This window comes from Brachybacterium horti (genome assembly GCF_054777615.1).
This window is the reverse complement of sequence record NZ_BAAHAM010000001.1, coordinates 957,480-1,011,201: the sequence shown is the minus strand read 5'-3', so window position 1 is coordinate 1,011,201 and position 53,722 is coordinate 957,480. Positions and strand designations below refer to the sequence as shown.

At 73.6% G+C, this 53,722-nt stretch carries 55 protein-coding genes (1 of these 55 running past the window's edge); 27 read left to right on the top strand and 28 right to left on the bottom strand.

Annotated elements, in window-relative coordinates; genetic code table 11:
- Window positions 1-61, bottom strand: partial view of a transcriptional regulator gene (locus tag ACYVAP_RS04635; RefSeq protein WP_498859753.1) — the 5' portion only. 611 nt of this gene lie to the left of the window's left edge; 61 of the gene's 672 nt are visible here — the first part of the coding sequence; its start codon is at window positions 59-61; its stop codon lies off the left edge, out of view.
- Window positions 58-1,320, bottom strand: a complete 1,263-nt coding sequence (locus ACYVAP_RS04630) for a sensor histidine kinase (RefSeq protein ID WP_498859752.1) — start codon at window positions 1,318-1,320, stop codon at window positions 58-60. Before ACYVAP_RS04630 ends, ACYVAP_RS04635 begins: the two co-directional genes overlap by 4 nt.
- An 82-nt stretch (window positions 1,321-1,402) precedes the next feature.
- Here ACYVAP_RS04630 and ACYVAP_RS04625 point away from each other — a divergent pair, with 82 nt between their 5' ends.
- The gene (locus ACYVAP_RS04625) at window positions 1,403-1,777 is read left to right on the top strand and encodes a TraR/DksA family transcriptional regulator (protein ID WP_498859751.1); all 375 of its coding nucleotides are present in this window, start codon (window positions 1,403-1,405) and stop codon (window positions 1,775-1,777) included.
- A gap of 9 nt (window positions 1,778-1,786) precedes the next feature.
- Here ACYVAP_RS04625 and ACYVAP_RS04620 read toward each other — a convergent pair whose 3' ends face one another.
- Window positions 1,787-2,398, bottom strand: coding sequence for a helix-turn-helix domain-containing protein (locus ACYVAP_RS04620; protein ID WP_498859750.1), 612 nt, complete (start codon window positions 2,396-2,398; stop codon window positions 1,787-1,789).
- Between the two features lie 84 nt (window positions 2,399-2,482).
- On the opposite strand from ACYVAP_RS04620, the gene ACYVAP_RS04615 reads away from it, so the two are divergent.
- Complete coding sequence (locus tag ACYVAP_RS04615) at window positions 2,483-3,733, top strand: MFS transporter (RefSeq protein ID WP_498859749.1); 1,251 nt, start codon at window positions 2,483-2,485, stop codon at window positions 3,731-3,733.
- Between the two features lie 7 nt (window positions 3,734-3,740).
- Here the strand turns inward: ACYVAP_RS04615 and ACYVAP_RS04610 are convergent, their stop codons facing one another.
- Window positions 3,741-4,316 (bottom strand): dihydrofolate reductase family protein, encoded by a 576-nt coding sequence (locus tag ACYVAP_RS04610; RefSeq protein ID WP_498859748.1) that lies wholly within the window; start codon window positions 4,314-4,316, stop codon window positions 3,741-3,743.
- A gap of 167 nt (window positions 4,317-4,483) precedes the next feature.
- Between ACYVAP_RS04610 and ACYVAP_RS04605 the strand changes: the two genes are divergently transcribed.
- Genes ACYVAP_RS04605 through larB form a run of 3 tightly spaced genes read left to right on the top strand, consistent with a single transcriptional unit; the run spans window position 4,484 to window position 7,435 of the window.
- Window positions 4,484-5,818, top strand: coding sequence for a lactate racemase domain-containing protein (locus tag ACYVAP_RS04605; protein ID WP_264450345.1), 1,335 nt, complete (start codon window positions 4,484-4,486; stop codon window positions 5,816-5,818).
- The gene (larE, locus tag ACYVAP_RS04600; protein WP_498859747.1) at window positions 5,815-6,696 is read left to right on the top strand and encodes an ATP-dependent sacrificial sulfur transferase LarE; all 882 of its coding nucleotides are present in this window, start codon (window positions 5,815-5,817) and stop codon (window positions 6,694-6,696) included. The genes ACYVAP_RS04605 and larE overlap by 4 nt, the downstream gene beginning before the upstream one ends.
- Window positions 6,689-7,435, top strand: coding sequence for an AIR carboxylase family protein (larB, locus tag ACYVAP_RS04595; RefSeq protein ID WP_498859746.1), 747 nt, complete (start codon window positions 6,689-6,691; stop codon window positions 7,433-7,435). The genes larE and larB overlap by 8 nt, the downstream gene beginning before the upstream one ends.
- Window positions 7,436-7,633: 198 nt before the next feature.
- On the opposite strand, the gene ACYVAP_RS04590 is transcribed toward larB, so the two are convergent.
- From ACYVAP_RS04590 to ACYVAP_RS04580, 3 genes are read right to left on the bottom strand one after another with little or no spacing between them, the layout of a single operon-like run.
- Window positions 7,634-9,016, bottom strand: coding sequence for an ATP-binding protein (locus ACYVAP_RS04590; RefSeq protein ID WP_498859745.1), 1,383 nt, complete (start codon window positions 9,014-9,016; stop codon window positions 7,634-7,636).
- Between the two features lie 10 nt (window positions 9,017-9,026).
- Window positions 9,027-9,257, bottom strand: coding sequence for a helix-turn-helix domain-containing protein (locus ACYVAP_RS04585; protein ID WP_498859744.1), 231 nt, complete (start codon window positions 9,255-9,257; stop codon window positions 9,027-9,029).
- On the bottom strand, window positions 9,257-9,751 hold the full coding sequence (locus tag ACYVAP_RS04580; RefSeq protein ID WP_498859743.1) for a DUF2975 domain-containing protein: 495 nt from the start codon (window positions 9,749-9,751) through the stop codon (window positions 9,257-9,259). Before ACYVAP_RS04580 ends, ACYVAP_RS04585 begins: the two co-directional genes overlap by 1 nt.
- 124 nt (window positions 9,752-9,875) lie before the next feature.
- Between ACYVAP_RS04580 and ACYVAP_RS04575 the strand changes: the two genes are divergently transcribed.
- From ACYVAP_RS04575 to ACYVAP_RS04555, 5 genes are all read left to right on the top strand, one after another.
- Window positions 9,876-10,328: a DMT family transporter gene (locus tag ACYVAP_RS04575; protein ID WP_498859742.1), complete on the top strand. Its 453-nt coding sequence runs from the start codon at window positions 9,876-9,878 to the stop codon at window positions 10,326-10,328.
- Window positions 10,325-10,645, top strand: coding sequence for a DMT family transporter (locus tag ACYVAP_RS04570; protein ID WP_498859741.1), 321 nt, complete (start codon window positions 10,325-10,327; stop codon window positions 10,643-10,645). Before ACYVAP_RS04575 ends, ACYVAP_RS04570 begins: the two co-directional genes overlap by 4 nt.
- A gap of 73 nt (window positions 10,646-10,718) precedes the next feature.
- Entirely contained in the window at window positions 10,719-11,717 is a 999-nt protein-coding gene (locus tag ACYVAP_RS04565) for a LacI family DNA-binding transcriptional regulator (RefSeq protein WP_498859740.1), read from the top strand.
- Window positions 11,718-11,795: 78 nt separating this feature from the next.
- The gene (gene uxaC, locus ACYVAP_RS04560) at window positions 11,796-13,223 is read left to right on the top strand and encodes a glucuronate isomerase (RefSeq protein ID WP_498859739.1); all 1,428 of its coding nucleotides are present in this window, start codon (window positions 11,796-11,798) and stop codon (window positions 13,221-13,223) included.
- Window positions 13,224-13,244: 21 nt separating this feature from the next.
- On the top strand, window positions 13,245-14,516 hold the full coding sequence (locus ACYVAP_RS04555; protein WP_498859738.1) for a mannitol dehydrogenase family protein: 1,272 nt from the start codon (window positions 13,245-13,247) through the stop codon (window positions 14,514-14,516).
- 311 nt (window positions 14,517-14,827) lie between these two features.
- On the opposite strand, the gene ACYVAP_RS04550 is transcribed toward ACYVAP_RS04555, so the two are convergent.
- The 4 genes from ACYVAP_RS04550 to ACYVAP_RS04535 form a co-directional block, all read right to left on the bottom strand.
- On the bottom strand, window positions 14,828-15,769 hold the full coding sequence (locus ACYVAP_RS04550; RefSeq protein WP_498859737.1) for a methyltransferase family protein: 942 nt from the start codon (window positions 15,767-15,769) through the stop codon (window positions 14,828-14,830).
- A gap of 108 nt (window positions 15,770-15,877) precedes the next feature.
- Window positions 15,878-16,807, bottom strand: coding sequence for a putative endonuclease domain-containing protein (locus ACYVAP_RS04545; protein ID WP_498859736.1), 930 nt, complete (start codon window positions 16,805-16,807; stop codon window positions 15,878-15,880).
- Window positions 16,808-17,116: 309 nt separating this feature from the next.
- A complete protein-coding gene (locus ACYVAP_RS04540; RefSeq protein ID WP_498859735.1) occupies window positions 17,117-17,563 on the bottom strand; it encodes a GNAT family N-acetyltransferase in 447 nt (148 codons plus the stop codon).
- Between the two features lie 5 nt (window positions 17,564-17,568).
- The gene (locus tag ACYVAP_RS04535; protein WP_498859734.1) at window positions 17,569-19,056 is read right to left on the bottom strand and encodes a gluconokinase; all 1,488 of its coding nucleotides are present in this window, start codon (window positions 19,054-19,056) and stop codon (window positions 17,569-17,571) included.
- A 171-nt stretch (window positions 19,057-19,227) separates the two neighbouring features.
- Here ACYVAP_RS04535 and ACYVAP_RS04530 point away from each other — a divergent pair, with 171 nt between their 5' ends.
- The 5 genes from ACYVAP_RS04530 to ACYVAP_RS04510 all read left to right on the top strand — a co-directional run bounded on the left by ACYVAP_RS04530 (window position 19,228) and on the right by ACYVAP_RS04510 (window position 23,438).
- Complete coding sequence (locus ACYVAP_RS04530) at window positions 19,228-19,518, top strand: DUF1905 domain-containing protein (RefSeq protein ID WP_498859733.1); 291 nt, start codon at window positions 19,228-19,230, stop codon at window positions 19,516-19,518.
- Window positions 19,519-19,543: 25 nt separating this feature from the next.
- The gene (locus ACYVAP_RS04525; protein ID WP_498859732.1) at window positions 19,544-20,629 is read left to right on the top strand and encodes a LacI family DNA-binding transcriptional regulator; all 1,086 of its coding nucleotides are present in this window, start codon (window positions 19,544-19,546) and stop codon (window positions 20,627-20,629) included.
- Window positions 20,630-20,815: 186 nt separating this feature from the next.
- Complete coding sequence (locus tag ACYVAP_RS04520) at window positions 20,816-21,928, top strand: Gfo/Idh/MocA family protein (RefSeq protein WP_498859731.1); 1,113 nt, start codon at window positions 20,816-20,818, stop codon at window positions 21,926-21,928.
- On the top strand, window positions 21,925-22,416 hold the full coding sequence (locus ACYVAP_RS04515) for a heme-degrading domain-containing protein (RefSeq protein WP_498859730.1): 492 nt from the start codon (window positions 21,925-21,927) through the stop codon (window positions 22,414-22,416). Before ACYVAP_RS04520 ends, ACYVAP_RS04515 begins: the two co-directional genes overlap by 4 nt.
- Window positions 22,413-23,438 carry a TolB-like translocation protein gene (locus tag ACYVAP_RS04510; protein ID WP_498859729.1) on the top strand — a complete coding sequence of 342 codons (1,026 nt, stop codon included), beginning with the start codon at window positions 22,413-22,415 and terminating at the stop codon, window positions 23,436-23,438. Before ACYVAP_RS04515 ends, ACYVAP_RS04510 begins: the two co-directional genes overlap by 4 nt.
- 86 nt (window positions 23,439-23,524) lie before the next feature.
- Here ACYVAP_RS04510 and ACYVAP_RS04505 read toward each other — a convergent pair whose 3' ends face one another.
- Both ACYVAP_RS04505 and ACYVAP_RS04500 read right to left on the bottom strand, forming a co-directional pair.
- On the bottom strand, window positions 23,525-24,070 hold the full coding sequence (locus tag ACYVAP_RS04505) for an SRPBCC family protein (protein WP_264451355.1): 546 nt from the start codon (window positions 24,068-24,070) through the stop codon (window positions 23,525-23,527).
- A 90-nt stretch (window positions 24,071-24,160) separates the two neighbouring features.
- Window positions 24,161-25,240, bottom strand: a complete 1,080-nt coding sequence (locus ACYVAP_RS04500) for a LysR family transcriptional regulator (protein ID WP_498859728.1) — start codon at window positions 25,238-25,240, stop codon at window positions 24,161-24,163.
- Between the two features lie 89 nt (window positions 25,241-25,329).
- Between ACYVAP_RS04500 and ACYVAP_RS04495 the strand changes: the two genes are divergently transcribed.
- A complete protein-coding gene (locus ACYVAP_RS04495) occupies window positions 25,330-25,755 on the top strand; it encodes a hypothetical protein (protein ID WP_498859727.1) in 426 nt (141 codons plus the stop codon).
- Here the strand turns inward: ACYVAP_RS04495 and ACYVAP_RS04490 are convergent.
- The 4 genes from ACYVAP_RS04490 to ACYVAP_RS04475 form a co-directional block, all read right to left on the bottom strand.
- Entirely contained in the window at window positions 25,667-29,206 is a 3,540-nt protein-coding gene (locus tag ACYVAP_RS04490; RefSeq protein ID WP_498859726.1) for a S41 family peptidase, read from the bottom strand. The two genes, ACYVAP_RS04495 and ACYVAP_RS04490, sit on opposite strands and share 89 nt — an antisense overlap.
- A gap of 121 nt (window positions 29,207-29,327) precedes the next feature.
- Window positions 29,328-29,789: a hypothetical protein gene (locus ACYVAP_RS04485; protein WP_498859725.1), complete on the bottom strand. Its 462-nt coding sequence runs from the start codon at window positions 29,787-29,789 to the stop codon at window positions 29,328-29,330.
- Entirely contained in the window at window positions 29,761-31,425 is a 1,665-nt protein-coding gene (locus ACYVAP_RS04480; protein ID WP_498859724.1) for a DUF4240 domain-containing protein, read from the bottom strand. Before ACYVAP_RS04480 ends, ACYVAP_RS04485 begins: the two co-directional genes overlap by 29 nt.
- Window positions 31,426-31,515: 90 nt before the next feature.
- Window positions 31,516-31,689: a hypothetical protein gene (locus ACYVAP_RS04475; RefSeq protein WP_498859723.1), complete on the bottom strand. Its 174-nt coding sequence runs from the start codon at window positions 31,687-31,689 to the stop codon at window positions 31,516-31,518.
- Window positions 31,690-32,302: 613 nt separating this feature from the next.
- On the opposite strand from ACYVAP_RS04475, the gene ACYVAP_RS04470 reads away from it, so the two are divergent.
- Window positions 32,303-32,680, top strand: a complete 378-nt coding sequence (locus tag ACYVAP_RS04470) for a hypothetical protein (protein ID WP_498859722.1) — start codon at window positions 32,303-32,305, stop codon at window positions 32,678-32,680.
- 111 nt (window positions 32,681-32,791) lie between these two features.
- The gene (locus ACYVAP_RS04465) at window positions 32,792-33,400 is read left to right on the top strand and encodes a pyridoxamine 5'-phosphate oxidase family protein (protein ID WP_498859721.1); all 609 of its coding nucleotides are present in this window, start codon (window positions 32,792-32,794) and stop codon (window positions 33,398-33,400) included.
- Between the two features lie 62 nt (window positions 33,401-33,462).
- Here ACYVAP_RS04465 and ACYVAP_RS04460 read toward each other — a convergent pair whose 3' ends face one another.
- Complete coding sequence (locus ACYVAP_RS04460; protein WP_498859720.1) at window positions 33,463-34,551, bottom strand: hypothetical protein; 1,089 nt, start codon at window positions 34,549-34,551, stop codon at window positions 33,463-33,465.
- 236 nt (window positions 34,552-34,787) lie between these two features.
- Here ACYVAP_RS04460 and sbnA point away from each other — a divergent pair, with 236 nt between their 5' ends.
- The 3 genes from sbnA to ACYVAP_RS04445 are packed head-to-tail and all read left to right on the top strand — an operon-like array spanning window position 34,788 to window position 38,815.
- Complete coding sequence (sbnA, locus tag ACYVAP_RS04455) at window positions 34,788-35,813, top strand: PALP domain-containing protein (protein WP_498859719.1); 1,026 nt, start codon at window positions 34,788-34,790, stop codon at window positions 35,811-35,813.
- Entirely contained in the window at window positions 35,806-37,449 is a 1,644-nt protein-coding gene (locus tag ACYVAP_RS04450; protein ID WP_498859718.1) for an FAD/NAD(P)-binding protein, read from the top strand. The genes sbnA and ACYVAP_RS04450 overlap by 8 nt, the downstream gene beginning before the upstream one ends.
- Window positions 37,427-38,815 carry a type III PLP-dependent enzyme domain-containing protein gene (locus ACYVAP_RS04445; protein WP_498859717.1) on the top strand — a complete coding sequence of 463 codons (1,389 nt, stop codon included), beginning with the start codon at window positions 37,427-37,429 and terminating at the stop codon, window positions 38,813-38,815. The genes ACYVAP_RS04450 and ACYVAP_RS04445 overlap by 23 nt, the downstream gene beginning before the upstream one ends.
- Before the next feature lie 19 nt (window positions 38,816-38,834).
- On the opposite strand, the gene ACYVAP_RS04440 is transcribed toward ACYVAP_RS04445, so the two are convergent.
- The 5 genes from ACYVAP_RS04440 to ACYVAP_RS04420 form a co-directional block, all read right to left on the bottom strand.
- Window positions 38,835-39,494, bottom strand: a complete 660-nt coding sequence (locus ACYVAP_RS04440; RefSeq protein WP_498859716.1) for a hypothetical protein — start codon at window positions 39,492-39,494, stop codon at window positions 38,835-38,837.
- 149 nt (window positions 39,495-39,643) lie between these two features.
- Complete coding sequence (locus tag ACYVAP_RS04435) at window positions 39,644-40,597, bottom strand: hypothetical protein (RefSeq protein WP_498859715.1); 954 nt, start codon at window positions 40,595-40,597, stop codon at window positions 39,644-39,646.
- Between the two features lie 179 nt (window positions 40,598-40,776).
- Complete coding sequence (locus ACYVAP_RS04430; RefSeq protein ID WP_498859714.1) at window positions 40,777-41,694, bottom strand: exodeoxyribonuclease III; 918 nt, start codon at window positions 41,692-41,694, stop codon at window positions 40,777-40,779.
- 29 nt (window positions 41,695-41,723) lie between these two features.
- On the bottom strand, window positions 41,724-42,791 hold the full coding sequence (locus tag ACYVAP_RS04425; protein WP_498859713.1) for an LLM class flavin-dependent oxidoreductase: 1,068 nt from the start codon (window positions 42,789-42,791) through the stop codon (window positions 41,724-41,726).
- A gap of 36 nt (window positions 42,792-42,827) precedes the next feature.
- Window positions 42,828-43,430: a TetR/AcrR family transcriptional regulator gene (locus ACYVAP_RS04420; protein ID WP_498859712.1), complete on the bottom strand. Its 603-nt coding sequence runs from the start codon at window positions 43,428-43,430 to the stop codon at window positions 42,828-42,830.
- 21 nt (window positions 43,431-43,451) lie between these two features.
- Here ACYVAP_RS04420 and ACYVAP_RS04415 point away from each other — a divergent pair, with 21 nt between their 5' ends.
- Window positions 43,452-44,519 carry a DMT family transporter gene (locus tag ACYVAP_RS04415; RefSeq protein ID WP_498859711.1) on the top strand — a complete coding sequence of 356 codons (1,068 nt, stop codon included), beginning with the start codon at window positions 43,452-43,454 and terminating at the stop codon, window positions 44,517-44,519.
- Here ACYVAP_RS04415 and ACYVAP_RS04410 read toward each other — a convergent pair.
- Entirely contained in the window at window positions 44,458-44,895 is a 438-nt protein-coding gene (locus ACYVAP_RS04410) for a VOC family protein (RefSeq protein WP_498859710.1), read from the bottom strand. The two genes, ACYVAP_RS04415 and ACYVAP_RS04410, sit on opposite strands and share 62 nt — an antisense overlap.
- A gap of 164 nt (window positions 44,896-45,059) precedes the next feature.
- On the opposite strand from ACYVAP_RS04410, the gene ACYVAP_RS04405 reads away from it, so the two are divergent.
- Window positions 45,060-45,659 (top strand): YdeI/OmpD-associated family protein, encoded by a 600-nt coding sequence (locus ACYVAP_RS04405; protein WP_498859709.1) that lies wholly within the window; start codon window positions 45,060-45,062, stop codon window positions 45,657-45,659.
- 9 nt (window positions 45,660-45,668) lie between these two features.
- On the opposite strand, the gene ACYVAP_RS04400 is transcribed toward ACYVAP_RS04405, so the two are convergent.
- The 4 genes from ACYVAP_RS04400 to ACYVAP_RS04385 form a co-directional block, all read right to left on the bottom strand.
- The gene (locus ACYVAP_RS04400) at window positions 45,669-46,115 is read right to left on the bottom strand and encodes a VOC family protein (protein ID WP_498859708.1); all 447 of its coding nucleotides are present in this window, start codon (window positions 46,113-46,115) and stop codon (window positions 45,669-45,671) included.
- A 438-nt stretch (window positions 46,116-46,553) separates the two neighbouring features.
- A complete protein-coding gene (locus ACYVAP_RS04395) occupies window positions 46,554-47,075 on the bottom strand; it encodes a ferritin (protein ID WP_498859707.1) in 522 nt (173 codons plus the stop codon).
- A gap of 175 nt (window positions 47,076-47,250) precedes the next feature.
- The gene (locus ACYVAP_RS04390) at window positions 47,251-47,649 is read right to left on the bottom strand and encodes a DUF1801 domain-containing protein (protein WP_264450932.1); all 399 of its coding nucleotides are present in this window, start codon (window positions 47,647-47,649) and stop codon (window positions 47,251-47,253) included.
- Between the two features lie 93 nt (window positions 47,650-47,742).
- The gene (locus ACYVAP_RS04385) at window positions 47,743-48,807 is read right to left on the bottom strand and encodes a LacI family DNA-binding transcriptional regulator (RefSeq protein WP_498859706.1); all 1,065 of its coding nucleotides are present in this window, start codon (window positions 48,805-48,807) and stop codon (window positions 47,743-47,745) included.
- A gap of 488 nt (window positions 48,808-49,295) precedes the next feature.
- On the opposite strand from ACYVAP_RS04385, the gene ACYVAP_RS04380 reads away from it, so the two are divergent.
- The 4 genes from ACYVAP_RS04380 to ACYVAP_RS04365 are packed head-to-tail and all read left to right on the top strand — an operon-like array spanning window position 49,296 to window position 53,534.
- A complete protein-coding gene (locus tag ACYVAP_RS04380; protein WP_264450934.1) occupies window positions 49,296-50,363 on the top strand; it encodes a carbohydrate ABC transporter permease in 1,068 nt (355 codons plus the stop codon).
- Entirely contained in the window at window positions 50,360-51,280 is a 921-nt protein-coding gene (locus ACYVAP_RS04375) for a carbohydrate ABC transporter permease (RefSeq protein ID WP_264450935.1), read from the top strand. The genes ACYVAP_RS04380 and ACYVAP_RS04375 overlap by 4 nt, the downstream gene beginning before the upstream one ends.
- Before the next feature lie 35 nt (window positions 51,281-51,315).
- Window positions 51,316-52,731, top strand: coding sequence for a type 2 periplasmic-binding domain-containing protein (locus ACYVAP_RS04370; protein ID WP_498859705.1), 1,416 nt, complete (start codon window positions 51,316-51,318; stop codon window positions 52,729-52,731).
- Window positions 52,728-53,534, top strand: coding sequence for a glycerophosphodiester phosphodiesterase (locus ACYVAP_RS04365; RefSeq protein ID WP_498859704.1), 807 nt, complete (start codon window positions 52,728-52,730; stop codon window positions 53,532-53,534). Before ACYVAP_RS04370 ends, ACYVAP_RS04365 begins: the two co-directional genes overlap by 4 nt.
- Window positions 53,535-53,722 lie beyond the last annotated feature (188 nt).

Genomic DNA, 53,722 nt, shown 5'->3' with positions numbered 1-53,722 from the left:
GGGCCGCGAAGCCCGCCCGCACCATGGCGGCGTCGTCGGCGAGCAGGACGGAGACGGTCATGCGGGCTCCTGCGAGGGTTCGGTGAGCGGGAGGACGGCCAGGACGGTCCAGCCCCCGGCCGGGTCGGGGCCGTGGTGGAGGGTCCCGCCGAGCGGGACGACGCGCTCCCGCATGCCGCGCAGTCCGTTGCCGGAGCCGGCGGTCACGGGGGCCGACGCCTCGGTGGCGATCCCATTGTGCACGCGCAGCGTCACGGCGTCGTGGCCGATGTCCACGCCGATCTCGATCGGTGCGCCCGGCGCGTGCCGCACCGCATTGCTCAGCGCCTCCTGCGCGATCCGGTAGGCGGTGAGGTCCACGGAGGCGGGCAGACCCTCGGTCACCTCGTCCAGGTGCATCGTGACCTGCGCGCCCGCACGGCGGAAGCCCTCGACGAGCTCCGGGATCTCGGCGATGCCCTGCTGCGGGGCGAGCGGCGGCGTGTGGTCCTCGGTGCGCAGCACCCCCAGCAGGCGCCGCATCTCCTGCAGCGAGGCGCGGGCGCTCGCGGCGATGTCGTCGAACTCGGCGGCGGCCTCGGGGGAGAGGTCCGGGATCCGGTAGCGCGCCGTGGACGCCTGCACCTGCGTGAGCGCGGTGCTGTGCGCGACGACGTCGTGCAGCTCGCGGGCGATCCGGGTGCGCTCCTCGACCAGCAGGCGCTGCGCATGTTCCGCGGCGGAGACCTCCCGCTCGCGGCTGAGCTCCTCACCCACCCGCAGCCGGCTCGCGACCAGCACGCCCACGAGGAGCAGCCCCGTGCTCACCGAGGCGGTGACGATGAGATCCGCGCCGGCCCCTTCCGCGCGGCCCAGCAGCGGGGCGATCAGCAGCGGCCCCAGGTTCCCGAGGGCGAGCACGGCCGTGCCCATCCTCCAGCCGTGCGCGAGCGTGAGCACGAGGACGGTCACGACGAACGCGACCATCGCGGGGACCGACCACGGCCACGGCCAGGCGGTGCCGTCCGGCGGCACGGAGACCAGCGGCAGGATCCACGCGGCGAGGCAGGCGAGCGCGGCCGCCGTGCGCGGGCGCGGCAGGGCCAGCACGGGCGCCCCGCCGAGCGCCGCCCCGAGCGGCAGCGCGAGCACCACGGGCGTGCCGTACAGGGAGGCATGGATCGCGGCGAGCACGCTGAACAGCGCGAGCGACACGGTGGCCAGCACGACGACCACCGCGGTGCGCCGGCGGGAGGGACGGCCGACGGGGGCGTCGTCGGTGCCGGCGTCGGCCTCCTGCCGGAGGTCCGGCGTCGAAGGCGCAGGCGTCGAGGGATCCACGGCTCGATGCTAGGACCGCGGCAGGGCGGGCGCATCGCTCTCAGGTACCGCAGCTGTCACCCGCGCGGGGCACCATGGGGCGATGGAGGACTCCCGGCAGGATCCCGCGCCGCCCGGCGACCGAGCCGCGCAGCTCGCCGAGCGGAGGGCCGCGGTGCGCGCACAGCTCGAGGCGATCGAGCAGGAGCTCGTCGCGCTGCGCCGCACCCGAGAGGGCGAGGCGGACGACGACGAGCACGATCCCGACGGGGTGCCGCTCTCGGCGCAGTGGTCGCGCCTCGAAGGGCTGCGTCTCGCCCGACTCGACGCGCTCGCCGGGATCGACGAGGCGCAGGAGCGGCTGCGCCGCGGGGAGGACGGCCGCTGCGCCCGCTGTGGAAAGCCGATCGCCCCGGCCCGCCTCGCGGTGCGCCCCGAGGCGACGACCTGCATCGACTGCGCCGATCTCGTCGACTGAGCCGACCGGTCAGCGACCGGTGCCGTCGGGCGTATCGCCGCCGGGTGGCTCCTCGGGCGCCTCCGCGGCGGCCGCGTAGAAGACGTCGTAGCGGTACACGGGCGCGCCGGCCTCCGCGGCCTCGTCCTCGGACTCCGCGCGGTCGGCGCCGGCGGCCTCGGCCTCGGCGATCACCTCGCTGATCCGCTGGTGGAGGGCCGTGGACTCCTCGCGCGTCATCCGCACGCGGCGGTGGGCGAAGTTCGCGGGCCACGGGCGGGGGTCCCCGTCGGGCGGCGGCGGGGTCGCGAGGGCACGGCCGATGTCGGCCGCGAAGTTCTGCATCATCGTCCCGCCGAGGGCGGCGTCGGGCTGGCCCGTCATGTTCAGCCCGTCGGTGCTGGCCCGCCAGGGCCGCTCGCGGCCGTCGGCCGACGGGGACTGCTCGACGAGGCCCAGCGCGGCGAGGCGTCGCAGGTGGTAGCTCATCGCCGAGGGGGTGAGGCCCACCAGCTGGGCGGCGTCGGTGCTGGTCAGGGTGCGCCCGTCCCAGAGCTCCTGGAGCACGCGCCAGCGGGCCGGGTGGCTGACGGCGCGCATGCGCTCGTGGTCGTCCAGCAGCGGCGGGGGGTCGAGGGCCATGCCCGCCATCGTAGGGCGGCGGGCGCGCTTGCCCCGAGAGGTGTGAAGCATTACCTTCACGACTGTGAAAGAGATGCTTCAGGAATGGACGGTCCGGTGACGGCCGCGCTCCCGCCGCTGCGGCGCAACGCCCGCTTCCAGCTGCTGTGGGCGGGCGCCGCCTGCGCGACTCTCGCCACCGAGATCAACCGCGTCGCCCTCCCGCTCACCCTGCTCGCCCTCACCGGCAGCGCCGCCCGGGCCGGGCTCGTGGGCTCCGTGCTCGTCGCCTCGATGCTGCTGCTGCAGATGCCTGCCGGGATCTGGGTGGACCGCCATGACCGCCGTCGGATCCTCCTCGGCGCCCAGGGGGCACAGGTGCTGAACGCCCTTCTGCTGCTCGCGGGCCTCGCCACCGGCCACGCCGGTCTCGCCGGGTTCCTCGTCTTCGCGGCGGTGGACGGCGCATGCCAGGCCTTCCTCGGCTCCGCCCGCCACGTCGCGATTCGCGCCGTCGTCCCCGTGCCCCAGCTGCGCAGCGCCTTCGCGCAGGAGGAGGCGCGCTCCCATGCGGGCCGCGTCGTCGGCCCCGCGCTCGCCGGCACGCTGACCGCGGTGGGCCTGTTCGCCCCCTACCTCGCCATGACCGCGAGCGTGCTCGCCGCCGCGGTGCTCGCGCTGCTCGCGAAGGTCCCGCGGCGACCGGAGGCCCCGGCCCCCGTCGCCGAGGGGACCGAGGCCCCGCGGCGCAGCATGCTCGGCGAGACCCGCGAGGCGCTGCGCTGGCTGATCGCCCGGCGCGGCGTGCGCGAGCTGATCCTCGTGATCATGGCGATGAACTTCTTCGGCGGCGGCGTCACGCTCGCCCTGATCGTGCACATCCGCTCCCTCGGCGGCTCCGACGCCCTCGCGGGTCTCGTGCTCACGGGCATCGGGATCGGCGGGCTGCTCGGCGCCCTCGCCTCGGGCCGCATCGCCACCGCGGTCCCCGCCGGCCGCCTCGCCATCGCCGTCCCCGTCACACTGGGGCTCTGCCTCGGGCTCGCCGGCCTGCCCCTCGCCCCCTGGTGGCCCTTCGTCCCGATCCTCGCGTTCAGCCTGGCCACGCCCGCGCTCAACGTCGCCATCGACGCCGTCACCGCCGAGCTCGTGCCCCCGGACATGCTCGGCCGCATCGGCTCCCTGCTGACCGTCGCGGCCGCCGCGCTGTCCCCGTTCGGCCCCCTGCTGGGCGGCCTGCTCGCAGGGACCCTCGGTGGCGGAGCCGCGCTCGCCATCGCCGGCGCCGGCTTCGTGCTGACCGGACTCGTCGGAGCCCTCAGCCCCACGCTGCGACGCTTCGGGGCCGGCGGCTGAGCGGCCCTCAGCGCACCACGTCGTGGACGAGCTTCACCACGCCGTTGCCGTACGCGGCGCTGTCCCGCAGGCGCAGGTCCTGCCGGTCGTGCGGGGAGGTGGGGAGGAACCGCTTGCCGGTCCCCAGTGTCACCGGGAACAGCAGCAGGTGGTAGCGGTCGATGAGGTCCGCCTCGGCGAGGCGGCGGGCGAGCTCCGCGCTGCCGTGGATGAAGATCGCTCCACCATCAGCAGTCTTCTCCTGGACGACGTCCTCGGAGCTGCGCAGGATCCGCGTCTCGCCCCAGCCCTCGACCAGATCCGCCTCCTGCAGCGTCGAGGAGACGACGAGCTTCGGGATGTCCTGGTATGCGGCGTGATCGGGGGAGCCGTTCCAGTCCGGGGCGAAGTTCTCGTAGCTGCGCCGCCCGAACATGAGCGTCGAGGTCTCCGCGATCTCCTCGCCCTTGAGGGAGAAGGCCTCCTCGTCGAACGGGGTGGAGAGTACCCAGCCGCCCTGCGGGTGCCCCTCGACCACCTCACCGGGGGAGTCGACGATGCCGTCGAGCGTCATGAAGCCGGTCCAGACCAGTTCGCGAGCCATGGGATCTCCTGGGACGGGATGGCCGGAGGGCGTCGGCGCCCGGGTGCCCCTGCACCGTGGCCATCAGGGGAACCCAGGCACCGATGCTCGCGGAGCGCCAGGGGGCGGGGCATGGCAACACCCGGTCAACCTTGTCCTGATCAGGCGCGTCAGAGCATCATGGGGGGATGAGCGAGCCCAGCGTGACGATCCCGCCGATCCAGCCGATCCCCGAGGGGCTCGCGGAACGCGCGGCGCTCCTGGGCGGCCCCGAGGGCACCCTCTCCCCGGAGGGGATCCGCGGCTTCGTCCTCGAGCAGCTCGCCGGTCAGGACCTCGACGGGAAGAGCGTCTGCCTGATCATCCCGGACGGCACGCGCTCCGTGCCGCTGCCGCTCGTGCTGCCCGCGATCCACGAGGCGCTCGCCGGCCGTGCCGCCTCCGTCACCGTGCTCATCGCGCTCGGCACCCACGCCGCCATGAGCGCGGAGGCGATCGACGTGCTGCTCGGCTCCACGGAGCGCGGCGCCGCGGCGACCTACCCCGGCTGGGAGGTCGTCAACCACGCCTGGCACGACGAGGAGCAGATCGCGGACCTCGGCGAGATCCCCGCGGAGCGCATCGCCGAGCTCACCGGCGGCCTGCTCACCGACGTCCCCATGCGCGTGCAGATCAACCGGCTCGTCGCCGAGTCCGACGTCAACCTCATCGTGGGGCCCGTGTTCCCGCACGAGGTCGTCGGCTTCTCCGGCGGGAACAAGTACTTCTTCCCCGGCTGCTCCGTGCACGACGTCATCGACATCTCCCACTGGGTGGGGGCGCTCATCACCGCGAGCCGCATCATCGGCACCCTCGGCATCACGCCCGTGCGCCAGCTGATCGACGCCGCGAGCGAGCTCATCACGACCACGAAGCTCGCCTTCACGATGGACGTGAAGGAGGGCGGGGCGGACCTCGGCGCGATCGCCTTCGGCGACCCGCAGGCCGCGTGGGCCGCGTGCGCGAAGATCTCCGCGCAGACCCACATCACCTACGTCGAGAAGCCGTACCGGCGGATCGTCGCGATCGTGCCGGAGATGTACGACGACATGTGGACCGGCGCGAAGGGCTTCTACAAGTCCGAGCCCGTGTGCGCCGACGGCGGCGACGTCATCATCTACGCCCCGCACATCACCGAGGTCGCCGCGATGCACCCCGGAATCCGCGAGATCGGGTACCACAACATCGAGTACTTCACGAAGCAGTGGGACCGCTTCGCCGGCCACCCCTGGGGCGAGCTCGCCCACTCCACGCACGTGACGGGCCTGGGCACCTACGACCCGGAGACGGGGGAGGAGAAGCAGCGCGTCAACCGCTACTTCGCGACCTCCATCAGCGCGGAGGAGTGCGCCGCGCACAACGTGCTCTACCAGGACCCGGCGGCCCTGGACCTCGACGCCCTGCGCGCGGATCCGGAGACCCTCGTCATCGACCACGCGGGTGAGGTCCTGTTCCGTCTTGCCTCGGAGAAGGAGGGCGTGTGACCGCCGCCGCGACCATCGCCCCGACCCTCACCCCGGACGCGCTCACGGGCGAGGCGCTCACCCTCGCGGACGACGTCGCCACGCAGCTCAGCGGGGTGCGCCGCCTCGGCGTCGCCTACTCTGGCGGCGTGGACTCCGCGACCCTGCTCGCCCTCGCCGTGCGCGCCCTGGGCAGCGAGAACGTGGTCGCCCTGCTGGGCGTCTCCGCGTCCCTCGCCCGCCGCGAACACCGCCTCGCCCTGCGCACCGCGCAGGAGATCGGGGCGGAGGTCGTCGAGATCGCGACCGCGGAGATGGACAACCCCGAGTACGCGAAGAACGACGCCGCTCGGTGTTTTCATTGCAAGGACGAGCTGTTCACCCGCATCGACGAGGAGATCGTCGCCGCCCACGCGCTGGACGCCGTCGCCTACGGCGAGAACGCGGACGACGCCACCCGCCACGACCGCCCCGGCGCCGGTGCCGCCACCCGCCACCGGGTGCTGCGCCCCCTCGCGACCGCCGGTATGACGAAGGCCCAGGTGAGGGACGTCGCGCGCGGCCTCTCGCTGAGCGTCGCGGACAAGCCCGCCGCCCCCTGCCTCTCCTCCCGGATCCCCTTCGGCCAGGCCGTCACCCCGGAGAAGCTGCGCCAGATCGACGAGCTCGAGGACGCCGTGTTCGGCGCCGGCTTCAGCGACTGCCGCGTGCGCCACCACGGCGACGTGGCCCGCATCGAGCTGCCCACCGACGAGCTGCCCCGCGCCGTCGAACCCGCCATGCGCGGCGCCCTCGTCGCCGCCGGCCGCTCCGCCGGGTTCCGCCACGTCACGATCGACATCGAGGGCATCCGCTCGGGCCTCTTCGCGCTGCAGGTCGTGCGGCGGGACGATGCCTGACCGGGGGAGCGGGACCGACGGTTCCGGTGGGGCCGACGGGGCCGACGGCCGCATCGACGGGCTGCTCGAGCTGGACCTCGATCGCGCCTCCCGCCGCGGCGCCCCCGAGGCGGTGCTGTGCGACGCGAAGAGCGTCGAGCAGGTCGCCGCGATCGCCGGGGAGTACGCACGCCTCGCCGCCGCCGGCCGCGAGGACCTGGGCCCGGTGCTGTTCACCCGGGCCGACGCCGAGCGTGCCGCCGCCGTGCTCGCGGCCCTCCCCGGAGCCCACCACGACCCGGGCGCCCGGTTCCTCGCCTGGCCCGCCGAGCCGCCCGCGCCGAGCGGCGGTCTCGTGATCGTCGCCTGCGCCGGCACGAGCGACCTGCCCGTGGCCCGCGAGGCGGAGCTCACCGCCCGCCACCTGGGTCGCCCCACCCGCCTCATCGCGGACATCGGCATCGCCGGCCTGCACCGGCTGATCGCGCGCCTGCCGGAGCTGCGCGAGGCGGCCTGCGTGGTCGTCGCCGCCGGCATGGACGGGGCGCTGCCCACCGTCGTCGCCGGCCAGATCGCCGCGCCCGTCGTCGCCCTGCCCACCTCCGTCGGCTACGGCGTCGCCGAGGGCGGCCGCGCCGCACTCACCACGATGCTCTCCGCCTGCGCCCCCGGCATCGGCGTGGTCAACATCGACAACGGCTACGGCGCCGGCCACCTCGCCGCGCAGATCGCCCGCTGGGCCCCCGCGCCGCCTGGCTGAAGGCCGAGTGCTCAGCGGGACAGGCGGCTCAGGAGGTCGGCATAGCGGCTGCGCGCCGTTGCTGACAGCTGTCCTACCGTGCGTCCAGAAGCCCACCGCGCAGCGGCAGGACCAGGCGCTGTGCCGTGGAGTCGCGACTCGTCGAGCGGTTCGGAGCGCTCGGCCTCGCCCCGGCTCGGTGTCGCCCTTCTCGTCGCGTCAGTCGTCGTCGCTGAGGTCGTGGTCCTCCGCGTCGATTGCCATGGCGTCCCGGAGCTCGCCGGCTTCGCGGACGAGCGCGTCGACGGCGGCGACGAGGTGGGTGTCGGTGAGGTCCTCGTGGAGGGCGAGTGCGCTCATCACGGCGCGGCGCACCGCTTCCTTCGCGAAGGAGCCCGTGGTGCCTTCAGCGGCGACGGCCGCCTGATCGATCCCCCGCTCGGTGAAGGGGAGGTGGTGCCCGTACCGGGTGAAGAGCTGGCGGCGGAGCTCCAGATCAGGGAGCGGGATCTCCACGGCGAGGTCGATCCGTCCGGGCCGCAGAGCGAGAGCTTCTTCGAGCACCCCCACGCGGTTCGTGGTCAGCACGAACGCGATGTCGGCGTCGTCGGCGAGCCCGTCGAGGATGTCCAGGACGTCGAAGAGGACGGAGCGCTCTCCCTCGCTGAAGTCGCGATCGGCGGCGACGAGGTCGGCGTCCTCGAGGACAATGATGGCGCGGCCCAGATCTCGAGCTGCGTCTGCGGCCTGCCGGATGTGGCTGAGGGAGTCCCCGTTCAGCACGATCGCCGTCGTGTCCGCGGCGCGGGAGAGGAGGTAGCGGACGGTATGGGTCTTGCCGGTCCCGGGAGGGCCGAACAGCAGGACGCCTCGCGAGAGGTGCTGCCCGGCTTCGCGGAGAGCGGCGGCGTTCTCGCTCACCCCGAGCACGGATTCCTCGATGCGATCCAGGCTCCCGGCCGGCAGGACGACATCCCGGCGGGGGACCCGCGGCCGGGGATGGAACCTGATCTCGCCCTGCTCCGAACCGTACTGCCCTGCGACGAAGCTGACCACCTGCCCGCCGAGCGCCGACTGCTCCCGGACATGGGTATCGATGCGGGAGAGCACACGGCGGGAGACGGCAGCGTCGGCCGAGAGCACCTCGACCGCGATGGCGCCCTCCGGGTCCTGACTGGTCGACTCGGTCGCGAACGCGATGACCGGCAGGCCGTCGATCTCCAGCTGTCGGATGGCGTTGGTCGCCACGTGCGTGACCCGGCCCGGCCCGGAGGGCAGGGCCGTGCGCTCGACCGATCCCCAGGCGTAGTTGCCGTACCGGTTCGACAGCACCTCGGAGAGGCCGTCGGGGTCGCCGGCGGGGACGACTCCGCGAAGGGTCTGCGTCGCCGAGAGCGCGTCCAGAGCGGCGTCGACGTCGACCCATCTCCAGTGCGGGAACTCCTGGCGCACCGGGGCGAGCGAGCGAGGGCTGGCTCCCAGATGCGTGCCAAGCTCGGACTCGAAGACGTCCCGATCCGGCTGCTCGGCGAGGTCGCTCATCGTGTCGAGGAACTTCTGGAACTGGATGGCGAAGGCCGAGACGTCGAGTTCAGGGGACATGTCGTCAAGTCTATCGGTGCTGCTCAGGTTCGTCGTCCCGTTTCTCGTGGTGGAGGAGGTCGCCGGGTTGGCACTCGAGGACGCGACAGATCGCGTCGAGGGTCGAGAGGCGGACGGCCTTGGCGCGTCCGTTCTTCAAGACGGCGACGTTCGCCGGGGTGATGCCGATGGCATCGGCGAACTCGCCGACGCTCATCCCCCGCTCCACCAGCATGCGATCGATGGTGATGCGTATTGCCATCACACGACCGCTTCCAGCTCGGCGCGCATGTCGATGGCGCTGCGCAGAAGCGAGCGCAGCACGAGCGTGACCCCCGCGACGGCCATCAAGCCGAGCACGGCCATCACCTCGATGATGAGGAGGAACGGGCTGCCGGCCTCCCCATTGCTGATCACGGCGGACGCCGCGACGATGACCACAGCGGCGGCCGCCAGCGCGCCCGCGAGCAGATCGACCCAGACCAGCGATGAGCTCACCAGCATCGACCCCCGATGGATGCGGTGGACGAGTGAGGCGACCGACCCCAGTGCCAGGAGGCCGAGGGTCAGGAACGCGAATCCGGCCACGAGGAGCGGCACTCGGAGATCGGCGTACTCGGGGAGCTCCTCCGCGACAGCGGTGGAGGCGACGGGCAGCATGGCGGCCGCCCCGAACCCGATGGCGAGCAGGACGCCCACCAGTGCTTCCGTGGCGATCACGAGACTGTGGGGTGGGCGCGGGAGAGTGAGCGTCATGCATCGATAATCGATCGGAATCTATCGTTTGTCAATAGGGGGTGGGGTGCGCCGTGTTCGTGGGGAGCCGTGGGCCGGCGCTCTGCCGCCGCTCCGCCCTGCCCGGGCAGGGGAGAATGGCCCCATGACCTGGCTGCTCCTGGCCGGCGCGATCCTCAGCGAGGTGACCGCGAGCCTCTCCCTCAAGGCCGCCCTCACCCATCCCGCGCTGTACGTGCTGGTCGTGGCGGGCTACCTCGCCTCCTTCAGCCTGCTCGCGGTCGTGCTGCGTCGCGGGATGCCGCTCGGCGTCGCCTACGGGGTGTGGGGCGCGAGTGGGGTGGTGCTCACCGCGCTGCTGTCCACGCTCCTGTTCGCGGAGCCGTTCACCGCCCTCATGGGCATCGGCATCGTGCTCGTCGCCGCCGGGGTGATGGTCGTCGAGCTCGGCTCGCAGCGGGCCCATGCGGCCGAGGACCCGGGAAGTCCGTCGTCCTCGTCGGCCCCGTCGGCCGCCGCCCCCGGCCCTGCCGCCGCGCTCGCGACGGCGACGTCGGAGATCCCCGTCGTCGACCCGCACCAGGAGGACCCCCGATGAGCGCGCTGCTGCTCGCCGGCGCGATCCTCGCCGAGGTCACCGGCACCCTCACCCTGCGGGTCGCCGCGACCGGACGCCGCGCCCTCTACGCGGTCGTCGGCGTCGCCTACCTGCTCGCCTTCGGCCTGCTCTCCGCCGCGCTCGCCCACGGCCTCCCGCTCGGCGTCGCCTACGGCGTGTGGACCGCCGCCGGGATCGTGCTCACCGCCCTCGCCTCGCGGCTGCTGTTCGGGGAGGCGCTGAACCGCGTGATGGCGTTCGGCATGGGCCTGATCGTGCTCGGCGTGCTGCTCATCGAGCTGGGCGCCGCGCACTGAGGAACGCCCTGGGCAGTACCGTAGGGGCGGGCCCACGGCGGCCCGGTCGCCGAGGACCAGGAGGAGATGCAGGGTGGACGACGAGCGCGTGACCATCTACGACGTGGCCCGAGCGGCCGAGGTGGCGCCGTCGACCGTCTCCCGTGCCTTCTCCCGGCCCGGCCGCGTCAGCGCCGCGACCCACGCGAAGGTCATGGCCGCCGCGAAGGAGCTCGGCTACCGCACCTCCGCCCCCGCCGCCCAGGAGCGCGCCCACCGCCATCAGCGCCTCGGCATTGAGATCCCGGACCTCACCAACCCCTACTTCGCGGAGCTCGTCTCCGGCATGCAGGAGGCCGCGCAGGAGCACGGCTACCTGCTGCTGCTCCTGGACAGCGTCGAGGACGAGGAACGGGAGAAGGCGAGCCTCGAGAGCGCCGTCGACGTCGTGGACGGCGTCGTCCTCTCCGGCTCCCGGCTCTCCGACGCGACGTTGAACCACCTCACCAAGCGCCTCCCCTCCGTGGTCCTCAACCGCCGCGTCGCCGGCCTGGACTCCGTCACCCCGGACTACGAGCACGGCATGACCCAGGCGATGGCGCACCTCGTCGAGCAGGGCGTCCGCTCCGTCACCTACGTCGCCGGTCCGGTGAACTCGTGGTCCGACGGCGAGCGCTGGCGCGCCGCCCGCGCCGTCGGCAAGGCGAACGGGCTGAGCGTGCACCGCCACGGCCCCTACCCGCCGACCGCGACCGGCGGCGAGCTCGCCTTCTCGGAGATCAAGGAGCTCACGGACGCGGTGATCTGCTACAACGACCTCATCGCGGTCGGCTTCCTGGTCTCCGCCCTGCGCGCCGGCGTGACCGTGCCCGGCGAGCTCTCCGTCATGGGGCATGACGACATCCCACTCACGAGGTTCATCGGCGGAGGCCTCACCACCCTCGTCACCCCCAAGCGCGCGCAGGGCCGGGCGGCCGTCGAACGGCTGATCCGCCGCATCGAGAACCCCTCCGCGCACCGCACCCCCGTGGAGGGGGCGCTGCCCGTGCGGCTCGTGCCCCGCGCCTCCACCGGGCCCCGCACCCCCGCCTGACCCGCGGCCGGTCAGGGCGTCCGGCAACCTGCGACAACAGATGCGCCCGCGCCGGGACGCCCACCCATCATGGGCCCCATGAGCGACGACGCCTACGTGCCCCACCCCGATCGCCTGCTGCCCGCGGACCCGGCGATCCGCGACATCGCCCGGAGCCTCTACGGGTCCATGCGCGAGCAGCCGATCGTCTCCCCCCACGGGCACGTGGACCCGCGCCTGCTGCTCGACGACGAGCCCTTCTGGGACCCCACCTCCCTGTTCATCACCCCGGACCACTACGTCACCCGGCTGTTGCACGCCCGCGGCGTCGACCTCGCGGACCTCGGTGTGGGCCGCGGCCCGCTCGAGGAGACGGACTCCCGCGCGGCCTGGCGGCTGCTCGCCGAGCATTGGCACGCCTACGCCGGCACCCCCTCGCGGTACTGGATGGAGCACGAGTTCCACGAGGTGTTCGGCCTGGACACCGTGCTCTCCCCGGCCACCGCGGAGCGCATGTACGACGCGATCGCCGAGAAGCTCGCGCAGCCCGCGTTCCGCCCCCGCGCCCTCTTCGACCAGTTCCGCATCCAGGTGCTCGCGACGACCGACGACCCCGTCGACGACCTCGCCCCGCACGACGCGCTCGCCGCGGACCCCTCCTTCACCGGCCGCGTCGCCCCCACGTTCCGCCCGGACAAGTACCTCGAGCCGGCCCGCGCGGACTTCCGCACCCTCACCGACGCCCTCGGCGAGGCCGCCGGGGTCGACGCCGGCACCTACGACGGACACCTCGCCGCCATGCGCGCCCGTCGGCTGTACTTCCGCGAGCACGGCGCCGTCTCCTCGGACCACGCGCACACCGACGTCGGCACCGAGCGGCTCGACGCGGCCGACGCCCGCCGCCTCTACACGGCCGCCCGCGAGGGCACCATCGCCGCCGCCGACGCGGTCGCCCTGCGCCGCCACCTGCTCGCCGACCAGGCCCGCCTCGCCGCCGAGGACGGCCTGGTCATGACCCTGCACCCGGCCGTCTACCGCAACCATTCGCAGGCGACCTTCGAGACGTTCGGCGCCGACGTCGGCGCCGACATCCCGCACGCCGTCGACTTCGTGCACGGCGTCGCCCCGATGCTCAACGACGTGGGCCTGGACCCGAACTTCCGGGTCGTCCTGTTCACGATCGACGAGACCGTCTTCTCCCGCGAGATCGCCCCGCTCGCCGGCTTCTACCCCTCCGTGTACGCGGGCGCCCCCTGGTGGTTCATCGATGCGCCGGACGCGATCCTGCGCTACCGTCGCGCCGTGTCCGAGACCATCGGCTACAGCCGGACCAGCGGGTTCATCGACGACACGCGGGCCTTCTGCTCGATCCCCGCGCGGCACGACATGTCCCGCCGGCTCGACGCGCACCACCTCGCCGGACTCGTCGCCGAGCACCGCCTGCGCGAGGAGGACGCCGCGGCGCTCGCCACGACCCTGCCCACCCGGCAGCCGAGCCAGGTCTTCAAGCTCGACGCCGACGCCTGACCCCTCCGAGGAGCACCACCCATGAGCACCGACCCCCGCGCCCTCGACGGCCGCCTCGTCCACCTCGGCATCGGCAACTTCGCCCGCTCCCACACCCTCCTCGCGACCCAGCGGGCGGGCGGCTGGGGCGTCAGCGTCGTCACCGGACGCACCGCCGCCATGGCGGAGGCGCTGAACGCCCAGGGCGGGAAGTACGGGCTCGTGGTGCGCGGCCCCGAGGAGGACGAGGTCGAGCTGATCGACGTCATCGACGAGGCTTACGCCGCCGATGACGTCGATGCCCTCAAGCGCCTCGTCGCGGACCCGCTCACCGCCGTCGTCACCCTCACCATCACCGAGAAGGGCTACGCCGCCGGCACCGACCCCGCGACCTCCGCCCCCGCCCGTCTCGCACTCGCCCTGCAGGCACGGCGCGAGGCCGGCGTCGAGGAGCCGATCGCGCTGGTCTCCTGCGACAACCTCACCGGCAACGGCGAGGCGCTGCGGAAGGCGGTTCTCGCCTGCCTCGACGCGGACGCACAGGCCTGGTTCGCCGAGCACGTCGACGTCGTCTCCACGATGGTCGACCGCATCACTCCCTCCGCCGACGCGGGCGCCGGCGACCTCGTGCGCGAGCGGACCGGCCTCGACGACCAGGTCCCCGTCGTCACCGAGCCCTTCACCGAATGGGTCATCGAGGACGGCTTCCGCGGCCGACGCCCCGCCTGGGAGCGCGCCGAGGGCGTGCAGATCGTGCCCGACGTGTCCATCCACGAGCTGCGCAAGCTGCGCCTGCTCAACGGCGCCCACACCCTCATGGCCTACGCCGGCCAGGTCGCCGGCGCCGAGCGCGTCGACGAGGCCATCTCCCACCCCGAGGTGCGCGCCCTCGTCGAGGCGCTCTGGGACGAGGCCCGCTCCACCCTGGACCTCCCCGCGGACGAGCTCGACGCCTACACCGCCGCCCTCGAGGAGCGCTTCCGCAACCCGCGCCTCGCCGACAACCTCATCCGCATCGCGGCCGACGGCACCTCGAAGCTGCCCGTGCGCGCCCTGCCCGTGATCGCCGAGCGCGGCGGCCCCGCGCAGGCGCCCGGCGAGGTCTCCGCCGTCGCCGCCTGGACCGCCTGGGTCACCGACCGGGTGCGGGCCGGCCACGAGGTCGCGGACCCGCAGGCCGAGGCCATCGTCGCCGCGGCCGGGCTCGAGGACGACCGCGAGCGGGTCGCCGCCCTGGTGGGCCTGCTCGACGGGGCGACCGACGAGCTCGCCGCCGCCGTCCTCGCCGAGGAGCCCCGCCTGCCCCGCCCCTGAGCCACCGGCCGCGCCCGTTTGCGCTCCGGGATTCCATAAATGGTTCCCCAGCGCGCAATCGGACACCCTGGGCCCGCCTCCCCATGTCCGTTTGCGCGCCGGGGTTCCACAAATGGATCTCCAGCGCGCAATCGGACATGGCCCGGCGGGACAGGACAGACGACCAGGGCGTCCGGTGGAGGTTGGGACGGCGGACACGTCGCGCCTGTTTGCTGCATCCGTAGCCACTAGCCACTAGCCACCAGCCACCAGCCACCAGCCACCAGCCACTAGCCACTAGCCGCTTGGACCGTCGGCCCCGTCGGTCCTGGTCAGTCCCGTGTCTGGACACCCGCCGCGCTCAGGGGGACGGGCCGCAGCCGGGGCAGCCAGGTGCGCACCGCGGCGCGGTAGCGGGAGTAGTCCGCGCCGAAGCGTGCGGCGAGATCCGCCTCCTCCTCGGGGCGCACCACGAGATGCCAGATCACGCCGCCCGCGACCGAGTAGGCCACCACGGCCCAGGAGGAGAGCGCGAGCCCCACGCCCACGCCCTGCGAGATCCCCGCGACGGCCATCGGGTTGCGCACCCAGCGATACGGGCCGGCGACCACGAGGCGGTGCGGCATCGCGGCCGGCAGCGGCGTGCCCTCACCGAGGCGGCTCATCGTCACCGCGGACCAGAGCCCGAGCGCGCTGGCCGGCACGATCGCGACCGCCCCCAGCGCGCAGATCGGCGCTGGCAGCGCCAGGTGCACGCCCCAACGCTGCTCGAGCAGAGCGATCGGCACGGGGATCACCAGCAGGAACAGGGACCAGAACACGACGATCTGCGCGGCCGTCGCGAACAGCAGGGTGCGGGTGCTCGCCGCCGGGGCGAGACGGAATCCGAGCGGTCCTTTGAGCAGCGCCGTCCCCGGCAGGCGTCCGTGCAGCACGAGCCCGGCGGCACCGATCGACGCGGTCGCGGAGGCGATCATGAGCACCGCGCCCCACCCCGCGCGGCCCGTCACGGTCGCGTACACGACCATAAACAGCGTGATCAGCAGGATCCACGGGACGAGCACATGGACCGCGCGTCGTCGACCCGCCGCCACGAGCGCCGAGGTGAGGACGAACAGCGGCACGTCGAGCACCGCCATCGGCAGCGGGGGCACCCCGCCGAGCGTCGCCTCGCGCACCGCCGGGACCGTCGCCACGGCCGCCCACCACACGGCGCCGGCCACCGCCTGGAGGAGGAAGTATGCGCGCCCGAGCGCGGGGCTCAGCACCGTCATGAGCGCAGAGTAGCCCCCATGTCGCCGCGCGCTGCGGGACTCCTGGCCTCCTCCTGCGACCACCGGCCGAAGGGCCCGCGAGCGGAGACACGAGCCGTCGGGACCGGATCATGCGGCCAGCGGGAGCGGACCGGCCCGCGGCGCCCCGAGCTGGTCGAGCCGAGCGACGAGGTCGGCCGGGTCGCGGAGATCCTCCTGCGTCACCCGCACCACCTCCCACCCGGCGCCGCGCAGCAGCGCATCCTTGCGGCGGTCCTTGAGCCACTGCCTCCGATCGGTGCGGTGGCCGTCGCCGTCGTACTCGATCGCGATCCTGGGCTCCCGGTACGAGAGATCGAGCCGGAAGTCGCGCCGCTCGCCGTGGGAGTCGACCACCTGCACGGCCAGATTGATCTCCGGCTCGACGAACCCCCGGGCGAGCAGGAGGAGGCGCAGCTCGGTCTCCTTCGGCGACTCGACCCGTTCGCGGGCAGAGCGCAATGCCGTGCGCACCGCGGCGAGGCCCGGCCTCGGGGTCGACGTCCCCGCGAGTTCGCGGAGCTCGGCGAGGGAGGTGCGGGGCCACGATGCGTCCGGGCCGACCGTCGCATCGCACACCTGCACCAGCTCGAGCGGGCTGAGCTGCAGGGCGAGGTCGCAGAGCATCGGGAGGGTCGCGCTCAGGCGCACCCCCAGGACGTCACGGACCTCCGACGGCCGACGGCGGTGGACGTGCACCTGGCGCCCGATCCTGCGCCGGGCCGCGGGAGGCAACGACACGTGGAGCACGCGGAGTCTCTCGTAGCGCTGGCCCGGCGGGAGCGGCAGGCCGAGGATCTCCGCAGCGGTCACGTGGCTGACGACGGCCTCGGGGCAGAGGTCCTGCTGCAGACGCCGAGCGATCGCGTGCAGTGGGGCGGGCTGTGCGGTGGGTGTCCAGAAGCCCGGGATGACCTGGGTGAACTCGTCGGACGCCAGGCGCCGAGGATGGACCCCGCGTCGTCGTAGTTCGGCTCGCCGCAGCAGACTGTGCGGGGGAGGGGACCAGCGCGGAGTCATGGCCTGACGTTAGGGAAGCGGACCTCCGAGCAGCAGGTTCGATGCCTCCGGTGTGGACGGAGAACGGATGGGGAGGAGCGATCCACGGTGCGTGCCTGTCCGATTGCGCGCTGGGGGTCCGTTCGTGGAACTGGGGCGCGCAAACGGGCATGGGCTCCCTGGCTGCGGCTGTCCGATTGCGCGGCTGGGTTCCATTTTTGGATCGGGGGCGCGCAAACGGACATGCGGGGCGGGGGGCGGGGTGGCGGCGGAACGGGGGAGGGGCAAGGGCCGTCCGGGGCCGTCCGGGGGCTGGCGGGCCGCGCCCCGCTAGCCCTGCTGGGGCGCCGCGGCCATGTAGACGTCCACCGGGTCCTCGCCCTCGAGGACGAAGCCGCTGCGCTCGTAGAGGCGCCGCGCGGGGCTGCCCTGGAGCACGTCGAGGCGGAGCAGCGCCGCGGGGTGCTCGGCGCGGATCGCGGCGAGGACCTGCCCGCCGATTCCGCGACCCTGGACCTGCGGGGAGAGGTAGAAGTGCTCGACCCACAGGGCGTCGCCGTCGGGCCGCAGGGCGACGAGTCCCGCGTCGCGCCCGTCGGCCACGATCACTCGGGTGTGCGCGGGGACGTACGCGGTGAGGAACCGCTCCCGCACCCGGCGCTCGTCGAAGCGTCCCAGCCGCTCGAGGTCCGGGCGCATGACCTCGGCGCGCAGCTCCGCCATCCACGGCGCGTCCTGCGCCGTCGCCGGCCGGAAGCGCCAGTCGAGGGCCGCCACGGCGCTCAGGCGAGGTCCGCGAGGGCCTCGAAGCGCTCGAGGCGCGCACGGTAGTAGTCGGCGTGCTCGGCGACCGGCTCGACCTTGCGCAGCACGGGCGCCTCCGCGACCTGCGCGCCGGGCACCGTCTCCTCGATCGCCATGAGCGCCGCCCCGCGCATCGTGGAGCGGGACACGGCGACGTGCTCGATCGGCGAACCGAGGGCGTCGGCCAGCAGGTGCAGCCAGGAGGGGATCGCCTCGGTCATGCCGCCGGAGAGCACGATCCGCTCCGGCTCCCCGCCGAGCTCCCGCATCTGGTCCGCGATGCGCAGGTAGGACAGGGCCACGCCCTCGAGCGCGCCGCGCAGGAGGTCCTCCGCGGTGGTGGAGGCGGAGACGTTCGCGAACAGGGCCTTCGAGGAGTCGCGCCACTTGGTGCCGCGCTCGCCGGAGAAGAACGGGACGACGATCGGGGTGCCCTCGGAGACGGGGGCGGAGAAGATCCGCTCGGTGTCGATCTCGGCGACGTCCTCGGGCAGGCCCAGCTGGAAGCGGGCCCAGTCGAGCACGCGGCCGCAGTCGCTCATCGCGGAGCCCACGAGGGTGCGGCGCGCGTCGACCCGGTACGCCCACAGGCCGCTGGGCAGGGTCTCGATGTCCGTCTCGACGAGCTGGCGGATCGCGCCGGAGGTCGCCGTGGAGATGCCCCAGGTGCCGGTGCCGAGCGCCCCGATGCCCATGTTCGCGGCGAGGCCGTCGCCGATCACGGGCAGCCAGGTGGCGCCCTCGAGCTGCGGGAACTCCTTCGCCAGCGCGGTGCCGGCGACGCTCTGGCCCTGGTTCGGGTCGCGCGGGGCGGAGAGGGTCGCGGGGTCGGCACCGGCGGCCTCGAGCAGGCTGGTCGCGTACTCGCCGGTCCGACGGTCCAGCAGGCCCGCCCAGGCGGCGGAGGCGGTGCCCAGCACGGGCGTGCCGAGCAGCCGGAACGCGGCGTACTCGCCGAGCCCCATGTACTGCGTGGCCTTCGCGAACACCTCCGGCTGGGTCTCCCGCAGCCAGGCGATCCGCGGCGCCGTGTAGGAGGAGTGCAAGCGCGCGCCGACCTGCTGGTGCAGGGCCTCGGCGTCGACCTTCTCGCGCAGCGCGGCGACCTGGTCGCGGCAGCGGGTGTCGGCGTAGGTGATGCAGGGGGTGAGGGCCTTCCCGGCGGCGTCGACCGCGACGAGGGAGGAGGCGAAGGTGTCCACGCCGATGCCGGCGACCGGACCCGGCAGCGGCTCGGCGAGCACGGCCGCGATCGAGGTGCGCAGCTCGTCGACGACGAGGTCCGCGTCGATCGTGGAGGTGCCGTCGGCCGCGGTGGTGAAGGTGTGCGGCTCCTTGTGGTGACGCTTGCCCACCTCACGGCCCGTCGCGTCGTACACGGCGGCGCGGGTGCCGCCGGAGCCCACGTCGAGGCCGATGACGAAGGGGCTCAGGGCGTCGTCCTCGGACACGTGGAAACGGGGCATACGCGTACTCCTGCAGGTGCGTGGGCGGGGATCGCGCCGCCTCCGGCGCCGCTGCGCAGGGCGCGATCCGATGCGCCCAGCATAGGGGCGGGGCCGACGGGGGCCCGCGAGCGTCCGCCTGTTGCCACCGCGGGCCGGGTGGGGCCCGCGCCCCCGGCGTACGCTCCCGGCATGGACCTCCGCTTCACGGGCACCGCGATCGAGTGGCGCGGCCCCGCCCCCTTCGTGTTCGTGCCCGTCGCCGCCGACGAGGCCGCCGAGATCGCCGCCGTCGCCTCCCGCGTCACCTACGGCTGGGGTGCGATCCCGGTGACCGGCCGGATCGGCGGCACCGAGTTCACCACCTCCCTGTTCCCGCGGGACGGCGGGTACCTCGTGCCCGTCAAGGTCGCGGTGCAGCGCGCGGAGGGGGTCGAGCCCGGCGAGGAGGTCACCGTCGAGCTCACGATCGACGGGGCCTGAGGGGCGCCCTGGCAGAATCCTCGGCATGACCGATCCCGCGACCCGACCTCCCGGCCCGGCGCGGCGCCTGCCCACGATGAAGGACGTCGCCGATCACCTCGGCGTCTCCCGGCAGCTCGTCTCCCTCGTGCTGCGCGGCGCGGACGGCCCCAGCGCCGAGTCCCGCGAGCGGATCCTCGCCGCGGCCCGCGAGCTCGGCTACCGCCCGAACGCCTCCGCGCGGCTGCTGCGGCAGTCGAGCACCCGCACCCTCGGCATCGCGTTCTCCCTGGGCAACGCCTTCCAGGTGAAGGTCGTCGAGCGGCTCATCGCGGCCGCCGGGGAGCGCGGCTACCGGATGGCGCTCGCCCCGATCCACGCCGGTCGTGGGACCGACGAGGCCGTCGGCTCGCTCATGGAGCAGCGGGTGGAGGCGCTCGCCGTGTTCAACCCGGAGCCCGGGTCCGAGGCGCTCGCCGCCGCCCGGGGCGTGGTGCCCGTGCTGCAGCTGGGGGAGTGGTCCGCGGATCCCGCGCAGGACACGGTGCACGTGGACGAGGCGACGGGTCTGCGCCTGGCCGTCGAGCACCTCGTGGGCCTGGGGCACGAGGCGATCGCCTTCGTGGGCGGCCGCGGCGAGGAGCCCGGCCCGGCCCGTGCCCGCGCCTACGAGGACGCGATGCGGCAGGCGGGCCTGGGGGAGCGGATCGACGTGGTCCCCTCCGACCTCGGCGAGGAGGAGGGTGCGGAGGCCGCGCGCACGGTCCTCGCCCGCGCGGTGCGGCCCACGGCGCTCGTGTGCGTGAGCGACCACGCGGCCGCCGGGGTGCTCGCCGTGCTCGCTCGCGCCGGGGTCGCCGTGCCGGGGGAGATCTCGGTGGTGGGCTTCGACGACAGCCGCATCGCCGCGCTGTCGTTCCACGACCTCACCTCGGTGCACCAGGACGTCGACGCGACGGTCGAGGCGGCGCTCGGGGTGCTGCTCGAGCGGCTCGGGGTCGGGGACGACGATGCTGACGGGACCGATGCGGCCGATGTGGGCGAGCGGGCCGGGGGCGCCGCGCGCGTGATCGCGACGCCGGCGCATCTGGTGGTCCGCGGCTCGACGGGGCCGGCGCCCTCCCGCGGCTGACACGCGGCGGCGGCCTCCTTCCCCCGCCGCTCGTTCTGCCTGCCCCTGCCGTTCTTCCCCAGTCCGACCCTCTCCCGCCGCCGGGCGCGCCCCCTCTCGTTGGCACGTGCTAGCCTCGGCTCCACTCGATCTTGTCTCGTGCTAACAGGGTCGTCGTTCCCGTCGGCGCGCCCCCCGGAGGCCTCGATGTCCATCGCCCTGCCCGACCCCACCCTGTACCTGCCGCGCAGCGGCGAGCCCTCGCTGCGATGGGGGATCGTCGGCCCCGGCTGGATCGCCGGCGAGTTCGCGACCTCGCTGAGGGCCCACACCGCGCAGCGCCTCGTCGCCGTCGGCTCCCGCTCCTTCGACAACGCCCGCGCCTTCGCCGCCCGCTTCGGCGCGGAGGAGGCCGTCGGCTCCGTCGAGGCGCTCGTGACCCACCCCGAGGTCGACGTCGTCTACGTCGCCACCCCGCACAGCGGCCACGCCGAGGTCGCCCTCGCCGCGATCGCGGCCGGCAAGCACGTGCTCGTCGAGAAGCCGATCACGGTCACCGCCGCCGAGGCTCGCGAGGTCTTCGCCGCCGCCCGCGCCGCCGGCGTGCTGGTCATGGAGGCCATGTGGTCCCGCTACCTGCCGCAGGCCTCCGTCATCCGCGCCCTCGTCGACGGCGGCGACCTCGGGGACGTGCGCGCCGTCGCCGCTGACCACTCGCAGCAGATCATCCGCCCCGCCGACCACCGCATGTACGCGCCCGAGCTGGGCGGCGGCGCCCTCCTCGACCTCGGCGTGTACCCCGCGCAGTTCATCACCATGGTGCTCGGCGCCCCCACCGCGATCGAGGCCCGCGGCACCGTCACCGCGACCGGCGTCGACGCCTCTGCCGCGGTGGTCTCCACCCACGCCGGCGGCGCCGTCTCCACGCTCTACACCTCCCTGCTCGAGCGCACCCCCACCACCGCGACGATCAGCGGCACCTCGGCGTTCCTGCAGGTCGAGGGCTCGTTCTACAACCCCACGAGCTTCACCGTCACCAGTGCCGCGCACGGCTCGCCCACGCTCCGCTGGACGGATCCGACGATGCTGCGGGGCTTCGCCGCGCTCTCCTACGAGGCCACCGCGCTCGCCCGCTTCGTGGGGGAGGGGCGCACCGAGTCGCCCGTCCACACGCACGACGAGACCCTCGCCGTCATGGAGCTGCTCGAGACCGCCCGGGCGCAGGTCCTCGCCGCAGGGGTCCCCGCCCCGCCGCAGGACCTCTCCGCCGCGACCCCCGCTCACGGCGAGGCCCCGGCGTCGAGCGGGACCGACCGATGAGCGCCGCCCCCGTCGACATCGCGCTGCTCGAGGCGGAGGAGCGCGAGCTCGAGCTGCCCCGCTTCGAGGCCGACGATGCCTGGGCGCTCGGCGTCCTCACCCGGGAGATCGCCGCCGCCGCGGGCCACGGCGTCGTGATCGACGTGCGCCGCCCCCAGCTGGTCCTCTTCCGCGCTGTGCTCCCGGGCGCCACCCCGGACCAGCAGGCCTGGGCCGAGCGGAAGGCCGCGGTCACCCTGCGCATGGAGTCCTCGAGCGCGCTCGTGGACGCCCGGCTCTCCGGCGCGGGCGTGGACCCGCAGGCGATCGGCTGGTTGGATGAGCGCTACGCCGTGACCGGCGGGTCCTTCCCGATCCGGGTGCGCGGCGCGGGCGTCGTCGCCGCGATCACCGTCTCCGGCCTCAGCTCGCAGCAGGACCACGACGTCGCCGTCGCCGGCCTGCGCGCCCACCTCAGCATCCTCGCCGGCGAAGGAGCCGCCCCGTGACCCTCGACCCCGCTCCCGCTGCGCCCGATTCGGACCCCGTCCGCCCCGCCGCCTCGGCGTCCGGCACGGATCCCGCCGACCCCGCCCCCGCCTCGGCCGAGGACCAGCCCGCCGGTCGCCGCCTCCGCCCCGGCCAGACCTGCCGCATCCGGATCTGGGACCGCGCCACCGGCGAGGTGCGCACCGTGCACGAGACCGCCGAGCGGCTCTTCGAGGCCCCCAACTGGACCGCCGACGGCCGCCTCCTCGTCAACGCCGACGGCCTGTTCTGGCTCCTCCCGGCCGACGGCTCCGCCGCCCCGCAGCAGCTCGTCGTACCCGGCCTGCCGCCCGTCAACAACGACCACGTGCTCGCGCCCGACGGCTCCGCGGTCTATGCCTCCGCGAACGACTTCCACGTCTGGGAGGTGCCGCTCACCAGCAGCGACGTCGGCAGTGCGGTGACGGCGGGGACCCCGCGCCGCATCACCCCGGAGGACGGCGGTCTGCACTTCCTCCACGGCGTGAGCCCCGACGGCACGACCCTCGCCTACGTGCACCTCCAGCCCGACGGCGAGAACTGGTGGGCCGCCGCGACCATCCGCATCATCGGCGTGGACGGCACCGGCGACCGTGCCGTCACCACCCACCCCGGCCCCGCCGACGGCTGCGAGTACAGCCCGGACGGCGCCTGGATCCTCTTCAACACCGAGCAGTTCAGCGACGTCCCCGGCCACGCGCAGCTCGCCCGCGTGCGGCCCGACGGCACCGGCCTCGAGCAGCTCACCTCCGACGAGCGCGTGAACTGGTTCCCGCACATCGCGCCCGACGGCGAGGTCGTCGCCTACCTCAGCTTCCCGCCGGGCACCGAGGGGCACCCCGAGGACCGCGAGGTCGAGCTGCGCCTGGTGCGCGTGGGCGAGTGGGACCGGCCCACGACGCTCGTGGCGCTGCAGGGCGGGCAGGGCACGGTCAACGTTTCCAGCTGGGCGCCGGACGGCTCCGCCTTCGCCTTCGTCGACTACCCGCGCGGCGACGCCTGAGCACACGGGACGTCATCGCGCAGGTGGCCGCGTAGAGGGCGGGACCTGCGCGATATGGTCCCGTGCTTCGCCGCGACCCGCCGGGCTCAGGCGTCCTGGCCGGGGGCGGGGCCATCGGGGTGGCCGAACTCGCGGGCGTAGCCGGCCCGCAGCTCCTCCCAGCCGTGGTCCATGGCCTCCATGCCGACGATCCGCGCCTGGTCCTCACCGCTCAGCTGCGCGTCGAGCACGGCGAGGCACACGTGCCAGCCGGCGGCGAAGTACTGGGCCTGCTCGACCTCGGGGAGCGCGACCTGCAGGTCCACCTGCCCCTCGTCGACGACCCAGCCCAGGGTCGCGTCGCCCCAGCGGTGGGTGACGGCGTGGTCGGCGGCGAGGGCGAGGACGTCCGCGGCGACCGGGTCCTCGTCGGGGTTCTCGCGGGACAGCGCGGGGCCGATCGAGGTGAGCGCGCGGTCCGGGACGACGGGGGACCAGCGGGCGAGCTGCTCGGGGTCGGTGATCGCCCGCCACAGCTGCTCGGCGCTGCCGGCGACGTCCACCTCCATGACGAGGCTGCCGTCGGCGATCTCGGCGCGCACGAGCAGGTCACGGATGCGGGTGTCGATGTCCGGGGTGTCCTCGGCGGTCATGGGTCCTCCTCGGTGAGCGGGGTGGTGCGGGGGCGCGCACGGGCGCGGCGGCGGTGCCGGCGGGCGACGCGGGGCCGCCCGTCGATCCTCTCAGAGCGCGGCGGGCTGGTGCTGCGCGGTCGCGCCCTCGGAAGCGGTCGCGTCGGCAGCCGCGCCGACGCCGGTCGCCTGGGCCGGCGCGGTCCCGCCGTCGGCGGCGCCGTCGGCCGGATCGGTCCAGCCGGGGCCGACGCCGCGGGCGTCCGGCGCGTTGAGATGCACCACGCCCACGATGTCGCGGGCGCGCTCCTCGGCCATGTCGTGCACGCGGCGCACGATGTAGCGCGCGGCGGGGTGGTGGATCACGGAGCGGCGCACCTGCACGCTCATGCGGCGGCGCAGCGTCGTGTCCTCCACGGGGATCGCGACGAGGCCCGCGCGGAGGTCCTGCGCGATGATCGAGGGCTGCACGGTGACGTAGTCGCCGGTCGCGACGAAGCCGAGCACCGTCGAGTAGTCGGTGGGGTTGATCTCGACGCGCGGCGTGTACCCGGCGGCCAGGCACGCGGAGGAGATGCGACGGAACCAGGGGGAGGGGATCGGGTCGTCCGTGGTCCAGGGCTCCTCGGCGAGGTCCTTGAGCTGGACGGAGGTGCGGCCGGCGAGGCGGTGGCCGGCGCCGACGATCGCGACGTAGCCCTCCTCGAGGATGTCCTGCGCGATCCAGTCCTCGACGAGCGGGGAGGTGCTGGTCTCGCCGACGGCGACGTCCATGCCGTCCTCGACGAGGTCGTCGATGCTGCAGCTGCGCAGCACGAGCTCGAGGTCGAGCTCGGGGAAGCGGCGGCGCACGTCCTGCGCGAGCTCGGGGATCCAGGTGGAGGCGACGGAGGAGGCGTAGCCGAGGCGCAGCGCGCCCGAGCGGCCCGAGCGGAGGGCCTGCACGGTGCGGTCGAGCGCGGCGAGGGCGTCGAGCGCGGCGCCGGACTGCTCCGCGAGGAGGCGGCCCTGCGGGGTGACGACGATGCCGCGGCCGGAGCGCTCGACCAGGTCGAGGCCGGTCTCTCGGCGCAGGGTCGAGAGGTGCTGGCTGACGGCGGACGGGGTGTAGCCGAGGGCCTGGGCGCTCGCGCGGATGCTGCCCGTCTCGACGACGGAGCGGAGCACGCGGAGCTTCACGGGATCGAGCATGGCCCCACCCTACGACTGTTCAGTCGACGTGAACAGAGCGGTAGAAACGTTCGCTTGTCCTTCACGGCCGACGAGCGAAGGATCGAGGCATGGACGCACTGCTCATCGGAATCCCCGCCCTCCTCCTCATCGCCACCGCCTCCGTCGCCCTCGGCGCGCTGGGCCGCATCGTCCTCGGCGCGCTGTTCCCGGCCCCCGCCCCGGACGACGACCCCCGCTGGGTGGGCACGACGCCCGCCGAGCGCCGTGCACCCCGCACCGCCGCCCAGGCCGCCGAGCGCGGCGGCGCCCTCATGATCCGCACCCTCATGCCCGACGCCGTCGTCCCCATGGCCCGCCTGGCCGACGTCGAGCAGCCCCGCACCGAGCGGGAGCCCGCCGAACCGGAGGCGCCGCGACCGACGGTCGCGGCGGCCTCCGGGCCGCTCAGCCCTCGCGCGGGGCGAAGCGCGGCGCAGGCAGCGGCGGGGGCGTCTTCGCCGGGTGCTGCTCGAGCAGGGCGAGCGCCTCGGTGACGCCGCGGGCGAGCTGCGGATCGTCACCGGCCACCCACGCGTTCGGCGGGAGCGGGACCTCGATGTCGGGGTCCACGCCGTAGTTCTCGATCTCCCAGTCCACGCCCTCGAACCAGCTGGCGTACTTGGGCTGGGTGATGCCGGTGCCGTCCACGAGGTCGTAGCGGCCGTCGATCCCGATCACGCCGCCCCAGGTGCGGGTGCCGATCACGGGGCCGATCTTCATCGCCTTCGCGACCGCGTTCACGATGTCGCCGTCGGACCCGGCCTCCTGGTTCGTCACGAGCACGACCGGGCCGCGCGGCGCGAACTGCGGGTAGGTGCCGGGCCGCTCGTGGCGCGGGAAGTCCCAGGAGCGCACCGTGCGGGCGAGGCGGTCGGTGACGAGCTGAGAGGTGTGGCCGCCGCTGTTGTAGCGGACGTCCACCACGATGCCCTCCTTCGTGGACGCCTCCCGCAGGTCACGGTGCATCTGCGCCCAGCCGGAGGAGACCATGTCGGGGATGTGCAGGTAGCCGAGGCGGCCGCCCGAGGCCTCCGCCACGGCCCGGCGCCGCGAGTCGACCCACGCCTGGTAGCGCAGCGCGGACTCGTCGGCCAGCGGCACGACCGCGACGCGGCGCTCGCCGCCGTCCCGCTCGAGCACGAGCTCCGTGGCACGGCCCGCGGATCCGATGAGCAGCGGGGCCACGCCCGCCTCGCCCACCTCGCGGCCGTCGATCCGCACGATTGCGTCGCCCTCGCGGGCGGCGACCCCGGGGGCCAGCAGCGGGGAGCGGGCGTCCGGGTCCGAGGAGTCGCCCGGCAGGATCCGCGTGATCATCCAGCGGCCGTCCCGCAGGGCGAGGTCCGCGCCGAGGAAGGCGGGGATCATCGGCGGATCCGCCTGGTAGACGCCGCCCATGACGTACGCGTGGGAGGTGCCGAGCTCGCCCACGACCTCCCACATCAGGTCCTGGAAGTCGTCCTCGGTGACCACGCGCTCGAGCACCGGCTCGTACCAGGAGGTCATAGCGTGCCAGTCCTGGCCGTCCATGTCCGCACGCCAGTACTGCTGCGCCATGATCCGGTAGTTGTCCCAGAGCATCCCGGCGCGCTCGAGCACCGGGTCGACCGTCAGGCGAAGGCGGTCCGTCCCGATCGGGACGCGGCCCGGGTCCTCGTCCTCCGCCTTGCGGGTCGCGGGGACCTGCACCCAGGCGTCGCCCTGCCGGATGACGAGCCACTCGCCGTCACCGGAGACGGCGAGGTCGTCCACGCCCTCCGCGAGCAGGGTGAGCTTGCGGTCGGTGAGGGACCAGAACTCGAGGGCGGGGCCGGGGGCGTCGCCGTCCACGCCCGCGCGCGAGCTGCCGAGCACGCCCTGCTGGGGGTGGCGCAGCCACACGAAGCCGCCGGTCACGGCGCGCAGGTGCGAGTAGGAGCCGGAGAGGACGGGGAACGGGACGATCCGCGCCTCCGCGTCCTCGAGGTCGATCTCGGTGCGCGGCGCCTTCGCGGAGTCCGCGGCCCCGGCGGGGCTCGCCGCGGAGACCGTCTCCTCCGCGCGCGGGGCCGACGGCCCGACGGCCGCGGTGGTCGCTCCTTCGGAGGCCGACGCCCCGGGGGTCGCCGCGGTCTCGTCCTCGGCCTGCGGCTTCGGCTCCTCCGCGCCGCCCGCCCAGCCGTCCGGGTGGGGGCCGAAGGGATCCGCCGTCGTCGCCTGCAGCGGCAGCAGGAACGGCCGCTCGGCGTTGACGAAGCCCAGGTCGAAGACCATGTCGTCGTAGACCGTCTCGAAGGTGCGCAGGGACAGCAGCGCGAGGTGCTTGCCGTCCGCGCTGAACGCCGCCTCCGTGTCCTGGTAGCGGCCGGAGGTGAGCGCGCGGCCCGTCGGCTCGTGCGACTCCGCGTCCGTCACCATGAGCCGGCCCAGCATCCACGAGTCCGGTTCGGTCCACACGAGCCAGCGGCTGTCCGGCGACCAGGTCAGGTGGCGGATCTCGCCGCCGTTCGAGCGGCCCACCTCCCGCACCGCGTCGAGGCGCGGGGCGCCGGGGACCTGCTCGGCGTCCTGCTCCCACGGGGACGCGGCCGACGGCGCCGCCGACGGGGCGGCGCCCGTGCCGGAGGTCGCGGGCCGGGCCGGGTCCTCGATGCCGCGCAGGGTCACCAGGCGCACCACGTTGTCGTGCGTAGAGATCGCGACCTTCGATCCGTCCGGCGAGGGGACCGCGTGGAGGATGCGGCCCACGTCGCCGAGGTCCAGGGCGATCTGCTCGCCGCCGCCGTCGAGCCGGGCGAGGGCCAGCTGGTCCGATCCCACCCCGCCGGCGGTGCGATCCGCCTGCGCGGCCTCGTCGGTGACGAGCAGGGCGAAGGGGGAGCGGCCCAGCGGCTGCGCCTCCCGGATGCGCAGGCCGCAGCGGCCCGCGAGCAGGCGGGCCGGGCCGCGGCGATGGGTGAGCAGGTGCGCGGAGCCGCGCCACTCGACGACGCTCGCGCGGGCGTCGTGCACGGGCCGCATGGCCAGCAGGTTCTCGCTCGGGGAGGCCGGGCGCGGCAGGCGGGCGGCGCCCACGCCGGTCGCCTGCACCTCGACCTCGCGGGGCTCCGCGTCGAGCGAGTCCATCGCGAACAGGCGGCCGCGGGAGGTGAAGACGATCGTCGAGCCGTCCGTGGCGGGCTCGCGCAGGTAGCCGTCCTCCGAGCGCAGGTGCGTGTGGACCCGCAGGTCGGAGCCGTCCTTCGCGACGGACCACAGGTTCGCGCTCGCCCGGTCCGTGCGGGCCGCGCCCGCGCCCGGGGTGTCCGAGGCGAAGATCAGCCGGTCCCCGTACCAGGCGACGCGGAGCTTCGAGGCGAGCAGCTCGTCCAGCAGCGCCTCCCACGGGCGCTGCGCGTGCTGCTCCGCAGGGGCGTCCAGCGGCAGCGCCTGCCGCGAGATCCACAGCTTCACCGCCGTGCCGCCCTGGTAGTGCTTCCAGGAGGCCTGGTCACGGCGCCACGGGGTCGCGACGACGGTCGTGCCGTCCTCATGGATGGCGGCCTCCCCGCTGCGGCCCAGCGGCAGCAGCGTCGCCCGGCCCTCGAGGTCCACGGCCCACAGCTGCCCGTCGCGGGCCTGCGGCGCCGCATGCGAGCTCGCGACGAGCACGCGGCCGTCGGCCAGCCAGCCCGCGACCTTCGTGGTCGGCTTCCCCCAGGTGGTGAGGCGGCGCGGCGCGGTCGAGCCGTCCGTCGCGGTCACCCACACCTCGGGTCCGCCGGACGTGCGGGACGTGTACGCGACGTGCGCGCCGTCCGGTGAGAAGCGCGGGTAGCCGACGGGCGCGCCCTCATCGGTGAGCCGCCAGGCGCGGCCGCCGGCCAGCGGGGCCAGCCAGACGTCGTTCGCGGCGGTCACGGCGACCAGGTCGCCGTGCACATCGGGGTGGCGGAGATATGCGGCATGTGCCGGGGTGGAGGTCATGGAGGCCAGCCTAGGACCGTCCTGTGACGGCGGTCGCAGGTTCTTGTCGAAGAGATCCGAGTCCCGCCTCGGGGGAGAGCCGAGACAGGATTGCGACACGATCTCGGGCGGACCGAGTGGCTCAGTCAGCGGCGGAAGGACCACCCGAGAAGAACCCCGAGACATGGAGGGTGAAGTCGCCGTCGACGGATTCGTAGAGGGATATCCGGATCGGAGGCATGTTCGCGGCGATGACGGGCGGGCTCGCGAGGAGCGCCGCCGACTCGGCACCCTCCATCCACTTCTGGACGATGTCGGTGAACATGGTGCCCTCGGTGTTGAAAGGCATCTCGTCGGGGTCGTAGTAGAGGTCTGCACCCGCCGTCAGGATCCTCTGAGCATCGTCGATCTCGATATCGGACTCGACCAGGGTCATACGGATCCCCGAGCGGTGGATGAGGTAGCGGTCGTCGTCGAGGAAGTCACCCGATCCCATGTCGCGGAAGCGCCAGAGGGGATCGACCTCGCGCTCGGTCCGCTGCGTGATGTCTTTGAATGTCTCCCCTTGCCCGGGCCTACGACGTCGGGATCTGTTCCTGGTCACTGTCCCTCCTCAGGGATGCCGGCTCGGCTGTGGCCCGGTGCTCCTCGATCATGCGCCGGAGCCGGTCGCGGAGCGGGCTGCCCTCCGGGAGGACGAGATCGAGTGCGTCGAGAAGAACCACGGTGAAGACGTCGTCGACACCGGCGTCGTCGAGCGGGATGACGTCTTCTCTGCGCAGCCGCACAAGGACACCGGGCTCGCGGAAGGTGGGGTCGAAGGAGTTGTGGACGAGTGCGAGCCGGGGCGCCTCCGCCTCCTCGTCGAGCTCCACGAGGATCGTCGGGCCGGGACTGGGGGCGGAGGAGCGTCCGAGTCCCTCCGTGAGAGCCCCGGCGAGGTTCGCCCGGGAATTCTGTGCCACGAAGTCGATGTCCTCGGGGGTCGGGTGGCGATGGAAGTCCTCCCCCCACTGCTCCTCCGGAGGCAGCGGCGGCTCGGTGACGTCCTCGACGGTCAATGTGATCCAGTGGAAACGCAGTTCGTCGTCATCGTCGGGGCTGTCCTCCTCGACCGCGCACGCGCGGAGCATCGGCCAGTGGCGAAGAGTGCTCCCCGACTCGACATCCTCGTCGAAGTGGAAGTCCCGGTCGGATGCCTCGGAGGCGGCGTGGAGAAGGTCCTCGCATTCCTCCAGGGTGGCGAGATCGTCGCTCTCGCCTCGCAGGGCGCGCTCGTAGACCTCGCGCCCGGCGGCGATGACGCCCGCCCGCCAGTGGAGGAAGCCGTCGGGGGAGACGAGCGGCGCCCCCGTACTTCCTGCGTAGACGTCGTGGAGGTCCTGGCGGTCGAGGTCGACGAGGAGGTGCCCCAGCTCTCGGTGAAAGCGACCTGCCGCCCGGACGCCGCGAGCGGTCAGCAGCGCGGTCAGCGCATCGACGTCGAGCCGCCCTGCCGTACTCGCGGAGTCGATGGTCTCCCAGAAACGATCGTCGCTGTTGCACGTCGAGGCATTTCGTTGTCGAGCTCGTGGGGTGTCGGATGACGACGCGACTCTGGTCAGCCAGTCGGCGAGGTCTCGATCGAGGTCCTGCACGGCGAGGCCAGGGGCGTTCGCGAGCGGAGACTCGATCTCCGCGAGCTCGAGGGCGTGCGCGGCCCACTCCGACGCGCCCGCTGCGTCGCCGGTCGCCTCGCACCATCGGGCTCGGGCGACCGCGGCCTCGAAGAGCTGGGAGGAGAAGCGCCCCTCGCCTCGCTCATCCCACGCGTCCAGGAGCTCGCGCGCCTCGTCGAGCGCCTCCGGCGTCCGTCTGCGAAGGAGACGGTCGGCGAGGTGGACCTCCGCCATGCCCGTGGTGAAGTTCAACGTCGGATTGATCTCGAGGATCCGCCGGAGCAGCCGTTCGGAGAGCTCGGGATCATCGAGCTTCACGGAGTCGGCGAGGTTCTCCCATGCGGTGCTCTTCTCGAACGGGTCCTTGCCGGCTTCGACCGCCGCCCGCACGAACAGCGAGCGTGCCGCATCGGTCAGCCCCGCGCTCTCGAGGGACAGGCCTTTGATGCGCAGGTACTGTCCCCGGTTCTCCTGGTGCGCGCGGCGCAGCTTGAGCTCGAAGTGCTCCTGGTCGTCGAGGCTCCAGTCGGGAGTCCGGTACCAATCCATGCCCCAGTCTCGCACCCGACGAGGCATGGTCATCAAGTGTTCCCGGCACTCTGATCGCCGGACCTGCATAACTGCGGCGGCGTGACTATCGCGCTCGTCAGGGGTGGCCGCCCCAGATCCTCGCTACTCGCGCCGGTGGGTCACGGAACCGAGGAGCACGCAGGCCGGGAAGCCGACGGCGCAGGTGAGCACGGCCGGGGTGGCGAACGAGTCCGGGAGGACGAAGAGGTGCCGGAGCCAGAGGACGATCAGGCCGGCGATCAGGAATCCGGCCGCGACCTTCCAGATGTGGCGCATCGACATCCTCCTCGTGCGCGAGCGGGCGGGGAGCTGACGAGTCTAGAGCCCGAGTCCCGGGGCGAGTCGGCATTCCGAGCGCACCACCGGTGAGCGGGCCCCGCTTCGCCCGTGGAGGGCTTGGGTGCTCCCGCGGGGGCAGGGCTCGTGGCGGCGAGCGCCGATGGCGTCTGCGGTGCGGCGTGGTTGCGCCGCTTCGCCAGGGAGAACGCTCGGGCGGGCGTCGCGGACGACGCGACTGCGGAGCTGGTCCTGGCCATCGATCAGGGCCGGAAGGGCCGGTTCCCGCTCTCCGGCGTGACCTCGAGGCCCAGGCGACCCTTCACGCACGCTCCCGTCCGGCGGCGGCTCGGCGACGAACTCCGGAGAACAGCACACCGCCGGAGGACCATCCGTGCTCACTCACCGAAGCCGGACCAGCACCGCCCGCGGCCCGCCACCAGACCGGTGGGGTCACGACGGCACGTTCCTCGCCTCCTGCTCCTCGCTGGACATCCTGCGACCCCCCCGGTGCCGCGGGCTTGACCTGCTCAAGCACAAAACATAGCCTGTCTAACGAATAGATGCTCGATCATCGCACATCGGGCCTGCTGCGACGATGGAGAACCCGCGCATGACCCTCGCCCCAGCCGTCCGTGGCGAGACCATGGCCAGCGTCCCCGATCCACGGGTCGCCGCTGCCGAGGGCGTCTCCTCCTCGCGGGCGTGCGACCGAGCTCGTGCCTCCGCACTGCGCCTGAAGGACGTTCGCGAGGCATCGTTCGCTCTGGTCCACACTGAGGAGGGCGCTCTGCTCGAGGCGCGGATCGGCATCGCCCCCGGCGGTGACTTCGCCACGGTCGTCGCCCACGTCGTGGACGGCATCGTGCCCCTGCTCGGCGCGGAGATCGGAGAGGTCGACGCGCGCCGGAGCATCCAGTTCTGCTTCGCGGAGAAGCGCCGCGCCCGTGCCGGTGCCGCGGCCCCGGCGCAGGTGTTGACGATCTGCTAGGGGCGTGGGAAGCATGGGGAGAGACGGCTGGCCGCGCGCGGGTGGGCCGCGAGAGGTTCGCCGGGCTGCGACGTCGGCGTTACCGCAGTCCCGCCGGGTCTTGGGAGCGCGATGGCCCGCACCGGATCGCCCCGTCGCGACCCGGGCCCCCGAAGATGTCCATCGACCGCCCTCCCCGCTCGGGGAGGGCAGATCACCGAGAAGAAGGAGCTCCTCATGGAGGACGAGCAGAAGACGCCGGACGCGAAGGACCTCACCCCCGGAGACGTCGCCGCGAAGCTGCGCGACACCAGCGTGGTCATGCTGACCACGGCGGTGGGGGACGGCAAGCTCGTCTCCCACCCCATGACGATCCAGGGAGTGACCGACGAGTCGGACGTGTGGTTCTTCGTCGGTCGCCGCGGGGACCAGGCCCGCGCGCTGAACTCCGGCAGCGCGGTGAACATCTCGATCAGCGAGGCGGGGTCCTGGCTGTCGGTCGCCGGTCATGCGGAGTTCGTGGAGGACGCCGCCACGGTCCGTGAGCTGTGGAACGACTCCGCGGAGGGCTATTTCCCCCAGGGTCCTGACGACCCGGACCTGGCCCTGCTGCGCGTCACCACCGACTCCGCCCAGTTCTGGGGGCTGTCCGGAGGGCGGATCGCCGGGGCGGCCCAGATGGTGCGAGCGATGGTCACGAAGGACCGGGCGCCGGGCGGCACCGACACCACGGAGCTGTGAGAGGCGTCGGCACGGCGGCGGCGTGAGGGACGCCCTCAGGGCGGCCCTGGGGGGCGGTCGGATCAGCTCCCCCCGTCGTCGGCCACCGCGCCGCGGCTCTCCGCGGCACGATCCCCGTCCTCCTCGGTGTACCGGCGCTGACGCTCGCGCTGACCGTGTGTGAGCGAGCGGAGGTCGGTCCCGCTGTCGAAGCTCGAGCCGAGCCCCCCGGCGACCACGCCCATCGCGGCGCTGAGCCAGGCGATGTCGAGGTAGGTGCTCCACGAGGGAGCGTCCCCGATGACGGTCGCCATGTAGTCCGGGTCGATGACGATCGTCCCTCCGGCCAGGATGAGCGCGACGAGCGCGGCGTAGAGCGCGAGCACGCAGAGCAGCAGCGTCCCGACCGTAGAGAGGTTGTACAGCAGGACGACGCGGGCGAGGTTCGAGCGCCGCGGCCGGTCCCAGAGACCGTTGCTGACGATGAGCCACGTCACCATGGCCATGATGGCGAGAGCGCCGATGCCGAGGAGGCGAGGGGTCGAGAGGTACGTGGACATCGCCCAGATGGAGCTGTAGAAGATCCCGAAGGCGCCCGTTGCCGCCGCGGCCGCCATGGCGCTCGACAGGCGGGGCGCGGTGCGGATGGGCTCGTTGCCCGCGATCATGCCGAGCACCGTCCGAGGGCCGGCGAGCCACGGCCGCGCGCACAGCATGACGTGCCCGCCCTCTCCCTCGACCTCGGTCCAGTGCGACCAGCGGGTGCCCACCCGCACGCCCGGACGGGGCTCAGGCGGCGGATGCATACGGCGGGTGCAGTCCATGAGAGCGTCGATAATCCTCGAGCGGCTCCGGAAGGCTCCGAGGGTGGGGCAGGAGACGACCGCGACGCGCTCGGCGGGGAAGATCTCCGCGATCAGGGGGCGACCATCGGCCAGGCGAGGGATCTCCGTGAGCAGCAGGACCACATCGGGTCCCTCGTACTGCTCGGCGAGGGCGACGGCGTCGCCGAGCTCCAGCGAATCGTCCGGGCGGAGACGGAGCATCGAGGTGTGCAGCAGCAGTCGGACGGACTCCTGGAAGGTCGCGTCGAGGAGTCTCTGGAGGTCATCGCGCACGGCCTGAGCGCGGCGCGTGGGGAGCCCGGGGTCGGAGATGAGGAGGATGCTCACGGGTCGTCGGGAGGTGGCCTGCACATCGAGCTCCGATCATGGTCGCGGGTGGATCGCCGCCGGGCGGGCGGTGCGCTTCTCGCGCACGGCGAGCAGCGGCGGGGCCCGTTCCGGCGCCCGTCGAGCCTACGAGACGTCGGGCGCTGCGTGCCGGCGGCACCCACCTGACGCGTGCGAGTCCGGACCGCCTGGTCGACCCGGGCTCGTGCGCGCTCGCAGCCCGTAGTGTGGCGCGCATGAGCACTTCTCCGGAGATCCTCGACGGCATCGACGCGGCCGTGGGGCGCACCCCTCTGGTGCGGCTCTCCCGTCTCTTCCCCGACAGCGGCGTCGAGATCCTCGCGAAGCTCGAGTCGGTGAACCCCGGCGGCAGCACGAAGGACCGCCCCGCGCTCGCCATGGTGCGGGAGGCGATCGCCTCCGGTCGCCTGAGGGAGGGCGGGACCGTCGTCGAGTCGAGCTCGGGCAACCTCGGGGTCGCCCTGGCGCGCGTGTGCTGCACCCGCGGCATCCGATTCGTGTGCGTGGTGGACTCCAGGACGAACCGGTCCACGATGGCCGCGATCCGTGCGCTGGGCGGCGAGATCGACCTGGTGGCCGAGCCCGATCCCCTCACCGGGGATCTGCTCACGGCGCGGCTGGCCCGTGTGACCGCGCTCCTGGAGGACATCCCGGGCGCCGTGAACCTGTACCAGTACGGCAACCCCGCCAATCCCGGTGCGCACCGCGAGGGCACCATGCGGGAGATCGCCGAGGCCACCGATCACCGGCTGGACGTGATGCTCGCAGCGGTCAGCACGACGGGGACGATCGCAGGATGCAGCGCTTACGTGCGCGAGCACGCGATGGCCACACGCATGATCGCGGTGGACGCGGTGGGCAGCGTGCTCTTCGGCGGTGCCGGCGCCGCGCGGCCGCTGCCCGGCATCGGCGCCGGCGTGGTCACGGAGACCTCACGGACGGTCGTCCCCGACGAGGTGCACCGGATCGGCGCGGTGGACGCCGTCGCCGGCGCCCGGCTGCTCGCACAGCGGGAGGGGATCCTCGCAGGTGCGTCCACCGGCGCGATCGTGCGTGCCATGGCGTCCCTCCTCCCGCGGCTCGAGGCGGGCGCCCGGATCGCCTTCATCGTGCATGACGGCGGCGCCCCGTACCTCGACACGATCTACGACGACGACTGGGTCCGCCGCGTCATCGGTGCGGATGCGTCCACGCTCGCCGCGGCCCAGGACTCGCTGATCTCCGCGTCACTCCGTGGTTGACCCGGACCGCCGGCGTGCGGCGATCATCGGGGCGGGGCCGAAGGCCCTGTTCGCCCTGGAGGCGCTGCTGGCCCGGCTCACCTCCCGACCCGACGCCCCCCGCTGGGCCATCACCGTGATCGACCCCGGGAGTCATCCGGGCACCGGCGCCGCGTACCAGCTCGAGCAGCCGGAGTTCCTGCGGCTGAACGTCTCCGCCGCGATCCTGGACGCGCCCGTGAGCCGGACCTTCCCCGGGTTCCCCGACTGGGTCGGCACGCATCGGCCCGACCTCGCGGGAGAGGTCTACCCGCCCCGGGCGGTGATCGGGGGCTACCTCACCGCACGGTGGCGGGCCCTGGCCGCCGCCCTCGGCGAGGTCGCCGACCTGCAGCCGGTGGCGGCGCGTGCGGTCGCGGTGCGACCGCACGGCCGGCGATGGCTGGTGGAGTGCGAGCCGCGGCTGCCCCGCGACGAGTTCGACGAGGTGCTCGTCGCGACCGGGCACGGCCGGCACCATGAGGGCGAGCTCGCGCGGTCGTGGTCCTCCGTGGTCCCGCTGCGGCCCGCCGTCCTCCCGGTCGCCACCATGCTCTCGCCCTCCTCCGTCCCCGCCGGCTCGCGTGCGGTGGTGCGCGGGGCGGCGCTGACCTTCCTCGATGCCGCGCTCGCACTGACGGAGGGAAGAGGGGCGACCTTCGTGCCGGCGCCCGGCCGGCCCGGGGTCCTCCTCCACCAGCGCGGCCCGGGAGAGCCGGCCACCCTTCTGCCCACCTCCCGGCAGGGGATCCTGCTGGATGCCAAGCCCGATCCGGGCACCCCCGCGGCGGAGGTCGATGCGGCCGTCATCGCCGGGGCGGCGCAGCGGCTGGAGGACCTCGACCGGCGCGACCCCCTTCTCGCGGAGCGCCTCCTTGCGGAGATCACCTCCGCGGCAGCGCTCCTGCTGGGCGGCCCGGAGGATCACCCGGAGGTCCAGGCCACTATGCGCTCCGGTGCGGCACCGGAGGCGCGGCGCGGCGCGGAACAGGCGCTGCGGCGCAGTGTCGACGTCGCCCTGGGGCATCGTGCTCCGGGGGCAGCGTGGGCCCTGGGCCGGGCGTGGTCCCGCCTGTACCCGCAGGTCACCGCGGCACTGAGGGGTTCCGACATGTCCTCTCAGCAGTGGGCCGTGCTGCAGCGTGCGTCGCGGACCCTGGAGCGCTTCGCCTTCGGCCCGCCGCTCGTCACCGCGCAGAAACTCCTCGCGATGATCGACTCCGGAGCGGTGGACCTCAGCTGGCTCGACGCCGGCGTGTCCCCGACCCCGGCGGGAATTCTGCCGAGCTCGTCGGAGGTCGACCTGGTCATCGATGCGGTCCTCGCTCCGCCGGGCCTCGTCACGCTCCTCGATCCCCTGCCCCGCCAGCTGCTGGAGGAGCGGATCGTCGCCGTGCGGCCGGGGCGCCGGGGTGCGATGGTCGACGCCGACGGCACCGCGCTGGACGTCAGCGGCCGGAGACGTGAGCACCTCGCGCTGATCGGACGGCCGACGGAGGACGATGTGATCGGGCACGACACGCTGAACCGGCACCTGCACCATGAGATCGAGAACTGGGCCGCGCGTGTGGCCGCCACCGCCGAGGAGGAGCGCTGTGATCGAGCACGACCTGAGTGAGGGCTGCCGTGGGCTGCCGCCGCTTCCCGCTCGTCTGGAGCCCTGGATGCAGGAGGTCCTCGCCGATGCGGAGGGGTGCGCGGCGATGCTGGAGGAGTTCGGGAGCCCGCTGAACCTCCACGACTTCTCCGCCCTGGCCCGGAACGCCGCGGAGCTCGAGCGGCCCGCGGAGCGTGCCGGCGTGCGCCTGCGGATCTTCGCGGCCCGCAAGGCGAACAAGACGCTGGGGATGATGGACGCCGCGCACGCCGCCGGTCACGGGGTGGACGTGGGGAGCTACCGGGAGCTCGCGCAGGCCCTGGACCGGGGGATCCCGGCCGCCGACATCGTGGTCACCGCCGCGGTCAAGCCCCGCCCGCTGCTGCGACTGGCGCTGGACTCCGGTGCCCTGCTGGTCCTGGACAACCTGGACGAGGCTGCGTCGCTGGCCGCGGAGGTCGCCGACCGCCAGGCGGCGGGGTCGCACCCGATCGCCCTCCGCCTCGCACCGACCCCCGACGAGCTCATCGCGCCGACCCGGTTCGGGGAGTCCGCATCGACGTGGCAGGACTGGGCGAGGGAGCCGGGGGCCCTGCAGGGCCTGCGGATCGAGGGGGTCCACTTCCACCTCCACGGCTATGACGTGGAGGCGCGTGCGCGCGCCGTCGGCGAGTCGACGGTGTTGATCGATGCGCTGCGGGAGGCGGGGCATCGGCCCTGGTTCCTCGACATCGGCGGCGGGATCCCCATGTCCTATCTCGATGACGCCGAGCGATGGGACGCGTTCTGGGTGGCCCACGACGGGCAGGGCCGCGCCCCCGGGGAGGAGGTCACCTGGCGCGGCGAGCGCCTGCGCCAGGTCTACCCGTACCACCAGGCCCTGACCCGTGGGGCCTGGATGGAGGAGCTGCTGCGACGTGTGGCGCGTGATCTCCGGGCACGGGATCTCGAGCTGCGGTGCGAACCCGGCCGATCGTTGCTGGACGGCTGCGGGATGACCCTTGCCCGGGTGGTCCAGCGAACGGCGACCAGTGACGGGATCCCGCTCGTGGGAGTGGAGATGAACCGCACGCAGTGCAGGTCCACCTCCGACGACTTCCTGGTGGACCCGGTGCTGGTCCGGACCGGGGGCGCTGCCTCGGGACCGATGGAGGGATACCTGGTGGGCGCCTACTGCATCGAGGCCGAGCTGATCCTGCGACGCCGGCTGGCGTTCCCCGACGGCGTCGCCGTGGGGGACGTGCTCGCGCTGCCGAACACCGCGGGCTATCTCATGCACATCCTGGAGAGCGCCTCGCATCAGCTCCCCCTGGCCTCCAACGTGGTGAGGGAGGGGACCGGGTTCCGGCGCGACGGCATCGACGCGCTGTCGCCGATGCGCCCGTGACGTGCGCCGGCGGGAGGACTCAGCCGGCGGCGGCCAGCACCTGGTCCGCGCGGAAGAGCAGCTGGGCGAGCTCGCCGCGGGTGACGGCGGTGGCGTCCGCCTTCAGGCCGGTGAGGGCGGAGGGCAGCATCCCGGACTGCCGCAGCCAGGCGAGGGCCGAGGTGGTGGGGTCCGCGTCCTCCGCGGCGAGGTCGGCGACGTCCTGGCTGTGGCCGCGGGCGGTGAGGCTGGGCCGGAGCAGGGCGGTGATCGTCTGGGAGGCGCTCTCGCGGCTCGCCGGCTCGTCCGGGTGCACGCACAGCGACAGGTCGCCCCACAGGGCCGCGTGCCCGAACAGCCACAGCTGCGCGTCGCGCCGCTCGGGGACGGTGTCGAGGTCCGCGAGCATAGCCGGCACGGCGTCCGACGGCACCACCGGTGCGCCCGCGAAGCGGTGCAGGGCGAGGGCCAGGTCGCCGCGGGTGACGGCGGCCCCCGGTGTGTAGCTGCCGTCCTCGAGGGCCGGCTGGACCCCATTGGCGTCCGCCCAGCGGTAGGCCTCGAGCGCGTCGTCGTCGGCGCCGACGTCGGTGAAGGTCCTGTCGGCCGTGCTCGCGGAGGCGTCCCCGCGCTGCAGCAAGAGCGCTCCGGCCGTGACCGGGAGGGCGACGGCGGCGATCGCCGCGGAGCCGAGCAGCACCGTGCGCCGGCGGTGAGGGTGCGCTGTCGGCGCCGCAGGAACCGGCTCAGGGGCCGGCGTCGGGACCGCCGGACGCGGCATCGCCGCAGGTCGCGCCGGGGTGGGCACCCCGGGGCGGCCCGCGCGCACATGCGGGGCCGCCGGTCGCCTCACAGCCATCCCAGCTCCCGCATGCGACGGATGAGCGTCCAGCCCACGGCGAGGTTGCCCCAGCCGTTGAGGTGGATCAGGTCGTGGGCGATGAGCACCGGCGGCACCACGCCCTGCGCGAGCGCGTCCTGCGTGGTCGCCTGCTCGAGCACCTGCAGCGGGGCGAGCGGCGCGCAGCTCAGCCCGCTCTCCGAGGTGAGCAGGGCCTGCACGTCCACGAAATGGTCCCCGTAGCGGGAGGCCTGCTCCGCGTTGACCGCCGCGAGCGCCTCCGCCGTGGCCGAGCCGCTGGGGTCGTGCTCGGTCGCCCACTGGCCGAGCACCAGGGTGTCCTGCTCCGGGTCCGGCGCGGCGTCCCACATGCGCTGGGTGTCCTCGAGCACGCGGGCCGTGTCCAGGATGTTGTTCTTGCCCATCCACAGCACCTGACGGGCGCCCGCGGTCTGCTCGGCGAGGGCGGAGACGAGCTGGCCCGCGGTCACCGTGGCGGAGGCGTCGCTCGGGGTGAAGATCCAGGTCCCGGAGCTGCCGTCGATCTGCCCGGGCACGTCGCCCACGCTCGCGGGGAAGCGGATCCGGCCGTGGGGTGGGAGGTCCGGGTCGAGTGCCACGGCCACGGCGCCGGTGGTGGCGTCCGGGGCGCCCTGCGGGGTGGCCTGCGGCGTGTCGAGGCCGCGCATGAGCACGGCGTGCTGGGACCAGGTCGCGCCGACGCCGTGCGCGTGGACGGTGCCGGGGGCGACCGTGAGCGCGAGGTGCTCGTGGATGCGGATGGGCAGCGGGGTGGACTCGTCGCCCCGCTCGGAGCTCATCGAGGAGGAGCCCCACAGGGCGAGGTCGCGGGTGCCGCTCGCGGTGAGCAGGGCGCGGGCCGCGGCGCTGCCGATCGCGGCGGTGGTGGAGGGGAGGGGCGCCGGGGCCGCCGGTGCGGCGACGAGGTGCGGCGCGGGCATCGAGGACCTCCGGGACCTGACGGGGTGGGCATCCCCACCGGTGCCCGATCACCGCCTACTCTACGGTCCCCGCGACGCCCTCCGGAAGGTCTCACGGCCGACGTGACGCAGTCGCCTCCCTCGCCCCTGACCAGGGACGGGGCGCGGCCGTCGGCCCGCCTCCTCGCCCTGCGGGCGGGTCAGTCCAGGGCGTAGTCGACGACCACGGGGGAGTGGTCGGAGAGCCGCACGCCGAGGTGGTCGCGGTCCACCTCCGCGCTCACCGCCGCACGCGCCAGGCGCGGCGTCGCGAGGTGGTAGTCGATCCGCCAGCCGGCGTCGTTCGCGAAGGACTGCCCGAGCCACGACCACCACGAGTACGGGCCCGCCGTGTCCGGGTGCAGGCGACGCACCACGTCCACGAGCGTGCGGGAGGACAGCTGCGCGCCCAGCCACTCCCGCTCCTCCGGCAGGAAGCCGTCGGTCTGCTGGTTGCGGCGCCACGCGGCGAGGTCCTGCTCGGTGTGCGCGATGTTGAGGTCGCCCATGAGCAGGAACTCCCGGCCCTGCGCGGCCGCGGCCCGCCGGGTGCGGGTGAGATAGCGGGAGAACGCCGCCATGAAGCCCATCTTGCGCGTGTACTTCGCACCGCCGTCGGGCGCCTCCCGCATCCGTTCCGGGCGCTGCAGGTGCGCGGGGAGGCCGCCCTTGGGCAGGTACAGGCAGGCGATCGTCACGGGAGCGTCCGCGAGATCCACCTCGAGGTAACGCCCCTGGGGGGCGAAGGGGCCGAGGCCCCGTGCGAGAGCCACGTGGTCCTGCGCCGGCACCTCCTGCAGCGGGGCCGACGGACCGCCCACGAGCGCGCTCCCGGACCAGGTGCGCACCGCCGCCGGCGGTTCCCGCGTGAGCACCGCGACCCCGTTGCGGCCGGGCAGCGTGCCCGTCTCGAGCGCCACGTGGTAGTCGCCGAACGCGCCCTCGGGCAGCACCGCAGCCTGCGCGCGCACCTCCTGCAGGGCGACCACGTCGCAGCCGCGGCCGGCGAGCCAGTCGCCGAACCCGCGGCGATGCGCGGCGCGGATCCCGTTGACGTTGGCGGTCGCGATGCGGAGCATCCCCCGAGGCTACGGGGTGGCCTGCCCGATCAGCTGACCGGGTCCCCCTGGACCGGGCCCTCGGTGTTGGGCTTCCAGCCGAGCGCCGGGGCGACGTGCCGGGCGAAGCTCTCGAGGATGTGGAGGTTCAGCTCGACGCCGGCCTGGCTGGGGATGGTGAGCATGAGCGTGTCCGCGGACTGCACCGCGGCGTCGGCCTTCAGCTCCTCGATCAGCTGGTCGGGCTCGCCCGCGTAGGTGCGTCCGAAGGTCGAGCGGGTGCCGTCGATGATGCCGATCTGGTCCGCGCCGTCCCCGGGGCGGGCGCCGAAGAGCATCCTGTCCTGCGCGGTCACGATCGGGAAGACGCTGCGGGAGACGGAGACGCGCGGGGCGTGCGTGTGCCCGGCCTCGCGGAAGGCGGTGCGGAAGGCGTCGATCTGCTCTGCCTGGAGATCGCCGAACGCGGCGCCCGTCGCCTCGGTGAGCAGGGTCGAGCTCATCATGTTCAGGCCCAGCTGGCCGGTCCACTCGGCGGTCGCGCGGGAGCCGGCACCCCACCAGATGTGGCGGATGAGCTCGGCGGACTGCGGCTCGATCGCGAGCGGGGCGTGCGGGGCGGCGTCGGACATGTAGGGCTGGGCGGCGGCGCGGGTCATCGGCTCGCCCTGGATGGCCTTCAGGAACACGTCGAACTTCGCGCGGGCGATGTCCGCGCCGCGCGGGTCCGTGGAGCCGGTGTAGCCGAAGGACTCCCAGCCGCGCTCCGCGGCCTCGGGGGCGCCGCGGGAGATGCCGAGGGCGACGCGGCCGTCGGCGATGAGGTCGAGGGCGGCGGCCTCCTCGGCGAGGTAGAGCGGGTTCTCGTAGCGCATGTCGATCACGCCGGTGCCCACCTCGATGCGCTGCGTGCGCGCGGCGACCGCGGAGAGCAGCGGCATCGGGGAGGCGGCCTGCCGCGCGAAGTGGTGCACGCGGAAGGAGGCGTTGTTGACGCCGATCTCCTCCGCGCCCACGCCGATGTCGATCGCGTCGTGGAGCATCTGACGGGCGCTGAGGCCGCCCTGGGCGGGGGAGCCGCCGTAGTGGCCGAAGCTGAGGAATCCGAAAGCGCGCATGGTCGCACCGACCTCCTAAGATCGTTGAATATTGGATCAGTGTAGGTCGCGCGGGCCGGCGCGTCGAGTGCGCAGCAGGGTCTGCGCCGTCACCTGGGCCCTGCCCATCTCCTCGGCATCCCCGGTCGACGCCGTCGTCACCAGGGCGCCCTCGTAGAGCTGATGCAGCACCGCGCCGAGTTCCGCCTCGCCGGCGATCGAGGTGAACAGTGCGCGCATCCATGCCTTCTCCTCCCGCAGCAGCTCCGCCGCCGGACCCGGCCGCGCACCCACCTCCGCCCAGGCGATCTGGAAGCTGCATCCGCGGGCAGGATCCCGGGTCCACCGCCGCGCCTCCTCGAACACCGTCTCCGCGGCGAGTGGCGGCGGCAGCGGCGGCGATGCGTCGAGCTCCGCGAGCAGATGCAGCTGCCAGGAGCGGATCCGACGCCGCAGATACGCGACGATCACGCCCTCCTTCGAGCCGAAGCGCTGATAGATCGTGCGCTTCGTGGTGCCCGCGCGCTCTGCGAGCAGGTCCACCCCGGTGACGGTGATCCCGCGCTCGTAGAAGAGGTCCGTCGCCGCCGCGAGGATCGCCTCCCCCGCCGGTGTGGAGCGGGAGTCCGCGACGGGGTGGGGTAGGTCGAGGGCGGTCATCGGCGGGTTCCTCTCGAGGGGGTGGGCGCGTGGGCGCCGGACGCTCGGTGTGGGGGTGGGAAGAGGGAACTGCGAGTATACCGATCGGTGTGTTTACCTCGACCGGTGAAGAGTCTCGCCTGGTCAGTCGTTTTCGTGCTCTGCTGGAGCTCTGGCTTCGTGGGATCCGCGCTGCTCCCCGCGGGCGCCCCGGTCGCCGCTGTGCTCGCCTGGCGCTACCTGATCACGGCGGCCCTGCTGGTCCCCGTCGCACTCCCCGTGCTGCGCCGTTCAGGGCTCGCGCCGCGCGACCTCGCCCAGCAGGCGGTGCTCGGGATCCTGGGCCACGCGGTGTTCCTGGGCGGCGTGTTCGGCGGCACCGCCGCCGGCGTGGACCCGGGCACGAGCGCCATCGTCTGCGCGATGCAGCCGCTCGTCATCCTGGTCGTGCTCCGCGTGCGCCACGGGGAGCGGATCGGTGGGCGGCGCACCGCGGGGATCGTGCTCGGCACCGCGGCGGTGCTGCTCGCCGTCGGCGGGGTCGCGGCGAGCGGTGGGGTCGCCGTGCTGCTGCCGCTCGCGAGCCTGCTGGGGCTGAGCGGCTCCGCCCTGCTCGAGCGCCGGTGGCGTCCGCGCACCGAGCCGCTCGCCGCGATCTCCCTGCAGGTCCTCGCCGCGACGCTCGTGCTGCTGCCGGTCGCCGCCGTCGCCGGCGGGCTCGACCTCATCCCCGGCCCGGGGCTCCTGCCAGGCCCTCCGCTCCTCGCGGCCCTCGCGTGGCTCGTGCTGCTCTCCGGGACCGGCGGCTACCTGGGCTTCCTCCAGTGCCTGCGCCGGATCGGCGCGAGCGCCACGAGCTCCCTGCTCTACCTCACGCCCGCCGTCACCGCACTGTGGTCCTGGCTGATGCTCGGCACGAGCCCGGCGCCCGCGCAGCTCGCCGCCCTCGTGCTCTCCGGTCTCGCCGTCGGGCTGCTCCTGCGCCGGCCGGCGCCCGGCGAGGGCTCGCGCACCGCGCACGCGGATCCCTCGCCGAGGCGCCCCGCGGTCACGCCTGCGGCGCCGCGGCCTCGACGTTCAGCTGGAACAGCACCCCATTGCGGTCCTTGACCTGACCGTAGAACGCACCCCACGGCGCCTGCTCGAGCGGCATGACGACCTCGCCTCCCGCCGCGGCGATGCGCTCCGCGAGGGCCGACGCCTCCTCCGCCGTGTCCGGAGCGATGAGGAAGGAGTAGGTCTCCGACGGGAGCGCGGGCGGGGTCTCCGACATGATCGCGTCACCGCCGGCGACGGTGAGCAGGCCGCCCGTGAGCGTGCCGTGGGCGAGCGCGCCCTGGGGCGGGGCGAAGCCGAACGCCGCCTCGGGATCGGGGAAGTCGTCGTAGCTCATGACGTCCAGCTCGCCGCCGAAGAGCTCCTGCCACTGGGCGAGGACCTCGGCGCCGTTGCCGGGGAAGTTGACGTAGGGGGAGTTCGTGGACATGAGGGACCTCCTGGCGTCGCGGCGGCCGGTCGCCGCCTGATCGCCCACAGCGTGGCACGCCCTGCCGACGATCGGAACGGCGACGAGGAGATCCCCGCGGCCCCGCTCCTCCCGCCGTCGGTCCCACCTTTCCCGCCGTGGGACCGCGGTGGGATCCTGGGCGCATGAGCACCCCGGATCCACAGGACCAGCTCGTCGTCGCCGACGTCGCCGCCTTCCGCGCCTGGCTCGACCAGCACGAGAGCACGCACGACGGCACCTGGGTGGTGCTCGCGAAGAAGGGCACCACCGAGCCCACGTCGCTCGGCTACCAGGAGGCGCTCGAGGAGGCGCTGTGCAGCGGATGGATCGACGGGCAGAAGCGCAGCCGTGACGCCGCGACCTTCCTGCAGCGCTTCACGCCCCGCCGGACCCGATCGATCTGGTCCGCGCGGAACGTGGGCATCATCGCCCGCCTCGAGGAGGAGGGGCGCATGCGCGAGCGCGGCCGCGACGAGGTGGAGCGCGCCCGGGCCGACGGACGCTGGGACGCCGTCTACGCCGGCGCCGCGACCGCCGAGGTCCCCGCCGAGCTCAACGCCGCCCTGGCCAGCGACCCCGCCGCGCGCGCCGCGTTCGAGGCGCTGCGGGGGAGCGCCCGCTACAGCGCTCTGCACCCTGTGCTCTCGGCCCGCACCGCGGCCGCCCGGGAGCGGGCGGCCACGCGGGTCCTCGAGCGCCTGCGCGCCGAGTCGGCCGGGGCCGACGGAACCGGCGAGGGCTGAGCGTGAGGCTCAGCCCTGCTGCTGGTCCCCGCCCACGACGAGCGCCCACATCACGCCGAAGCGGTCCGTGACCTGGCCGTAGTGGTCACCCCACGGTGCGAGCTCGAAAGGCATGGCGATCCTGCCGCCGGTCGTCGTGATCTTCTCGATCAGCGCCTTCGCGTCCTCGACGGTGTTCGGCCCGATGAGGAAGGAGTAGACGTCCGAGGGCAGCGGCGGCAGCTCCTCGCCGGGAGGAGCGATCCCGTCACCGCCCGCGAGGGTCACGAGCCCGCCGTGCAGCTGCGCGTGCGCGACCGCGCCGGGCGGCGGGGTGAACGGGAACCCGGAGAGATCGGGGAAGTCGTCGTACTGCATGAGCTCGAGCTCCCCGCCGAACAGCTCGCGGTAGTGCTCGAAGGCCTCGCCGGCATTGCCGGGGAACGTGATGTAGGGGCTGAACTGCGGTGCTGCCATGATCGGTCTCCCTCGACTCGACGGGCGGCGGGCCTGCCGCCCGGGCACAGTCTGGCACGCGGCGGCGGGGCCGACGAGGGTGCCGGTGCGACGGGGCGCCGCCGGATCGGCCGGGCGCCGGGCCGGAAGCCCGCCGCGTCGCCGAGGGTGCGCGGGACGACATGCCGCATCAGAAAAGGCACTCATCATGTACATGATGAGTGTTTTTTTCGGCACTGGGACCGTGCCTCGCGAGACCCGCGGCGGGTGACCCCGGCGTCCGCCCGGGTGCTGAACCCTGCGGTTTCCTTCGGTCGCCGGACGCTTCGGTCAGCGGACCCGCCGGCCACGTCGGACCCGTCGGACGTGCCGGATCGCCAGGGGTGACAAAGCGGCGGGCCCGTCGGATCGACGGGCCCGCCGGGCGGCCCGGCGCGTGAGGGCGCCGGGCCAGTCGGATCACTCGGCGTCGGCCTCGGTGGAGCTGGTGGGGCGCTGGCCGAGCTCGGAGTCGAGACGGAGCAGGCCGGAGCCGTCCTCGCCGATGAGCTTCACGCGGCCGACGATCTCGGAGACGGTCGCCTCCTCCTCGATCTGCTCGTCGACGAACCAGTTCAGGAGGGGACGGGAGTCGTAGTCGCCCTCCTGGTCTGCCGCGCGGTACAGGTCGCGGATCGCCTCGGAGACCTTCTCCTCGTGGGCGAGGGCCGCCTCGAAGATCTCGAGCACGGAGAGGCCGGTCTTCACGCCGGGCGCCTCGATCGTGCCGATCGCCGCGTGGTTGCCGCGGTCCGAGACGTGCTGGATGAACTTGTTGGCGTGGACGATCTCCTCGTCCGCCTGGTGGCGCAGCCACGCGGCGATGCCGGTGAGGTCCTGCTCGTCCGCCTCGATGGCGAGCTGGCGGTAGGTGATCGACGCCGCGAACTCGAGGGTGATCTGGTCCTGGAACTTCTTCTCAAGGGACTCGCTGAGCTTCATGCTCCTGAGACTAGCGGCGCCCGCTGGGACTGTCAGCCCCCGCGAAACAACGCCTCATCTGGGGCGACGGGGGCCGGACGGTCGATCGGTCCAGGGAGCGGTGATCGCTCGCCGTCTGTCGCGACGCCCGGGCGTCTCGACGGCGCGGCGCTCGGGCGGCTCGCCGTGGCGGCGCTCAGCCCTCGCCGTGGCGCCAGGCGAGGGCGACGAGCGCGGCGAGGACCTCCTCGTCGACGTCCGCGAGGCCGTTGACGTACACGCAGCCCGCACCGAGGCGGTGCTTGCCCAGCCGCGCCAGGAGCTCCTCCGCGCCGGGCACCCCCTGCAGGCCGTACAGGGAGATCGACGCCTTGCGGGGGCTGAACCCCACCCGCGGCCAGGTGTCCCCGCCGGGTGTGGGGGAGGGGTCCTCGCCGTAGCCGACGATGCTCGGCCCCCAGATCACGGCCTCCGTCCCGGTCGCCTCGCCGAAGAGCGCGAGCAGCCGGGCGCCCTCCTCGCGGCGGCGCGCCGTGGGCAGTCCCGCGCAGTACGCGGCGGGGTCGACGTCGGTGGGCTGGGTCTTCGCGGCCATGGCGACAGCGTAGGGGCGGGAGCCCGGCCCGGAGGTCGATCCCGGGTGGTCGATCCCGGGTGGCCGATCGCGGGCTGTCGATCGTCGGGCGGGTCAGCGCAGGTGCTCGGGCACCGGTCCCAGGCTCGTCCCCTCGATGACGTCGCCGACCACGAGCGCATGCCGCGCCGTGCGCTCGGACTCCGACGTCTCCGTGAGGGCGGCGGGCGGGCCCTCGGGATCCTCCTGCGCACGGATCAGCAGCTCCTCCATCCGCTCGACGGCGCGGCGGGCGACCTCCCGGACCGGGAGCCGCACGGTCGCCAGTCCGATGAGGTCGAGCCCGTCGGCCACGCCGTCGAAGCCGACCACGGAGACGTCCTCGGGGACGCGGGTGCCACGGGCGCGGGCGGCGCGCAGCAGGTCCAGGGCCACGTAGTCCACGGGGCACACGATCGCGGAGAGCCGATCGGCGGCGGCCGCGTCCAGCGCCCGCGTGACACCGGCCTCGACGGGTAGCAGCTCCACCGGCTCGACGTGGACGCCCAGCTCACGGCAGCGTTCGACGAGGCTGCGCATGCGCAGGTCGAACACGCGGGAGTAGAGCAGCGGGGCGGTGAGCGCGGCGATCCGGCGGTGCCCGGCCGCCGCGAGGCGCTCCGCGACGAGGCGCCCGTGGGTGCGCTCGTCATAGCTCACCGACTCGATGAGCGGATGCATGTTGGGGCGGCCCACGATCATCATCGGCACCGCGGTGAGGGTCTCGACGAGGTCCTCCGCGGCGGTGACGCCGGTGCCCACGAACACCCCGGCGACGCGCTGACCGAGCAGGCGGCGCAGGCCGTCGACCTCCGCGGTGCCGTAGTCGTGGCGGAACGCCGTGACGGAGATGAGGGTGCGCCCGGCGGCCTCGACGGCCTGGTTCACCTCGGAGTGGAGATGGCCGTAGGCGGGGTTCGTGGCGTCGCGGATGAGCAGTCCCAGCTGCCGGCCGTGGCGCTGGGCGAGGCCGCTCGCGACGAGGTTGTGGACGTAGCCGAGGCGTTTCGCGGCCTCGTGCACCTTGATCAGCGCATCGGGGGAGACGCGCTCGCCCTGGTTCTGGAACACGCGGGAGACGGTGGAGCGGGAGACCCCGGCGGCGCGGGCGACGTCCAGCATCGTCGGCGGACGGTTCATGGCGGCCTTCCGGTCGGGAGGGACAGGATCCCGGCAGGGGCGGAGCACTGCGCTGTCCTCGCCGGAGCCCTGGTCGTCGGTGCAGGGTAGCGCAGTATCCGGCTCCCTCCGGGGGAGGTGGGTGACACCCCGGTGAAGCCTCGGTGCGGCGGTCCCGCGCGCTCCCGGGCGGGGGAAGAACAGTCGTCGAGCGCGGGGTGAACAGTGGGTGGCGCGCGGGTGGAGCGAGCCACCGGAGCGGCCCCCGGGGAGCGTTCCTGAACGGCGTGGGAGCGCTCCCACCAGCAGGGACAGGCCCTGTTCACCCGAGGTTCACCCGGGGGCGTCCGTGCTGGCAGGAGCCCTGGGAGCGCTCCTACGGTGTCCGAGCGGCCACCACGGGAGCACCACCACCAGAAGCTCCGGAGCGGGTCGCCACCGGTCGCCGCAGCGCGACCCCGAACCCGGCGGGACACCACCCCCGCGATCACCCTCCACCAGGGAGACCCATGACCATGGATGTCGGTGCCCGCCCCGCGGGCGAGACCACGACGCCGCCCCGCGGGACCGCCGCGCCCGCCGTCGCCCCCGGCGACGCCCGCATCGCGCCCGAGCCGCTCCCGCAGGGCGCCACGGACGCCGAGCGGCTCGCCGCCCTCCGCGAGCGCGCCGCGACCCGCCGCCGCTCCCCGCAGCGCCGCCGCCGCACCCGCCGCGCCGCGATCCTCTTCCTCGCGCTCATCGCCCCCAACCTGCTGGCGATCCTCGTCTTCTCCTACTACCCGGCGCTCTACAACATCGGCCTCAGCTTCTTCGACTGGGACTTCGTGGAGCCGGTGCCGGAGTTCGTGGGCACGGAGAACTACACGAGCCTCTTCACGGACCCCGAGTTCGGGCAGGTCCTCCTGAACACCCTCGTGTTCAGCGCGGTCAGCGTGATCGGCTCGATCGCCGGCGGCCTGCTGCTGGGCAGCCTGCTCGCCACCAAGGTCCCCTTCACGGGCTTCGCGCAGACCATGGCCTTCGCGCCGCACATGCTCCCCGGCGCCGCCGTCGGCATCCTGTGGCTGTTCATGTTCGACCCGAACTACGGCCTCTCGCGCTGGCTGTTCTCCCTGTTCGGGCTCACCTCGCCGGACTGGACGACCACCTCGGACTGGTCGCTGTGGGCGATCACGATCGCCTACACCTGGCAGCGCCTCGGCTTCGTGACCGTCATCTGCTACACCGCGATCCTCGACCTGCCCGGGGACGTCTACGAGGCCGCCGCCCTGGACGGCGCCTCCGGCTGGTCCCTGTTCCGGCACATGACGCTGCCGCTGCTGCGGCCCATCACGTTCTTCCTCTCCATCACGGGGATCATCTCCGCCGCGCAGACCTTCGACATCATCTCGATCATGACCGGCGGCGGCCCCGGCACCTCCTCCTCGACGCTGAGCTGGATGGTCTACGAGGAGGCCTTCAAGAACTTCGACATCGGCCGGGCGAGCGCCGCCGCGACCGTGCTGCTCGTGATCCTCCTGGTCATCACCTGGGTCCAGGTCCGTCACAGCCAGAAGCAGGGGGCCGACGCATGAGCGCCACCGTCCCGGGCCGCGCCGCGACCCCCACCGCCGACCGCACGCCGCAGCCCTCGGCCCCCGGCCGAGGTGGCCGCCGACCCCGCGGCCCGCGCCGCGCCCTGTGGAAGACGATCCTGCTCACCGCGGGCGTGCTCGCCACGATCGCCGTGTTCCTCGTGCCGCTGTACTGGCTGTTCTCCTCCGCGTTCAAGCCGCGCCAGGACATCTACTCGTGGCCGCTGCGCTGGTTCCCCAGCGAGCTCACCCTCGACAACGTCGTGGAGGCGTGGACCTCCGCGCCGTTCGACCGGTTCTTCATGAACTCGATCATCACCACGGGCGTGGGCACCGTGCTCGAGGTGACCCTCGCGATCCTGTGCGCCTACGCCTTCGTGTTCGTCGAGTTCCGCTTCAAGAACATCCTGTTCGGCCTGATCATCGCCTCGCTCATGCTGCCCGGACACGTGACGCTCATCGTCAACTACATCACCGTCGCGAACCTCGGCTGGCTGAACACCTACCAGGGCATGATCCTGCCCGGCATCGCGAGCGCCTTCGCCATGTTCCTGCTGTACCAGTCGATGCGCGGGATCGACCGCGACATCCTGCAGGCCGCGGAGATCGACGGGGCCGGCCACCTGCGCCGCATGGTCACGATCGTCATCCCGCTCTCCGCGCCGATGATCCTCACCTGCACGCTGATCGTGATGGTCGGCAAGTGGAACGAGTACGTGTGGCCGCTCATCGTCACGAGCACGACCGACATGCGCACCCTGCCCATCGGCCTGCTGTTCCTGCGCAGCCAGGAGGGCTACTCGAACTGGGGCGCCATCATGGCCGGCGCCCTCTTCGTCTCCCTGCCGATGCTCATCCTCTTCTTCCTGGCCCAGAAGCGCATCATCGGCGGACTCACCGCCGGCGCGCTCAAGTGACACCCCACCACCCCACCCCCTCGCAAGGAGCCACCATGTCCCGCTCGCCCCACGGTCTCTCCCTCCCCGGCCTGTCCCGACGCAGCATGCTCACCGCCCTCGGGCTCGGCGCCGGCGCCGCCGGCCTCGCCGCCTGCGGCGCCCCCGGCGGGTCCGACGCGGCCGACGCCAGCAACCCCGTGCGCGACGGCTACGCCCAGGCCGACCTCAAGGTCCCCGCCGAGTACGACGGCCGCACCGCGGTGCTCTTCTGGGCGCCCTGGACCGGCGGCCCCTTCGAGGCCCTCGGCAAGCTCATCAAGGAGTTCAACGACTCCCAGGAGGACGTGGTCGTCGTCGCCGAGTCGGTGGGCGGCTACGCGGAGCTCAACCAGAAGTTCACCGCGGCCCTCCAGGCCCGCGCCGTGCCGGACATCGTCTGCTTCCCCGAGATGCAGTGGCTCCAGTTCCACTCCTCCGGCGCGCTCGCCCCGCTCGACGGCTACTTCGACGACGAGTGGAACCTCGACGTCTACCTGCAGAACTACGTCGCCGAGGGCAAGGCCGCCGGCCAGACCTTCGTGGTGCCCTTCGCCCGCTCGACGCCGCTGTTCTACTTCAACAAGACCCGCTACATCGAGGCCGGCCTCCCCGAGGAGGGCCCCTCGACCTGGCAGGACCTCGCCGAGTTCGCCCCCGAGCTCGCGAAGATCAAGGTCGACGGCCGCCCGCTCGCCGCGCTCGCCTTCACGGCCGACGACGCCTGGCACGGCCAGGCGGACATCTGGGGCTTCGGCGGCGCGAACTCGGACAAGGACTTCCAGGTCACGATCGACCAGGACCCGGGCCTCGAGTGGCTCGAGTGGCAGCGGAAGTTCATCCACGAGGACAAGTTCGGCTATCTCGCGCAGGCCGCGGGCACCGACTTCACCTCCGGGATCTCCGCGGGCATGCGCGGCTCCACCGCGAGCCTCACCGGCACCACCGCCGCCACCGAGGGCGTCTTCGAGGTCGGCACGGCCTTCATGCTCTCGAGCGAGGGCCAGGAGAAGGCGGTCCCCACGGGCGGCTCCGGCCTCTCCGTGGTGCGCGCGGACTCCCAGGACCGCCAGGACGCGGCCGCCGCGTTCTTCCGCTTCCTCGCGGGGCCCGAGCAGTCCGCCGCGTGGCACGCGGCGACCGGCTACGTGCCGATCGTGCAGGCCGCGGCGGAGACCTCCACCGTGAAGGACCTCGTCAAGGAGAACCCGAACTACGGGGTCGCCCTCGCCCAGCTCGAGAACGCCCGCACCGCGGACTACACGAACTGGAACCAGGGCGCGGTCACGCAGATCTCCGCCGCGCAGGCGAAGGTCTACGGCGACAACACCCCCGCGAAGGACGCCCTCGGCGCCGTCGCCCCGAAGCTGCAGGAGATCCTCGACGACAACCGCGAGGACTACGAGGCCGTGAAGTTCGAGGGCTGGAAGTGAGCGCCCCGGCGCCCGTGCGCCGCGGGACCCCGCGCTCGGCGATGCCCGCGCGGCCGGCCGTCGTCGGCCATCGCGGGGCGGCGGAGCTGGATCCGGAGAACACGGTCCGCTCCTTCCGGCGTGGTGTCGCGGAGGGCTCGGCGCTGCTCGAGTGCGACGTGCACCTGAGCGCCGACGGCCACGACGTGATCATCCACGACGCGACCCTGGACCGCACCGCGCAGGCGGACTCCCCGCTGCGCACCGGCGCGGTCGCCGAGCTCACGCGCGCCCAGCTCGACCGGGTGCTCGTGGGGGAGGGGGAGCACGTCCCCGATCTCGTCTCGGTGCTGGACGCCGCGCGGCGCGAGGACGGCACCCCGGTGCCGCTGCTCGTCGAGGTCAAGGCCCCGGCGGCCGCCTCGCTGGTCGCGCGGATCCTCCGGGAGAGGTTCGGTGCGGAGGCCTTCGCCGACGCCGCGACCGCCCCCGCCTGGATCATCTCCTTCCATGCCGAGGCGCTCGCGACCGCGCGCGCCGCGGCGCCGGAGATCCCGCGCCTGCTCACCACGACCGTGACCTCCCCGGAGTTCCTCGCGGCCGCGGAGGAGCTCGAGGTCGCCCAGATCGGGGTGCGCATCGCGGAGGCCCGTGCGGCGGACGTCGCCTGGTGCCTCGAGCACGGCGTGCAGCTGAACCTGTGGACGGCGCGCGTGGACGTCGAGCTCGAGCGGGCGCTCGAGCTGGGCTGCGACACGATCACGGTGGACGACCCCACCTGGGCGATCGAGCGGATCGAGGCCCTGACCGGCCCCTCCGCCTGACCCGTCCTTCCCTCCGGGGCCGACGGTCGCCCATCATGGTGGGCGACCGTCGGCCCCGGCCCGAACCCCCATTCCACTCCGACAGGAGCACCATGACCGCCCCCGCCACCGTCCCGCTCGTCGTCGGCCATCGCGGCGCCGCCGCCCACGCCCCGGAGAACACGCTCGCCGCGTTCCGTCGCGCGCTC

Coding starts and splice junctions, on each gene's coding strand:
- ACYVAP_RS04625 (WP_498859751.1), top strand. CDS start 1,403: ATGGAGGACTCCCGGCAGGATCCCGCGCCGCCCGGCGACCGAGCCGCG.
- ACYVAP_RS04620 (WP_498859750.1), bottom strand. CDS start 2,398: ATGGCCCTCGACCCCCCGCCGCTGCTGGACGACCACGAGCGCATGCGC.
- ACYVAP_RS04615 (WP_498859749.1), top strand. CDS start 2,483: ATGGACGGTCCGGTGACGGCCGCGCTCCCGCCGCTGCGGCGCAACGCC.
- ACYVAP_RS04610 (WP_498859748.1), bottom strand. CDS start 4,316: ATGGCTCGCGAACTGGTCTGGACCGGCTTCATGACGCTCGACGGCATC.
- ACYVAP_RS04605 (WP_264450345.1), top strand. CDS start 4,484: ATGAGCGAGCCCAGCGTGACGATCCCGCCGATCCAGCCGATCCCCGAG.
- larB (WP_498859746.1), top strand. CDS start 6,689: ATGCCTGACCGGGGGAGCGGGACCGACGGTTCCGGTGGGGCCGACGGG.
- ACYVAP_RS04590 (WP_498859745.1), bottom strand. CDS start 9,016: ATGTCCCCTGAACTCGACGTCTCGGCCTTCGCCATCCAGTTCCAGAAG.
- ACYVAP_RS04585 (WP_498859744.1), bottom strand. CDS start 9,257: ATGGCAATACGCATCACCATCGATCGCATGCTGGTGGAGCGGGGGATG.
- ACYVAP_RS04580 (WP_498859743.1), bottom strand. CDS start 9,751: ATGACGCTCACTCTCCCGCGCCCACCCCACAGTCTCGTGATCGCCACG.
- ACYVAP_RS04575 (WP_498859742.1), top strand. CDS start 9,876: ATGACCTGGCTGCTCCTGGCCGGCGCGATCCTCAGCGAGGTGACCGCG.
- ACYVAP_RS04570 (WP_498859741.1), top strand. CDS start 10,325: ATGAGCGCGCTGCTGCTCGCCGGCGCGATCCTCGCCGAGGTCACCGGC.
- uxaC (WP_498859739.1), top strand. CDS start 11,796: ATGAGCGACGACGCCTACGTGCCCCACCCCGATCGCCTGCTGCCCGCG.
- ACYVAP_RS04555 (WP_498859738.1), top strand. CDS start 13,245: ATGAGCACCGACCCCCGCGCCCTCGACGGCCGCCTCGTCCACCTCGGC.
- ACYVAP_RS04550 (WP_498859737.1), bottom strand. CDS start 15,769: ATGACGGTGCTGAGCCCCGCGCTCGGGCGCGCATACTTCCTCCTCCAG.
- ACYVAP_RS04545 (WP_498859736.1), bottom strand. CDS start 16,807: ATGACTCCGCGCTGGTCCCCTCCCCCGCACAGTCTGCTGCGGCGAGCC.
- ACYVAP_RS04535 (WP_498859734.1), bottom strand. CDS start 19,056: ATGCCCCGTTTCCACGTGTCCGAGGACGACGCCCTGAGCCCCTTCGTC.
- ACYVAP_RS04530 (WP_498859733.1), top strand. CDS start 19,228: ATGGACCTCCGCTTCACGGGCACCGCGATCGAGTGGCGCGGCCCCGCC.
- ACYVAP_RS04525 (WP_498859732.1), top strand. CDS start 19,544: ATGACCGATCCCGCGACCCGACCTCCCGGCCCGGCGCGGCGCCTGCCC.
- ACYVAP_RS04520 (WP_498859731.1), top strand. CDS start 20,816: ATGTCCATCGCCCTGCCCGACCCCACCCTGTACCTGCCGCGCAGCGGC.
- ACYVAP_RS04515 (WP_498859730.1), top strand. CDS start 21,925: ATGAGCGCCGCCCCCGTCGACATCGCGCTGCTCGAGGCGGAGGAGCGC.
- ACYVAP_RS04505 (WP_264451355.1), bottom strand. CDS start 24,070: ATGACCGCCGAGGACACCCCGGACATCGACACCCGCATCCGTGACCTG.
- ACYVAP_RS04500 (WP_498859728.1), bottom strand. CDS start 25,240: ATGCTCGATCCCGTGAAGCTCCGCGTGCTCCGCTCCGTCGTCGAGACG.
- ACYVAP_RS04495 (WP_498859727.1), top strand. CDS start 25,330: ATGGACGCACTGCTCATCGGAATCCCCGCCCTCCTCCTCATCGCCACC.
- ACYVAP_RS04490 (WP_498859726.1), bottom strand. CDS start 29,206: ATGACCTCCACCCCGGCACATGCCGCATATCTCCGCCACCCCGATGTG.
- ACYVAP_RS04480 (WP_498859724.1), bottom strand. CDS start 31,425: ATGACCATGCCTCGTCGGGTGCGAGACTGGGGCATGGATTGGTACCGG.
- ACYVAP_RS04475 (WP_498859723.1), bottom strand. CDS start 31,689: ATGCGCCACATCTGGAAGGTCGCGGCCGGATTCCTGATCGCCGGCCTG.
- ACYVAP_RS04470 (WP_498859722.1), top strand. CDS start 32,303: ATGACCCTCGCCCCAGCCGTCCGTGGCGAGACCATGGCCAGCGTCCCC.
- ACYVAP_RS04465 (WP_498859721.1), top strand. CDS start 32,792: ATGGCCCGCACCGGATCGCCCCGTCGCGACCCGGGCCCCCGAAGATGT.
- sbnA (WP_498859719.1), top strand. CDS start 34,788: ATGAGCACTTCTCCGGAGATCCTCGACGGCATCGACGCGGCCGTGGGG.
- ACYVAP_RS04435 (WP_498859715.1), bottom strand. CDS start 40,597: ATGCCCGCGCCGCACCTCGTCGCCGCACCGGCGGCCCCGGCGCCCCTC.
- ACYVAP_RS04430 (WP_498859714.1), bottom strand. CDS start 41,694: ATGCTCCGCATCGCGACCGCCAACGTCAACGGGATCCGCGCCGCGCAT.
- ACYVAP_RS04425 (WP_498859713.1), bottom strand. CDS start 42,791: ATGCGCGCTTTCGGATTCCTCAGCTTCGGCCACTACGGCGGCTCCCCC.
- ACYVAP_RS04420 (WP_498859712.1), bottom strand. CDS start 43,430: ATGACCGCCCTCGACCTACCCCACCCCGTCGCGGACTCCCGCTCCACA.
- ACYVAP_RS04410 (WP_498859710.1), bottom strand. CDS start 44,895: ATGTCCACGAACTCCCCCTACGTCAACTTCCCCGGCAACGGCGCCGAG.
- ACYVAP_RS04405 (WP_498859709.1), top strand. CDS start 45,060: ATGAGCACCCCGGATCCACAGGACCAGCTCGTCGTCGCCGACGTCGCC.
- ACYVAP_RS04400 (WP_498859708.1), bottom strand. CDS start 46,115: ATGGCAGCACCGCAGTTCAGCCCCTACATCACGTTCCCCGGCAATGCC.
- ACYVAP_RS04395 (WP_498859707.1), bottom strand. CDS start 47,075: ATGAAGCTCAGCGAGTCCCTTGAGAAGAAGTTCCAGGACCAGATCACC.
- ACYVAP_RS04390 (WP_264450932.1), bottom strand. CDS start 47,649: ATGGCCGCGAAGACCCAGCCCACCGACGTCGACCCCGCCGCGTACTGC.
- ACYVAP_RS04385 (WP_498859706.1), bottom strand. CDS start 48,807: ATGAACCGTCCGCCGACGATGCTGGACGTCGCCCGCGCCGCCGGGGTC.
- ACYVAP_RS04380 (WP_264450934.1), top strand. CDS start 49,296: ATGACCATGGATGTCGGTGCCCGCCCCGCGGGCGAGACCACGACGCCG.
- ACYVAP_RS04375 (WP_264450935.1), top strand. CDS start 50,360: ATGAGCGCCACCGTCCCGGGCCGCGCCGCGACCCCCACCGCCGACCGC.
- ACYVAP_RS04370 (WP_498859705.1), top strand. CDS start 51,316: ATGTCCCGCTCGCCCCACGGTCTCTCCCTCCCCGGCCTGTCCCGACGC.